The sequence below is a fragment of the Saccharothrix sp. HUAS TT1 genome (assembly GCF_040744945.1).
In the GTDB taxonomy this organism is placed as follows: Bacteria; Actinomycetota; Actinomycetes; order Mycobacteriales; family Pseudonocardiaceae; genus Actinosynnema.
Genome location: NZ_CP160453.1, coordinates 3,512,979 through 3,568,011, shown reverse-complemented (window position 1 = coordinate 3,568,011; position 55,033 = coordinate 3,512,979). Strand labels below are relative to the sequence as shown.

At 72.9% G+C, this 55,033-nt stretch carries 58 protein-coding genes, 1 pseudogene and 1 riboswitch (2 of these 60 only partly in view); of the genes and pseudogenes, 27 read left to right on the top strand and 32 right to left on the bottom strand.

The window, feature by feature from the left end:
* The 3 genes from AB0F89_RS17520 to AB0F89_RS17510 form a co-directional block, all read left to right on the top strand.
* Positions 1-857, top strand: partial view of a DPP IV N-terminal domain-containing protein gene (locus tag AB0F89_RS17520; RefSeq protein WP_367137473.1) — the end only. 1,420 nt of this gene lie to the left of the window's left edge; only the last 857 of its 2,277 coding nucleotides appear in the window; the start codon falls outside the window, past its left edge; the stop codon is at positions 855-857.
* A 98-nt stretch (positions 858-955) separates the two neighbouring features.
* Entirely contained in the window at positions 956-1,576 is a 621-nt protein-coding gene (locus AB0F89_RS17515; RefSeq protein WP_367137471.1) for a DUF4230 domain-containing protein, read from the top strand.
* Between the two features lie 146 nt (positions 1,577-1,722).
* Positions 1,723-2,625: a pseudouridine synthase gene (locus tag AB0F89_RS17510; RefSeq protein WP_367137469.1), complete on the top strand. Its 903-nt coding sequence runs from the start codon at positions 1,723-1,725 to the stop codon at positions 2,623-2,625.
* Here the strand turns inward: AB0F89_RS17510 and AB0F89_RS17505 are convergent.
* Positions 2,622-3,188, bottom strand: a complete 567-nt coding sequence (locus AB0F89_RS17505) for a DUF305 domain-containing protein (RefSeq protein WP_367137467.1) — start codon at positions 3,186-3,188, stop codon at positions 2,622-2,624. The two genes, AB0F89_RS17510 and AB0F89_RS17505, sit on opposite strands and share 4 nt — an antisense overlap.
* Before the next feature lie 84 nt (positions 3,189-3,272).
* The gene (locus AB0F89_RS17500) at positions 3,273-4,016 is read right to left on the bottom strand and encodes a lytic polysaccharide monooxygenase (RefSeq protein WP_367137465.1); all 744 of its coding nucleotides are present in this window, start codon (positions 4,014-4,016) and stop codon (positions 3,273-3,275) included.
* Positions 4,017-4,341: 325 nt separating this feature from the next.
* Between AB0F89_RS17500 and AB0F89_RS17495 the strand changes: the two genes are divergently transcribed.
* On the top strand, positions 4,342-5,190 hold the full coding sequence (locus AB0F89_RS17495; RefSeq protein ID WP_367137464.1) for an alpha/beta fold hydrolase: 849 nt from the start codon (positions 4,342-4,344) through the stop codon (positions 5,188-5,190).
* Positions 5,191-5,233: 43 nt separating this feature from the next.
* Here AB0F89_RS17495 and AB0F89_RS17490 read toward each other — a convergent pair whose 3' ends face one another.
* Complete coding sequence (locus tag AB0F89_RS17490; RefSeq protein ID WP_367137462.1) at positions 5,234-6,304, bottom strand: glycoside hydrolase family 19 protein; 1,071 nt, start codon at positions 6,302-6,304, stop codon at positions 5,234-5,236.
* Positions 6,305-6,456: 152 nt separating this feature from the next.
* On the opposite strand from AB0F89_RS17490, the gene AB0F89_RS17485 reads away from it, so the two are divergent.
* The gene (locus AB0F89_RS17485; RefSeq protein WP_367137460.1) at positions 6,457-7,233 is read left to right on the top strand and encodes an AraC family ligand binding domain-containing protein; all 777 of its coding nucleotides are present in this window, start codon (positions 6,457-6,459) and stop codon (positions 7,231-7,233) included.
* 21 nt (positions 7,234-7,254) lie between these two features.
* Here the strand turns inward: AB0F89_RS17485 and AB0F89_RS17480 are convergent, their stop codons facing one another.
* The gene (locus AB0F89_RS17480; protein WP_367137458.1) at positions 7,255-7,749 is read right to left on the bottom strand and encodes a hypothetical protein; all 495 of its coding nucleotides are present in this window, start codon (positions 7,747-7,749) and stop codon (positions 7,255-7,257) included.
* Positions 7,750-7,993: 244 nt separating this feature from the next.
* On the opposite strand from AB0F89_RS17480, the gene AB0F89_RS17475 reads away from it, so the two are divergent.
* The 3 genes and pseudogenes from AB0F89_RS17475 (at position 7,994) to AB0F89_RS17465 (ending at position 12,774) form a co-directional block, all read left to right on the top strand.
* Positions 7,994-8,503, top strand: coding sequence for a carboxymuconolactone decarboxylase family protein (locus AB0F89_RS17475; protein WP_367137456.1), 510 nt, complete (start codon positions 7,994-7,996; stop codon positions 8,501-8,503).
* Between the two features lie 229 nt (positions 8,504-8,732).
* A pseudogene (locus AB0F89_RS17470) lies at positions 8,733-9,517 on the top strand (RNA polymerase sigma factor); the annotation flags it as partial.
* Positions 9,518-9,945: 428 nt separating this feature from the next.
* Positions 9,946-12,774: a glycoside hydrolase family 9 protein gene (locus AB0F89_RS17465; protein ID WP_367137454.1), complete on the top strand. Its 2,829-nt coding sequence runs from the start codon at positions 9,946-9,948 to the stop codon at positions 12,772-12,774.
* Positions 12,775-12,934: 160 nt separating this feature from the next.
* Here AB0F89_RS17465 and AB0F89_RS17460 read toward each other — a convergent pair whose 3' ends face one another.
* Positions 12,935-13,666 (bottom strand): maleylpyruvate isomerase family mycothiol-dependent enzyme, encoded by a 732-nt coding sequence (locus AB0F89_RS17460; protein ID WP_367137452.1) that lies wholly within the window; start codon positions 13,664-13,666, stop codon positions 12,935-12,937.
* A gap of 197 nt (positions 13,667-13,863) precedes the next feature.
* Between AB0F89_RS17460 and AB0F89_RS17455 the strand changes: the two genes are divergently transcribed.
* Positions 13,864-14,058: a hypothetical protein gene (locus tag AB0F89_RS17455; RefSeq protein ID WP_367137450.1), complete on the top strand. Its 195-nt coding sequence runs from the start codon at positions 13,864-13,866 to the stop codon at positions 14,056-14,058.
* On the opposite strand, the gene AB0F89_RS17450 is transcribed toward AB0F89_RS17455, so the two are convergent.
* Positions 14,012-14,719 (bottom strand): SDR family oxidoreductase, encoded by a 708-nt coding sequence (locus AB0F89_RS17450; RefSeq protein WP_367137448.1) that lies wholly within the window; start codon positions 14,717-14,719, stop codon positions 14,012-14,014. The genes AB0F89_RS17455 and AB0F89_RS17450 overlap by 47 nt on opposite strands.
* Positions 14,720-14,817: 98 nt before the next feature.
* Here AB0F89_RS17450 and AB0F89_RS17445 point away from each other — a divergent pair, with 98 nt between their 5' ends.
* Positions 14,818-15,858: a serine hydrolase gene (locus AB0F89_RS17445; RefSeq protein ID WP_367137446.1), complete on the top strand. Its 1,041-nt coding sequence runs from the start codon at positions 14,818-14,820 to the stop codon at positions 15,856-15,858.
* 47 nt (positions 15,859-15,905) lie between these two features.
* Here AB0F89_RS17445 and AB0F89_RS17440 read toward each other — a convergent pair whose 3' ends face one another.
* Both AB0F89_RS17440 and AB0F89_RS17435 read right to left on the bottom strand, forming a co-directional pair.
* Positions 15,906-16,094, bottom strand: a complete 189-nt coding sequence (locus tag AB0F89_RS17440; protein ID WP_367137444.1) for a DUF397 domain-containing protein — start codon at positions 16,092-16,094, stop codon at positions 15,906-15,908.
* Positions 16,095-16,117: 23 nt separating this feature from the next.
* Complete coding sequence (locus AB0F89_RS17435) at positions 16,118-16,972, bottom strand: helix-turn-helix domain-containing protein (RefSeq protein ID WP_367137442.1); 855 nt, start codon at positions 16,970-16,972, stop codon at positions 16,118-16,120.
* 194 nt (positions 16,973-17,166) lie between these two features.
* On the opposite strand from AB0F89_RS17435, the gene AB0F89_RS17430 reads away from it, so the two are divergent.
* Positions 17,167-17,439 carry a hypothetical protein gene (locus AB0F89_RS17430; protein ID WP_367137440.1) on the top strand — a complete coding sequence of 91 codons (273 nt, stop codon included), beginning with the start codon at positions 17,167-17,169 and terminating at the stop codon, positions 17,437-17,439.
* A gap of 98 nt (positions 17,440-17,537) precedes the next feature.
* Complete coding sequence (locus AB0F89_RS17425) at positions 17,538-18,836, top strand: Dyp-type peroxidase (RefSeq protein ID WP_367137438.1); 1,299 nt, start codon at positions 17,538-17,540, stop codon at positions 18,834-18,836.
* Here AB0F89_RS17425 and AB0F89_RS17420 read toward each other — a convergent pair.
* Genes AB0F89_RS17420 through AB0F89_RS17410 form a run of 3 tightly spaced genes read right to left on the bottom strand, consistent with a single transcriptional unit; the run spans position 18,833 to position 21,917 of the window.
* Positions 18,833-19,666, bottom strand: a complete 834-nt coding sequence (locus AB0F89_RS17420) for a sugar phosphate isomerase/epimerase family protein (protein WP_367137436.1) — start codon at positions 19,664-19,666, stop codon at positions 18,833-18,835. The genes AB0F89_RS17425 and AB0F89_RS17420 overlap by 4 nt on opposite strands.
* Positions 19,663-20,781, bottom strand: a complete 1,119-nt coding sequence (locus AB0F89_RS17415; protein WP_367137434.1) for a dihydrodipicolinate synthase family protein — start codon at positions 20,779-20,781, stop codon at positions 19,663-19,665. The genes AB0F89_RS17420 and AB0F89_RS17415 overlap by 4 nt, the downstream gene beginning before the upstream one ends.
* Positions 20,778-21,917 carry a Gfo/Idh/MocA family protein gene (locus AB0F89_RS17410; RefSeq protein WP_367137432.1) on the bottom strand — a complete coding sequence of 380 codons (1,140 nt, stop codon included), beginning with the start codon at positions 21,915-21,917 and terminating at the stop codon, positions 20,778-20,780. Before AB0F89_RS17410 ends, AB0F89_RS17415 begins: the two co-directional genes overlap by 4 nt.
* Before the next feature lie 329 nt (positions 21,918-22,246).
* Between AB0F89_RS17410 and AB0F89_RS17405 the strand changes: the two genes are divergently transcribed.
* From AB0F89_RS17405 to AB0F89_RS17395, 3 genes are all read left to right on the top strand, one after another.
* Complete coding sequence (locus AB0F89_RS17405) at positions 22,247-23,287, top strand: LacI family DNA-binding transcriptional regulator (RefSeq protein ID WP_367137430.1); 1,041 nt, start codon at positions 22,247-22,249, stop codon at positions 23,285-23,287.
* 151 nt (positions 23,288-23,438) lie between these two features.
* Positions 23,439-24,785: a hemolysin family protein gene (locus tag AB0F89_RS17400; RefSeq protein ID WP_367137428.1), complete on the top strand. Its 1,347-nt coding sequence runs from the start codon at positions 23,439-23,441 to the stop codon at positions 24,783-24,785.
* Positions 24,782-25,816, top strand: coding sequence for a hemolysin family protein (locus AB0F89_RS17395; protein ID WP_367137426.1), 1,035 nt, complete (start codon positions 24,782-24,784; stop codon positions 25,814-25,816). The genes AB0F89_RS17400 and AB0F89_RS17395 overlap by 4 nt, the downstream gene beginning before the upstream one ends.
* A 45-nt stretch (positions 25,817-25,861) precedes the next feature.
* Here AB0F89_RS17395 and AB0F89_RS17390 read toward each other — a convergent pair whose 3' ends face one another.
* On the bottom strand, positions 25,862-26,626 hold the full coding sequence (locus AB0F89_RS17390; protein WP_367137424.1) for an LmbU family transcriptional regulator: 765 nt from the start codon (positions 26,624-26,626) through the stop codon (positions 25,862-25,864).
* A 174-nt stretch (positions 26,627-26,800) separates the two neighbouring features.
* On the opposite strand from AB0F89_RS17390, the gene AB0F89_RS17385 reads away from it, so the two are divergent.
* Positions 26,801-27,070, top strand: coding sequence for a hypothetical protein (locus tag AB0F89_RS17385; RefSeq protein WP_367137422.1), 270 nt, complete (start codon positions 26,801-26,803; stop codon positions 27,068-27,070).
* Positions 27,071-27,085: 15 nt separating this feature from the next.
* Here the strand turns inward: AB0F89_RS17385 and AB0F89_RS17380 are convergent, their stop codons facing one another.
* A complete protein-coding gene (locus tag AB0F89_RS17380) occupies positions 27,086-28,291 on the bottom strand; it encodes an MFS transporter (protein ID WP_367137420.1) in 1,206 nt (401 codons plus the stop codon).
* A gap of 59 nt (positions 28,292-28,350) precedes the next feature.
* Here AB0F89_RS17380 and AB0F89_RS17375 point away from each other — a divergent pair, with 59 nt between their 5' ends.
* The 6 genes from AB0F89_RS17375 (at position 28,351) to AB0F89_RS17350 (ending at position 34,306) form a co-directional block, all read left to right on the top strand.
* Complete coding sequence (locus tag AB0F89_RS17375) at positions 28,351-29,238, top strand: DUF5937 family protein (RefSeq protein WP_367137418.1); 888 nt, start codon at positions 28,351-28,353, stop codon at positions 29,236-29,238.
* A gap of 5 nt (positions 29,239-29,243) precedes the next feature.
* Positions 29,244-30,128, top strand: coding sequence for a 3-methyladenine DNA glycosylase (locus AB0F89_RS17370; protein WP_367137416.1), 885 nt, complete (start codon positions 29,244-29,246; stop codon positions 30,126-30,128).
* 112 nt (positions 30,129-30,240) lie between these two features.
* Positions 30,241-32,022, top strand: a complete 1,782-nt coding sequence (locus tag AB0F89_RS17365) for a substrate-binding domain-containing protein (protein WP_367137414.1) — start codon at positions 30,241-30,243, stop codon at positions 32,020-32,022.
* A 230-nt stretch (positions 32,023-32,252) separates the two neighbouring features.
* The gene (locus AB0F89_RS17360; RefSeq protein ID WP_367137412.1) at positions 32,253-32,786 is read left to right on the top strand and encodes a hypothetical protein; all 534 of its coding nucleotides are present in this window, start codon (positions 32,253-32,255) and stop codon (positions 32,784-32,786) included.
* A 189-nt stretch (positions 32,787-32,975) separates the two neighbouring features.
* The gene (locus AB0F89_RS17355) at positions 32,976-33,785 is read left to right on the top strand and encodes a hypothetical protein (protein WP_367137410.1); all 810 of its coding nucleotides are present in this window, start codon (positions 32,976-32,978) and stop codon (positions 33,783-33,785) included.
* 95 nt (positions 33,786-33,880) lie between these two features.
* Positions 33,881-34,306, top strand: coding sequence for a hypothetical protein (locus tag AB0F89_RS17350; protein WP_367137408.1), 426 nt, complete (start codon positions 33,881-33,883; stop codon positions 34,304-34,306).
* A 604-nt stretch (positions 34,307-34,910) separates the two neighbouring features.
* Here the strand turns inward: AB0F89_RS17350 and gcvP are convergent.
* From gcvP to AB0F89_RS17310, 8 genes are all read right to left on the bottom strand, one after another.
* Entirely contained in the window at positions 34,911-37,799 is a 2,889-nt protein-coding gene (gcvP, locus tag AB0F89_RS17345; protein WP_367137406.1) for an aminomethyl-transferring glycine dehydrogenase, read from the bottom strand.
* 152 nt (positions 37,800-37,951) lie between these two features.
* Positions 37,952-38,042: riboswitch (glycine riboswitch) on the bottom strand.
* A gap of 96 nt (positions 38,043-38,138) precedes the next feature.
* Positions 38,139-38,705: a MerR family transcriptional regulator gene (locus tag AB0F89_RS17340; RefSeq protein WP_367137404.1), complete on the bottom strand. Its 567-nt coding sequence runs from the start codon at positions 38,703-38,705 to the stop codon at positions 38,139-38,141.
* A gap of 428 nt (positions 38,706-39,133) precedes the next feature.
* Positions 39,134-39,607, bottom strand: coding sequence for a bifunctional nuclease family protein (locus AB0F89_RS17335; RefSeq protein WP_033441591.1), 474 nt, complete (start codon positions 39,605-39,607; stop codon positions 39,134-39,136).
* A 144-nt stretch (positions 39,608-39,751) separates the two neighbouring features.
* Entirely contained in the window at positions 39,752-40,447 is a 696-nt protein-coding gene (locus AB0F89_RS17330) for a MerR family transcriptional regulator (RefSeq protein ID WP_367137402.1), read from the bottom strand.
* A gap of 14 nt (positions 40,448-40,461) precedes the next feature.
* Positions 40,462-40,923: a glycogen accumulation regulator GarA gene (garA, locus tag AB0F89_RS17325; RefSeq protein WP_033427969.1), complete on the bottom strand. Its 462-nt coding sequence runs from the start codon at positions 40,921-40,923 to the stop codon at positions 40,462-40,464.
* 113 nt (positions 40,924-41,036) lie between these two features.
* Entirely contained in the window at positions 41,037-41,420 is a 384-nt protein-coding gene (gcvH, locus tag AB0F89_RS17320) for a glycine cleavage system protein GcvH (protein ID WP_367137400.1), read from the bottom strand.
* 58 nt (positions 41,421-41,478) lie between these two features.
* Positions 41,479-42,066, bottom strand: coding sequence for a CDP-alcohol phosphatidyltransferase family protein (locus AB0F89_RS17315; RefSeq protein ID WP_367137398.1), 588 nt, complete (start codon positions 42,064-42,066; stop codon positions 41,479-41,481).
* A gap of 69 nt (positions 42,067-42,135) precedes the next feature.
* Complete coding sequence (locus tag AB0F89_RS17310; RefSeq protein WP_367137396.1) at positions 42,136-42,378, bottom strand: hypothetical protein; 243 nt, start codon at positions 42,376-42,378, stop codon at positions 42,136-42,138.
* Between the two features lie 439 nt (positions 42,379-42,817).
* Here AB0F89_RS17310 and AB0F89_RS17305 point away from each other — a divergent pair, with 439 nt between their 5' ends.
* Positions 42,818-43,237 (top strand): anti-sigma factor antagonist, encoded by a 420-nt coding sequence (locus AB0F89_RS17305; RefSeq protein ID WP_367137394.1) that lies wholly within the window; start codon positions 42,818-42,820, stop codon positions 43,235-43,237.
* Positions 43,238-43,254: 17 nt separating this feature from the next.
* On the opposite strand, the gene AB0F89_RS17300 is transcribed toward AB0F89_RS17305, so the two are convergent.
* Positions 43,255-44,007 carry an ATP-binding protein gene (locus AB0F89_RS17300; protein ID WP_367137392.1) on the bottom strand — a complete coding sequence of 251 codons (753 nt, stop codon included), beginning with the start codon at positions 44,005-44,007 and terminating at the stop codon, positions 43,255-43,257.
* A 125-nt stretch (positions 44,008-44,132) separates the two neighbouring features.
* On the opposite strand from AB0F89_RS17300, the gene AB0F89_RS17295 reads away from it, so the two are divergent.
* Positions 44,133-44,564, top strand: coding sequence for an ATP-binding protein (locus AB0F89_RS17295; protein WP_367137390.1), 432 nt, complete (start codon positions 44,133-44,135; stop codon positions 44,562-44,564).
* Positions 44,561-45,352 (top strand): SigB/SigF/SigG family RNA polymerase sigma factor, encoded by a 792-nt coding sequence (locus AB0F89_RS17290; protein ID WP_367137388.1) that lies wholly within the window; start codon positions 44,561-44,563, stop codon positions 45,350-45,352. The genes AB0F89_RS17295 and AB0F89_RS17290 overlap by 4 nt, the downstream gene beginning before the upstream one ends.
* Positions 45,353-45,622: 270 nt before the next feature.
* Here the strand turns inward: AB0F89_RS17290 and AB0F89_RS17285 are convergent, their stop codons facing one another.
* The 3 genes from AB0F89_RS17285 to AB0F89_RS17275 all read right to left on the bottom strand — a co-directional run bounded on the left by AB0F89_RS17285 (position 45,623) and on the right by AB0F89_RS17275 (position 47,771).
* Positions 45,623-45,913: a WhiB family transcriptional regulator gene (locus tag AB0F89_RS17285; protein WP_367137386.1), complete on the bottom strand. Its 291-nt coding sequence runs from the start codon at positions 45,911-45,913 to the stop codon at positions 45,623-45,625.
* A 166-nt stretch (positions 45,914-46,079) separates the two neighbouring features.
* Entirely contained in the window at positions 46,080-47,045 is a 966-nt protein-coding gene (locus AB0F89_RS17280; protein WP_367137384.1) for a TIGR03557 family F420-dependent LLM class oxidoreductase, read from the bottom strand.
* A 69-nt stretch (positions 47,046-47,114) separates the two neighbouring features.
* Positions 47,115-47,771: a M50 family metallopeptidase gene (locus AB0F89_RS17275; protein ID WP_367137382.1), complete on the bottom strand. Its 657-nt coding sequence runs from the start codon at positions 47,769-47,771 to the stop codon at positions 47,115-47,117.
* Positions 47,772-47,846: 75 nt separating this feature from the next.
* Between AB0F89_RS17275 and AB0F89_RS17270 the strand changes: the two genes are divergently transcribed.
* On the top strand, positions 47,847-48,791 hold the full coding sequence (locus AB0F89_RS17270) for an aldo/keto reductase (RefSeq protein ID WP_367137380.1): 945 nt from the start codon (positions 47,847-47,849) through the stop codon (positions 48,789-48,791).
* A gap of 66 nt (positions 48,792-48,857) precedes the next feature.
* Here the strand turns inward: AB0F89_RS17270 and AB0F89_RS17265 are convergent, their stop codons facing one another.
* Both AB0F89_RS17265 and AB0F89_RS17260 read right to left on the bottom strand, forming a co-directional pair.
* On the bottom strand, positions 48,858-49,592 hold the full coding sequence (locus AB0F89_RS17265) for a DUF4383 domain-containing protein (protein ID WP_367137378.1): 735 nt from the start codon (positions 49,590-49,592) through the stop codon (positions 48,858-48,860).
* 481 nt (positions 49,593-50,073) lie between these two features.
* Positions 50,074-50,652 carry a class I SAM-dependent methyltransferase gene (locus AB0F89_RS17260; protein ID WP_367137376.1) on the bottom strand — a complete coding sequence of 193 codons (579 nt, stop codon included), beginning with the start codon at positions 50,650-50,652 and terminating at the stop codon, positions 50,074-50,076.
* A gap of 116 nt (positions 50,653-50,768) precedes the next feature.
* Between AB0F89_RS17260 and AB0F89_RS17255 the strand changes: the two genes are divergently transcribed.
* Positions 50,769-51,725, top strand: coding sequence for a zinc-binding dehydrogenase (locus AB0F89_RS17255; protein ID WP_367137374.1), 957 nt, complete (start codon positions 50,769-50,771; stop codon positions 51,723-51,725).
* Between the two features lie 60 nt (positions 51,726-51,785).
* On the opposite strand, the gene AB0F89_RS17250 is transcribed toward AB0F89_RS17255, so the two are convergent.
* The 5 genes from AB0F89_RS17250 to AB0F89_RS17230 form a co-directional block, all read right to left on the bottom strand.
* Entirely contained in the window at positions 51,786-52,487 is a 702-nt protein-coding gene (locus AB0F89_RS17250; protein WP_367137372.1) for an anti-sigma factor, read from the bottom strand.
* Positions 52,484-53,035, bottom strand: coding sequence for a sigma-70 family RNA polymerase sigma factor (locus AB0F89_RS17245; protein WP_367137370.1), 552 nt, complete (start codon positions 53,033-53,035; stop codon positions 52,484-52,486). Before AB0F89_RS17245 ends, AB0F89_RS17250 begins: the two co-directional genes overlap by 4 nt.
* A 98-nt stretch (positions 53,036-53,133) precedes the next feature.
* Positions 53,134-54,045: a DUF1996 domain-containing protein gene (locus AB0F89_RS17240; protein WP_367137368.1), complete on the bottom strand. Its 912-nt coding sequence runs from the start codon at positions 54,043-54,045 to the stop codon at positions 53,134-53,136.
* A 10-nt stretch (positions 54,046-54,055) separates the two neighbouring features.
* The gene (locus tag AB0F89_RS17235) at positions 54,056-54,328 is read right to left on the bottom strand and encodes a hypothetical protein (RefSeq protein ID WP_367137366.1); all 273 of its coding nucleotides are present in this window, start codon (positions 54,326-54,328) and stop codon (positions 54,056-54,058) included.
* A 418-nt stretch (positions 54,329-54,746) separates the two neighbouring features.
* Positions 54,747-55,033: the end of a PQQ-dependent sugar dehydrogenase gene (locus AB0F89_RS17230; RefSeq protein ID WP_367137364.1), read on the bottom strand. The gene runs 1,774 nt beyond the window's last position; the window shows 287 of its 2,061 coding nt (coding positions 1,775-2,061); its start codon lies beyond the right edge, outside the window; the stop codon is at positions 54,747-54,749.

Below are 55,033 nucleotides of genomic sequence, written 5' to 3'. Positions count from 1 at the left end.
TCGCCGCCACCGGCTGGACGCCGCCGGAGCGGTTCCGGGTCAAGGCGGCCGACGGGGTGACGGACGTCTACGGCGTGCTGCACCGGCCGCGCGGCTTCGACCCCGCGCGGCGCTACCCGGTGGTGGACAGCGTCTACCCCGGCCCGCAGCTCAACCGGGTCGCCCCGGGCTTCGACCCCGGCGGGACGGGCCTGGACGCGGAACCCCTGGCCGCGCTCGGTTTCGTGGTGGTGGCGCTGGACGGGCGGGGCACCCCGGGCCGGGACAAGTCGTTCCACGACGCCTCCTACGGCCGCTTGGCCGACGCGGGCGGCCTGGCCGACCACGTCGCGGCGCTGCGGCAGCTGGCCGCGGCCCGGCCGTGGATGGACCTCGACCGGGTGGGCGTGATGGGCCACTCCGGTGGCGGGTTCGCCGCGGCGCGGGCGCTGCTGGACTTCCCGGAGGTGTTCAAGGTCGGCGTCGCCCTCTCCGGTTCGCACGACGCCCGGTGCTTCAACCCCGGCTTCGTGGAGGCGTACGACGGCGCGGACGACCCCGGGGCGTGGGCGCGTTCGTCCAACGTGGACATCGCGGACCGGCTGGCGGGCAAGCTCCTGCTGGTCCACGGCGAGCTGGACGACCAGGTCCACCCGGACCACACGCTGCGGCTGGCCGATCGGCTCGTCGCCGCCGACAAGGACTTCGAGCTGCTGGTCGTGCCGGGCGCCGAGCACACGTTCATCGACTGCCTGACCTACGTCCGCAAGCGCTGCTGGGACTTCCTGGTGCGCGAGCTGGCGGGCACCCGGCCGCCCGCCTACCGCCCCGAGCCCATCCCCCTCGGCCCCGAACTGCTCGGCGAGCTGTTCGGCTGAGCGGGACCCGGCGGCGGGGGCGTCCGGGTGCGAATGGCGGCACACCGACCCTCCGCACGGCGCGGTTCCCCGGTGGCGCGTCCGGGTACCCCGCCGCCATGAAGTGGCGCATCGGTGTGGCGGCGGCGGTGCTCGCGGTGGTCGGCGGGCTGGTGGCGGCGATGGTGGTGGTGCCGAAGCTCTGGGGCACCGACACCATCGACCGCAGCCAACCGGCGTTGTTGCAGTCGTTGCGCGACCTGAGCCAGTACCACGCCTCGGCGGGCGACTTCCAGGTCGTGCTCGACATCGAGCGCGACGTCCGGTACGTGCCGTCGGCGCTGGCCGGGCAGCGGACGCTGTTCGTGGCGGCCGGGACGGTGAACGCCTACGTCGACTTCGGCGGGCTGGCCGAGGACGCGCTGGAGGTGCCGCCGACCAGCGCCACGGGCGAGGCCCGGAAGGTCCGCCTGGCGCTGCCGCGGGCGGTGCTGGACAAGCCGAACCTGGACCAGGAGCGGTGCTACGTGTTCGCCCAGGAGCGCGGCCTGCTCGACCGGCTGGCGTCGCTGGTGGAGACGCAGGACCAGCAGCCGTTCTACGTGGCGGCGGAGGCGAAGATCGCCGACGCGGCGCGCGAGTCCGGGCTGGTCGAGCGCGCCGACGACAACACCCGCAAGATGCTGACCGGCATGTTCGGCGCGCTGGGCTACCAGGTCGAGTTCCGCGACGTGAGCTGACCCGCACCGACCCGCACCGGGTTCGGCACGATCGCCCACGAGTGGAGTCCGAGCACGTCCCGCGCGGAGTTCGCCCGCTTCGCGCCACCGGTCGCCGCCGGGCGCGGGCAGCTCGACCCGGTGGGCGCCGCGTATGCTGCGGTGCGATGAGGCGCAAGCTCCGGCCGCCGCTCGCGCAGCGCCACGGCCTCGACCCGGCACGGCTGCGGCTGCCCGACGACGGCCCGTGGGCGACCGTCCGCGACCACCTGGTCGACCGGCTGCCCAGGGTGGCGCCCGAGCGCATCGACCTGATGCTCGCCGAGGGCCGGATCCACGACCTCGCCGGGCCCATCGCGCCCGACGCGGCGTTCACGCCCGGCACGTCGGTGTGGTTCCACCGCGACCTGCCCGACGAGGTGCCGGTCCCGTTCGACATCGGCGTCGTGCACCGCGACGACGCCATCGTGGTGGTCGACAAGCCGCACTTCCTGGCCACCATCCCGCGCGGCAGCCACGTGGTGGAGACGGCGCTGGTGCGGCTGCGCCGCGACCTCGGGCTGCCGCAGCTCAGCCCGGCGCACCGGCTGGACCGGGTGACCGCCGGGCTGGTCATGTTCGTGGTCGAGCCGAGCCTGCGCGGCAAGTACCAGACGCTGTTCAAGGACCGCGCGGTGCGCAAGGAGTACGAGGCCATCGCGCCGCACGACCCCGCGCTGGCCCTGCCGACCCGCGTCAGCAGCCGGATCGTCAAGGTCAAGGGCGTGATCACGGCGCAGGAGGTGCCCGGCCCGCCCAACGCCGAGACGCTGGTGGACCTGGTCGAGCACCGCGCCGGGTGGGGCCGGTACCGGCTGCTGCCCGTCACCGGCCGCACCCACCAGCTCCGCCTGCACATGGCCTCGCTCGGCGTGCCGATCCGGCACGACGACTTCTACCCCGTGCTGCGCGAGAAGCCGTTGGACGACTTCACCGACCCGCTGCAGCTGCTGGCGAAGGTGCTCGAGTTCACCGACCCGGTGACGGGCGAGCACCGCCGCTTCACCAGCAACCTCTCGCTCGACCTCTAGTCCAGGTACCCGAGCATCTGCGCGATCTGCGCGGTGCGGGAGTCGAAGATCCGCGTCGCCAGGTCCCGCGCCTGCGGGTTGACGCCGCCCTCCTTCTCCAGCTTCGCCATCGCCACCGCGTTGTGCTGGTGGGCGATGAGCAGGTTCAGGAACGCCTTCTCGAACCCGGCCGAGTCGGTCGCGGCGAGTTCCGCGATGGCCTCCGGGCTGGTCGAGTGGTCGCCGCCGTGGCCCGCGTGCAGCTGCGGGTTGTCGCCCGCCGACTCGGGCTTGTCCCAGTCGGCCAGCCACTTCGTCATCGAGTCCACTTCGGACAGCTGGGTGACCTCGATGGCCGCCGCCAGCGTCTTCACCTCGGCGCGCACCTCCCGGTCCTTGGCCAGCCGCACGATCTCCAGGGCCGCCCGGTGGTGCGGCACGGACATCTGCAGGAACATCACGTCGGTGTCGTTGAAGTCGTTCGTCTCCACGACGGTCGACACCGGCGGTGGGGTCGCGGCGGGTTGGGCGCCGCAACCGGCGAGCACGAGCAGTCCGGCCACCAGGGCCGCGAGGCGTCGCAAGGTCGTCCTCCTTCGCCGAACGGCCCGCCCGCGCCGCGGCAAGGCCGGCGCGGACGGGCTGCGGTCAACGGGCTCCGGTCAGGGTCAGAGCCTCTGCCACAGGGACGCGGTGTTCGGCGGCTCCCAGCCCACGAGGGACGTGTGGGCCTGGATGCAGCGGTAGTTCGCACCGCCGTACGTCACCTGCGAGCCGACCGAGTACGCGGTGTTCGCCGCCCACGTGCCGCCCACAGGGGGGGCGGTGGTGGTCGTCGGGGGCCGCGTGGTCGTGGTCGGCTGCGTCGTGGTGGTCGGCGGGTTGCCGCCACCGGAGCCGACCTGGAGGTCGACGCACGAGTAGAACGCCATGGGCGTGTCGGCGATGTTCCAGACGGCCAGCAGCTTGATCCGACCGGTGCGACCGCCCAGGCTCACGTTGTGCGTCACGGTGGCCGCGGGCTGCCGGCCGCCGTCGTTGAACTCGGCGATCTTGCTGCCGCCGACGAAGTACTGCCAGGTGGTGGTGGAGTGCCGGGCGGTGAGCGTCCAGTTGAACGTCACGTTGTTGCCGACCGACGTGGTGGGCCACGCCTTGCTGTCGTCGCTGAGCTGGGCGAACTGGCTCAGGCCGGCGTGGCAGTTCTGCTGCCCCTTCGCCCCCTCCACGCTCTGCGGCTCGTACACGATGGGTCCGCAGTTCGAGACCCGTCCTTGCGCGCACATCGCTTGCCGACTGGGCGGCGACGAGATGTAGCCGTGCGCGCTCGCCGTTCCCGCCGAGACCACGACGAGGAACGGGGCGATGCCCACTGCGGCCAGGGCCACGGCGAGCTTGCGTTTCAGGCTCATGTGTCCAGCTCCTTCGGAGGAGGCCCGGTGACGGGCTTCCAAGGCAGGGTCCATTTCCGCGGCGGCCGGATCACGCGTCGGGTGACGAGCCGGGAGCACTGCGTCACACTTCGCGATGTGGTCTAGACCATAATCGCGAACGTCATCCGGGTCAAGGATCTGAACCGACTGGTCCAGTCACCCGGAATCCCAACTGTGAACGCCCTCGGGCCCGGGACCGCCGGCCTGGCCGCACACCGGTCGTCGCCAACGTGCGCGGCACACGCATCGACTCAATTGGCCCGATCGGTGTGATCCGGCGCATGGTTGTCCGACACTGGTCTGTGTGGAGGAGCACAAGGTCATCGCGGACGACGGCCGCGTGTTGTGGGCAGCCGAGTCCGGGCCCGCCGAGTCTGGGCGCGGCGAGTCCGGGCGCGGCGAGCCGCTGGTGCTGTGCCACGGCGGCCCCGGGCTGTGGGACGTGTTCGACGGCCTCGCCGAGCTGCTGGCGAACCGGGTGCGGGTGATCCGCTGGGACCAGCGCGGCGGCGGCCGGTCCGAGCGGGAGGGCCCGTACACGCTGGCCCGGACCCTGGCCGACCTGGACGCGGTCCGGGTCCACTTCGGGCTGACCCGGATGGCGGTGCTGGGCCACTCGTGGGGCGCGGCCGTGGCGCTGCACTACGCGCTGGACTACCCGAACCGGGTGTCGTCGCTGGTCTACGTCTCCGGCACCGGGCTCGGGCAGGAGTGGCGGCCGGAGTACCGGCGCAACCTCGCCGAACGGCTGGGCGACGACTCTGGCGCGGCGGGCGGACCGGACGAGCCGGTCGGGCGGGAGGCGGCGATCCGCCGGTGGACCGCCGACTTCGCCGATCCGTCGACCGCCCGGTGGCACGCCGAGGCGCTGGCCACGCCGTGGTTCGGCGTGAACGAGGAGGCCAACGCGGCGCTGGTCGCCGAGTCGCTGGGCTGGGACGAGCGGGACCTGGTCTCGCGCTGCCGCGTGCTGGACGTGCCGACCCTGATCGTGGACGGCGCGGCGGACGTCCGGCCCCGGTGGGCGGTGGACTCGCTGGCCGACGCGCTGCCGGACGTGGCGCGGGTGGTGCTGCCGGGCGCGGGCCACGTGCCGTGGGTCGAGTCGCCCGGCTCGTTCGGCTGGGCGGTGCTCGCGCACCTGGCCCGGTGAGCGGGAGGGGACGGGAGCCGCGGAGCCCCCGCCCCCACCGCTGTCAGCAGTACAGGTTGTTGCCCGCCGGCACGCCGAGGATGCCGACGAACCGGTTGTAGGCGTCGACCCGGCTCTGGACCTGCGCCGGGTTGCGCCCGCCGCACTCCAGCGACCCGTTGATGCTGCGGATCGTCTCGCCGAAGCCGTACCCGTTGACCATCGCGTTGTGCGGGGTCATCGTGCCCGGGCCGGACTGGGTGTTCCAGTACCAGAGGGCGGTCTTCCAGGCCACCGAGGCGTCGTTCTGCACCAGCCACGGGTTGGTCAGCAGCGGCAGGCCGAGCGCGTCGCCCGCCGCCTTGTAGTTGAAGTTCCAGCTGAGCTGGATCGGACCGCGGCCGTAGTAGGCCGCCTGACCCGCGGGGCAGCCGTACGGCTGGCCCGGGTCGCAGTAGTGCGGGTAGTTCGCCTGGTTCTGCTCGACGATGTGCACCAGGCCGCCGGTCTCGTGGTTGGCGTTGGCCAGGAACGCCGCCGCCTCCTGCTTGCGCACGGTGTCGCTGCCGGTCTTGGCGAAACCGGGGTACGCGCTCAGCGCGGCGGTGAGGCCGGAGTAGGTGTAGAACGAGTTCCGGTTCGGGAACATCTGCCGGAACTGCGCCTCGCTGACCACGAAACCGCCCGGCACGGGGGCCGTGGTCGTGGTGGTCGGGGTCGAGCCGCAGTTGTAGGGCTCCCAGTACCAGGTGCTGACGGTCGGGTCGTAGCCCGGGTTGTCGTGCTCGGCGACATAGTACTTGCCGTCGCGGTACCGGACGATGCTGCCGGCGGTGTACCACTGGCCCTGCACCCACGCCGGGTGGTCGCAGGACGCCGGCGGCGGCGTGGTGCCACCGCCGCAGGCGCCCTGGTCGGCCCAGACCGACGCGGAGCCGGGCGTCTCGTTCTGGGTCCACCACTGGGCGCGCCAGTTGCGGCCGGCGTGGGACGCCGTCGTGCCGCCGGTGTAGACGGTGGAAGGGGCCCACGCGGACGCGCAGGCCGCCGCCGAGGCGGTGTTGGCCGCCACCACGGTCAGTGCCGCCCCGACCACGAAGGCGGCGATCGCCGCCACTACGCGGATTCTCGACACAAAGATCACTCATTTCCGTTCGAGCGCCCTCGGACGTTGTGACGGGGGCCACTCAACCGGAAATGGTCTACACCAGTCAAGTCAAAGGCGAACCTTTCGCACGTTCGCCGGACGCGTCTCGACCGGTCGCGCGGCGGTGTTGAATGTGCGGCGTGCAGTGGACGCGGTACTGGCGCGCGGCCGACCGGCCGGTCGAGGCGATGCACGCGCACTTTACGTCGCACCGGTACCACCGGCACAGCCACGACGCGTACTCGTTCGGCGTGACCGAGCAGGGCGCGCAGGCGTTCCGGTGCCGGGGCGGCGTGCACACCAGCGCGGCCGGGATGGTGCTGGCGTTCAACCCCGACGAGGCGCACGACGGCCGCACCGCCACCGAGGACGGCTTCACCTACCGGATCGTCCACATCGGACCGGACCTGGTGGCCGAGCTGCTGCCGCGGCTGCCGCTGTTCCGCGACCCGGTCGTGCACGCGCCGGAGCTGGCCGACGCGCTCCGCCGCCTGCACGGCGCCCTGCAGGAGGGCGCGGGCCTGGCCCGGGACGAGCACCTGATGCGCGCGGTCCGCGCGATGGCCTCCCGCGTCATGTCCCTGCCGACCGGCGCCCCGGCCACCGCCGACCCCTCCGCCGCGCGCGACCTGATCGAGGCCCACTACGCGGACGACCTGACCACCGCCGAGCTGACCGAGGCGACCGGGCTGAGCAGGTTCGCGCTCTACCGCGCGTTCCGCGCCGAGTACGGCCTGGCGCCCAGCGACTACCAGCGCCAACGCCGGTTGCGCGAGGCCAGGCGACTGCTCGCGGCGGGTCGCCCGGCGGCCGAGGCGGCGGCGCTCGCGGGCTTCGCCGACCAGGCCCACCTGACCCGCTGGTTCCGCCGCTGCTACGGCATCACCCCGGCCGCCTACGCCCGTGCGGCGACCTGAACGCCCCCTGCCCGGACCCGCTCACCCCGGGCTGTCACGTCCCGCGCGTCCCGGCGCCGCCGAGCCGCGCCCGACGGACCCCGCCGCCGCGCCCAGCAGCACGGCCGCCACCAGCAGGGCCAGCGCGGGCACGACGGGCGCCGACCCGGAACCCGGCACGGAGACCGCCACCCACCAGCCCTCCTCCGCGGCCGAGGAGCCGACCACGCCGCCGTCCGCCACCAGCAGCGCCACCGCCGCCCGGTCGACCTCGCCCACCACCACGGCGACCCGGTGCGTGCCGTGCCGGCCCGGCGCCTCGCCGCCCCACCCCGGCCGGACCACGACCGCCCGCCCGCCGCGGGGCAGCACCCGGCCCACCTCGTCGGCGAGCGCGGGGCCGGCCGGGGCGGTCTTGGCGACGGCCAGCACGGCGTCCGCGACGGCGTGGGCGTCCACCGACGGCTCGTCCGGCGTCAACGTCGCCACCAGGGCGGCGAACGTGGCCAGGGCGGTCAGCACGACCGCTGTTCGCACGGGCACAAGGTGGTAGTCGGCTCGGCACATCGCCCGCCGGCCGTCCGGACGGGTGAATCGGCCCACCGCTTCGGGCGAATGCCCCTCGCCGACGACGACCTGACGAGGACCTGGCGACGATCCGACAGCGGCCCAACGGCGGCCCGACGGGCGATCCGACCCTCGGTCGCGGAAGCATAACTGTGTTGTGTTTTAGGCCGATCGCCGCTCGACCGGATGCCCGATGATCATCACACTGATTCACATGCCGCACATCGAGCTGCACAACAGCCTGCCCGGGATCGCCGGGCTGATGAACTACCGCCCCGAGACCGGCCGGCCGCTCACCGAGCTCACCGAGGTGTTGCTGCGCGGCCCGAGCGACCTGACCCGCGGCGAGCGCGAGCTGATCGCCACCCACGTCTCCGAGCTGAACCAGTGCAAGTTCTGCGCGGGCTCGCACGCCGCCTTCGCCGCCGCGCAGTTGCCCGACGACTACACCCACACGCCCAAGATGGTGGCGTTGATCGACATCGCGACGGCGGTGACCGAGAGCGGCCGGGCGGTGACCGCCGAGCTGATCGCCAAGGCGAAGGAGAACGGCGCGACCGACGTCGAGGTGCACGACACCGTGCTGATCGCCGCGGTGTTCTGCGCGGCCAACCGCTACGTGGACGGGCTGGCCACCTGGGCGCCGGACGAGCCCGAGGCGTACCAGCGGATGGCCGACCGGATCGTGCCCAACGGCTACACCTCGATCATCGGGATCAGCTGACCTCCCGCCGGTCGGCGGCGGCGGCGCGGGGGTCGTGCTCCACGTGCGACTCGACCTCCGCGCGTCCGCCGCGAAAAAATCCCGGGCTCGGTGTCGGATCGGGGCGTCGCCGTTCGTAGCAGGGGTGACGACGAGACCCGCGCGTTCATCAACAGGTCTACCGGCCGGCCGGACGTCCGAGGTGCGCGGGGAACCGGCGCACCCGACCCACGACGCCCCGCGACCACAGGACGACCGGCTCCGGCTGATCTTCACCTGCTGCCACCCGGCGCCGGCGCCGCAAGCCCGCCTGGTGTTGACGCCGCGCGTGGTCGGCGGGCTGACCGTGCCCGAGATCGCCCGCGCCCCGCTGGTGGCCGAGGGCGCGGTGGGGCAGCGGATCACCCGCGCGAAGGCCAAGATCAAAGCGGCCCGCACCCCCCTACCGCGTGCCACCCGCCGAAGACCTCCCGGCGTGCCCACCGCCCTGCTGCCGGACGACGGCGAGGTGACCGGGCTGCCGGCGCTGATGCTGCTCACCGAGGCCCGCCGGGCGGCCCGGGTCTCGGCCGGCGGCGAGCTGGTCGCCCTCCACGAGCAGGACCGGGGTTCCTGGGACGCGGCGCTGATCCCCGAGGGCCACCGGCTGGTGCGCGACCGCCTCGCCGCCGGGGTGGCCCCGGGCCGCTACCAGGTCCTCGCCGCGATCAACGCCGTGCACACCTCGGCCCGCGACGTGCGCGACACCGACTGGTCGCAGGCCCTCGCCCTCTACGACCAGCTCGTCCGCATCGCCCCGTCGCCGGTCGTCGCCCTCGACCGGGCCGTCGCGGTCGCCGAGCTGGACGGCCCGGAGGTGGCGCCGGCGGCGGTCGACCGCCTGGAGCCCCCGGCCGGCCGGCTACCACGCCACCCGTGCCGACCTGCTGCGCCGGGTGGGCCGCAGGCCACGAGTCGCGCGCCGCCTACGACCGGACCGTCGAACTGGCGGGCAACACCGCCGACCTGACCCGCCGCCGCGACCAGCTGCCCTAGCGCCGACCCCGCCACCACCTCCCGCGCCCGCTCCTCACCCACCCCGCAGCCGATCACCGCCCGAACCGGCGCCCGGTCGGTGGTGGCGACCACCGCCGCCGGCACCAGCGCGGCGTCCGGGAACCGGGTCACCGGGATCAGGTGATCCCCGTGCCAGGCCGATTCCAGCCCAACCCCTCGGCGCGCCGCGCGTCCCCTGATCTTGGTCGGGTTAACGCTCACACCCCGTGACCTCCGCCTAACCCGAGGTCAAATTCAGTCTTGTGAATGTGCGGGGGGTCACCCTAGAGTCGCTGGGAGCGCTCCCAGGGAGCGCTCCCAGAAGCGTCGTCAACCGTCAGAGCAGACGGAGGAGACCCAAGTCCATGAGATCGCTTCCTGCACCCCGGTGGCGCCGCCAAGCCACCGCAGCCTTCGCAATCGTGGCGGTGAGCGGCGCGCTAGCGTCCGGAACGGCCCACGCGGCGGACTACGAGCGCCTGATCAACGGCACCTTCAGCGGCAGCTCGGCCGATCCGTGGTGGGCCAGCGCGGGCGTGTCGAACCGGGTCACCGGCGGCGAGCTGTGCGCCACGGTCACCGGCGGCACGGTCAACCCGTGGGACTCCCTGATCGGCCAGAACGGCGTCCCGTTCGAAGCCGGTCAGTCCTACACGATGTCGTTCGACGCCTACGCCTCGGTCGCCCGGCCGGCGGCGGCGGTGGCGGGTGAGGGCGTGAGCCCCTACCGGCAGATCGCCAAGCACGACGTCGCGCTGACCACGACGAAGCAGCGCTTCAGCTTCACCTTCACCTCGGAGCTGGACTTCCCGGACGCAGGCCCCGGCCAGGTGACGTTCCACCTCGGCGCCGTGGCGGCGGACACCACCGTCTGCGTGGACAACGTCTCGCTGATCGGTGGCGTGAAGCCGCCGGGCGGCGACCCGGGCGTGCCCGCGAAGAAGATCAACGTGAACCAGGTGGCCTACGTGCCGGGCCTGGCCAAGCAGGCGACGCTGACCTCCACCGCGACGGTCGCGCAGGCGTGGGCGCTGAAGAACTCCGCCGGCGCCACCGTGGCCACCGGCACCACCGTGCCCCGGGGCGGTGTGGACCCCGAGTCGGGCGACTCCACGCACCTGATCGACTTCTCGTCGTTCGACACCCCGGGCGCCGGCTACACGCTGACCGTCGGGGCGGAGACGAGCTACCCGTTCGACATCGCGACCGACGCGATCAAGAAGCTGCGGTACGACTCGCTGGCGTACTTCTACCACAACCGCAGCGGCATCGAGATCGAAGCGGAGTACGTGGGCGAGGAGTACGCGCGCCCGGCCGGCCACCTCAACGTCGCGCCGAACCAGGGTGACAACAACGTCCCCTGCCTCGCGACCATCCCCTGCGGCTACACGCTGGACGTGCGCGGCGGCTGGTACGACGCGGGCGACCACGGCAAGTACGTCGTCAACGGCGGCATCTCGGCGTGGCAGGTGCTCAACACCTACGAGCGCGCGAAGCTGATCGGCGACGCCGCCGCCCTGGGCGACGGCAAGCTGTCCATCCCGGAGCGGGCCAACGGCGTGCCCGACATCCTGGACGAGGCCCGCTGGGAGGTCGAGTTCCTGCTGAAGATGCAGGCGCCCGACGGCATGGTGCACCACAAGATCCACGACCAGAACTGGACCGGCCTGCCCCTGCTGCCGCACGAGGACCCGCAGGCGCGGCGGCTGTCCGCGACCAGCACGGCGGCGACGCTGAACACGGCCGCGGTGGCCGCGCAGGCGGCCCGCATCTGGAAGACGATCGACCCGGCGTTCTCGGCGAAGGCGCTCGCGGCGGCCACCAAGGCGTACGCGGCGGCGAAGGCGAACCCGAACAAGATCGCCGACCCGAACGACGGCACCGGCGGCGGCTCGTACAGCGACGCCACCCTGACCGACGAGTTCTACTGGGCCGCGGCGGAGATGTTCACGACCACCGGTGAGGCGGCCTACCGGACCGACCTCACGTCGTCGACCCTGTACAAGGGCAAGAGCGTGAACACGCGCGGCTACGACTGGGGCTCCACCGGTCCGCTGGGCGACATCACGCTGGCCCTCGTGCCCAACGGCCTGCCCGCCGCCGACGTCGCGGCGATCAAGTCGGCGTTCACCGCCGTGGCGGACTCGCACCTGGCGAAGATGGCGACCCAGGCGTACCCGGCGCCGTACCAGCCGACCACGGGCTACGACTGGGGCTCCAACGGCCTGGTCGCGAACAACATCTCGGTGCTGGCGCTGGCGCACGACTTCACCGGTCAGGCGAAGTACCGCGCGGGCGTGTTCCAGGCCCTGAACTACCTGTTCGGCCGCAACCCGATGTCGTACTCGTACGTCTCGGGCTACGGCGAGCAGCCGGTGAAGAACGTGCACCACCGGCACTGGGCGAACCAGCTGGAGCCGACGCTGCCGACCGCGCCCGCGGGCGCCCTGTCCGGCGGCCCGAACAGCGCGCTGCAGGACCCGATCGCCGCGCGCCTGCTCGAAGGCTGCGAGCCGCAGAAGTGCTTCGTGGACCACATCGAGGCGTACTCGGTGAACGAGGTCACGGTCAACTGGAACTCCGCGCTCGCGTGGATCGCCAGCTGGGCGGCGGAGAAGGTCACCACCGCCCCGCCGGTGGACACCACCGCGCCGTCGACGCCGGGCACCCCCGTGGCGTCCGACATCACCACGACCGGCGCGAAGCTGACGTGGACCGCGTCCACCGACGCGGAGAGCGGCGTCAAGGAGTACGACGTCATCTCGGTCGAGGGCGACGCGCTGCGCGTCGTCGCCACGGTCACCTCGCCGTCGGCGACGCTGACCGGGCTGCGGCCGGACACCGCGTACAGCTTCACCGTCGTGGCGAAGAACGGCGCGAACCTGCGGTCGGCCACGTCGCCGCAGGTGAGCGTGCGGACCAAGCCGGACGTGGTGGCGGGCGGCTGCAAGGTCGTGTGGCAGGCGTCGACCTGGTCCACCGGCATGTCGGTGAACCTGACCGTGGCGAACACCGGCACCCAGGCGTGGAACGGCTGGAAGCTGGAGTTCACCATGCCGGGCGCGCAGAAGATCACCCAGGGCTGGTCGGCCACCTGGTCCCAGTCGGGTCAGGCCGCCACCGCGTCGAACGTGGCGTGGAACGGCAACGTGGCGGCCGGCTCGTCGGCCAACATCGGTTTCAACTCCTCGGGGTCGGGCTCGACGGCGAAGCCGACCGACTTCCGGGTGAACGGTCAGGCTTGCACGATCGGCTGACCTCCTGAACGGGCGGCCCGGCACCACGGGCCGACCGACTGATCGGTGGCGGGCTCCCCACGGGGTCCGCCACCGATCGCGTTCCGGACCGGGAGCGGCGCGACCGCGCGGCCTCACCGACAGCGGCCTCACCGACAGCGCGGCCTCACCGACGGGTGGTTCACGAACCGCCGACGGCGTCCCGCGACCGGCGGTCCTTGGGCAGCGGGTCCACCACGACCTTGACCACCGTCTTCAACCGCTCCAGCGCACCGCGCGGCGGCGGTGCGGCGACGCGGCGCCGCAGCAGCGGCAGGCCGTCGCCGTCCAGCGCGTCCAGCCCGACCGCGCGCCCGCTCATCGCCAGCACCAGCGACTCGGCGTCGCCGCGCACCACCGCGCCGTCGCCGGCCGTCCAGCCGGTGTCCACCGCCTCCAGCCGCAGGCCGCGCAGCCGCGACCCCATCGAGTACCCCGGCGACGGCTTGGCCGCCAGGTGCTGGAACGCCACCCACAGCCGGTCCTCCGGCACGTCCCGCCCGATGCCCAGCGGCACCCGCACGTCGTAGTCGTGCAGCAGGATGTCGGTCAGCACCGGGTCGTAGCCCGACCGGGGGATGGTCGTCCTCGACGTCGACCACCGCCGCAGCCGCGCGGTGATCTCGGACGTCGGCAGCCGGGCCGCGCGGGCGGTCAGCTCCCGGTTCAGCCGGTCGAAGTCGGCCGCCATGGTCACGATGCCCCAGTACAGCTTGAGCTGACCGAACCTGAGGTAAGTGATCAGGTGCGCGCCGACGTCGTGCACGGTCCAGCCGGCCGACAGGCTGGGCGTGGCCAGCTGCCCGGTGTCCAGGCCGTCGAGCAGGTCGGCCATCCGCCGTCGCTCTTCGACGAGCATGTCGTGGACCTTCATCCGTCCACGCTAGGCAACCCCGGCGCCACGGGTCTTATCCCCGCTTGCGGACTTCAGCACGTCCAGGAACCGCTCCGGCGCGTCCCGCGGCACGTCGTGCCCGGACGGCCACGACTTGACGTGCCGGCTCGGGTCGTCGCGCAGCCGCCGTCGTCCGGTCCCGGCTGGTGGTGGCCCTGCCGGGAGGGATGGAACCGGTGGACGACCGGACCTGCCGGGTGCGGCTGGGCGCGGACGCGATCGAGCCCGTGGCCGCCGAGCTGCTGCTGCTGCTGCTCGGCGCGCCCTGCGCGCTCGACGCGACGCCGGAGGTGCCGGCCGCGTTGCGCGAGGTCGGGGCGGGGCTCACCGGTAGGCGTCCTGACCGACCGGCCGGACCAGGATCTCGTTGACGTCCACCGTCGGCGGCTGGCCCACCGCGTACAGCACGGCGCGGGCCACGTCCTCCGGCGCGAGCTTCGGGTCACCCATCCGTGACGGCGGGATGCCGCCGGTGTCGGTCAGGCCCGGCTGCACCAGCGTGACCCGGACGCCCGTGCCGACGCACTCCGCCCGGATCGCCTGCGCCAACCCCGTCACCGCCCACTTGGTGGCCGAGTAGAGGTTCCCCGGCCGCACCCCGCGCCCGGCCGCCGACCCGGTCAGCACCAGGTGCCCGGCGTGGCGCATCAAAGCGGGCATCGCCGCCCGCGCCGTGAACGCGGGTCCGCACACGTTGGTCAGCACCATGTCGCTCCAGTCGGCGGGCGGCGCGCCGTCGGTCGAGGTGAACGAGGTCGTCACGCTCGCGCCCGCGTTGGCGAACACCACGTCGAGGCTCCCCCACCCCTCCTCGACCCGGCCCACCAGGGCCGCGACCTGCTCGTAGACCCGCACGTCGCAGGAAGCCGCCCACGCCCGGTCCGGACCGCCCAGCTCGGCGGCGAGGTCGGCCACCGACGCGGCGTCGCGGGCGGCCAGGACCACCCGGTACCCGGCCTCGGCGGCCAACCGCGCGGTGGCCGCGCCGATGCCCCGACTGGCCCCCGTCACCAGGAACACCCCTTGTCGCATGGCAGCACGTTACCGCTGGTTGGATCGAGATCACCGGATCGGAGCAACGTCCGAGCGCGTTGTGGCGTCGTAGAGGCGTATCCACTGATTGGGGGCACATGAACATCAACCGCAGGTTCGCGCTGGGGATCGGCTCGGCGGCCGCGGCGAGCGCCGTGCTCGGCGCCACCGCCGGGACCGCCCGGGCGCAGACGACCGAGGCGGAGTGGGACGCGCTGATCCCCACGACGGCCGACCTGGCCCGGCGCAAGATCGCGGTGAAGTACGCGTGGGAGGTGGCGCGGGCGGGCGGCACGTGGTCGTCCTACATCGGCGTGGCCGACCCGGACGGCGTGGTGAAGCCGGCCGTCGACGTCGAGGCCGACCGCGTGGTCGAGGCGTACAGCGTCAACAAGGTCGCGGTGGCGCTGGCCGTGCTGGACAAGGTCGACCGCGGGCTGATCGCGCTGGACCAGCGGGTCGAGGTCACGTCGGACATCGTCATCCGGGACACCGACGGCATCTTCCACCTGGACGGCGGCTACCCGAGTTCGGTGACCGTGGGGCACGCCCTGGCGAACCTGCTCACGGTGTCGGACAACACGGCGGTGCGGCTGTGCGGCCTGGTCGTGCCCGCGCTGGAGCTGAACGAGATCCTGCGCGCCAAGGGCTTCACGCACACTCAGGTCGTGCCGGTGGCCAACCCGAACCGGTTCTACCTGGGCACCACCACGGCGCGCGAGACGTTCACGATGCTGCGCAAGCTGGCGGCCGGTGAGCTGCTGTCGGCGGCGTCGACCCAGCACCTGTTCACGGTGCTGCGGTCGCTGACGTCGTTCACCGACGGGGTCCGGCTCAACCTGACGTCGGCGGAGCGGCTGAACGTGGCCACGAAGGCCGGGTGGGAGGCCGACGGCCGCAACGAGGCCGGGATCGTGTTCGACGCGAACGGCAAGCCGATGATCACCTACGCGCTGTTCGCGTCCGGCCGGTACAACGGCAACCAGACCGTCAACGCGGACGACTACGGAGCCACCCACCCGGCCCTCCGCGCCCGCGCCGCGCTGGGGCGCACGCTGTACGACTCGGTCCTGCGCATCACCGCGAACACGCCGCGCACGTACCGCGCCCAGCCTTACCGCCCCGGCAACGGCGGCTGATCAACGACGAAGCCCGCCTGCCGGCTCGGGGGCGGGCTTCGCCCTCGTCACGCCTCCAGCCCGGCCAGGAACTCCCGCCACCGGCTGATCGTGAAGGACAACGTCGGTCCACCCGGGTTCTTGGAATCGCGCATCGCGACCCCCTCACCAACCGGCGCCACCTCCACGCAGGACTCACCGCTCCCGCTGAAGCTGCTCTTGCGCCAAGCCGCATCCGACAGATCCACAAGCCGCATGGTCGGCCGATCCTCCTTCATTCCTAGCCAGTGGCAATCCCGGTGATCAACGCAACCGAGTCGTCAGGGCTCTTGGCCACCGCCACCAGGTGATCGAAGCCATCCCGGAAGCGCTTGATGTCGGCGTCCGACTCCAAAAATATCTCACCCGCCTGGCTGTCGATGTAGATCAGGTCGGTGTCCAACGGGTCGGCGAAGTCCATCACCACCAACTGGCCCGGCATTCCAGGATGAGCGCCTGAGCTGAACGGGATCACCTGGATCGTCACGTTCGGCCTCCTGGCCGCTGCGAGCAGGTGTCGGAGCTGCGCCCGCATGACCGCCGGCCCACCGACCTCGCGGCGCAGCGACGCCTCGTCGATGATCGCCCAGAGCTTGAGCGGTTCCTCCTTCGTCAGGACCGCCTGCCGCTCCACGCGGGTGCGCACGAACTGCTCGACCTGGTCGTCGGTCGCGTCGTGCAGGACCCCGCCGATCACCGCGCGGGCGTAGTCCTCGGTCTGGAGCAGGCCCGGGATGAACATCCCCGAGTAGTGGCGGAGACCGTGCGCCTCGCGCTCGAAGCTGATGTAGGCGGTGTACCCCTCAGGCAATTGCTCGTGCCACGGCCGCATCCACCCTTCCCCGGCGGATTGCTTGTAGAGCGCCTTGAGCCGGAATTGCTCCTCCGTCGGAACTTCGTAGAGCTTGAGGAGCGTGTCCAGCGTCCGGTACTGCGGCCGTGACCGGGCCGTTTCAATGCGGTAGAGGGTGGTGGCGTTGAGCCCGGTGCGCTCCTCCACGTCCTCCCGGCGCAGGTCGGCCCCGTCCCGGAGCCTTCTGAGCTGACCGGCCAACCTGCGCAACCGGATGGTCGGCATGCTCTTCTTCCCGGCCACGATGTCGCGTCCCTCCTCAATGCTGCACGGCAAATGCAAGGCACCTCTTTGCGTTTTTTGCATTCCACGCCGGAGGTCGGCAGCCTTGCGGGCAGTCACCGTATCGGCGACGGACTGTGATGGCCACCGGCTGGACCGGTGGGGCGTGGGAGGTAGTCGCCATGACCACCGGCCCCTTGAAAAGGGAGAATCACTTGACCGAGCAGGAATTCACCCGACTGGCATACGAACTGGCTGAACACGAAGCACCGCGCCTGTTCGCCATCGTGGAGGAGCACGGCGACCGCGAGGACGCCCGCGTCGCCGGCTACGGCATCGCCTTCGAGGACCGGGCCGAGGTCGACTCCGTCGAGGGCGACCTCCACCTCAGCTCCGAGAACGCCGAGAACGCCCGCCTCCTGTTCGAACTCTCCTCCCGCTCGTCCGGGACCCGACGCGCCCACCTCGTGTGGCTGGACGAGCGGTGAAAGCGTCCACCCCTCACCGGGCCATTCCACCCGAACGAGAACGGAGAGCGATGTATCCAGCACGGATCGTCACACTCCTTCAGTAGAGGGGGTGACCCATGACCGACCTGCTGCACCCGTGCGACGAACGGCGAGGGGTGCGCCCGCCGCTGCGCGGGTCGCACGAGATCCAGGGCAACGTGCTGGCCGCGTTCAACAAGGACCACCAGCTGTTCCGGTTCGTCCGCTTCACCGACGACGGCCTCGCCCGCACCTGGCTCGCCGCCATGCTCGGCCACCTCAGCACCACCGCCGACGTCGAGGACTTCAACGAACTGTTCTCCCTCGGCCGCGCGGTCCTCGGCGACGACCCGCCGGACGTGCGCGCCACCTGGGTGAACGTGGCCCTCACCCCCGAGGCCCTGGTCGACCTGAGCATCAACCCCGCCGCCACCCGCCGGGACCTCCGCGCCCACTTCCCGCACACCGCCGAGCAGGCCGCGCGCGCCAACGGCGACGTCGCCGACTCGGCGCCCGCCCACTGGCGGTTCGGCCGCGCGGACCAGCGCGTCCACGCCGTCGTCACGGTCGCCTCCGACGACCCGGAACGCCTCCGGAGCACCGAGCGCGACCTGGACGTCCTGGACACCCTGCTCGGCGTCACGACGGTCCACGAGCAGCGCGCCGCCACCCTCCCGGGCGACCAGCGGGGGCGCGAGCACTTCGGCTACAAGGTCGGCATCTCGCAGCCCGGCGTCCGGGGCTTCCACCGCGAGGACCCGGAACGGCCCGGTCACCGCCTCGGCCGACCGGGGACACCGCTGGTGAACGCGGGCGAGTTCGTCTTCGGCCACCCGACCGAGACGCCGCGCCCGCCCGTCGCCGCGTGGCTGGTCGACGGTTCGATCCAGGTCGTCCGCCGGCTGACCCAGGACGTCGAGGGCTGGCGGGACGCCGTCGAGGCCGCCGGGCTCGGCCCGAGGCTGATCGGCAGGCACCCCGACGGCCGGCCGCTGGCCGCGAGCAGCGGCGACGACTTCGACTACGCCGACGACCCGACGGGCGCGGTCACGCCGTGCCCGGCGCACATCCGCAAGACCAACCCGCGCTCGTTCACCCACAGGACGCCCCGGCAGCACCGCGTCCTGCGCCGGGGCATCCCGTTCGGCCCCACCGACGACCGCGAGCGCGGCCTGTTCTTCGCCGCGAACTGCACGTCGTTGGCCGACCAGTTCGAGTTCATCCAGCAGACCTGGGCGCGCAACCCCGACCACGCGCCCGGCGAGCGCGGCGCGCCCACCGGGGTCGACGCCGTGATCGGCGGCCGGTTCGTCCGCACCACCGGCGCGCTGTACGCGCTGGTCCCGTCGGTGAGCACGCTCCGGCTGCTCGCGGCGGGCCGGGAGCTGCCCCGCTAAGGGGTGACGGGGAGTCGGTCGTGGCCGCCGTCCACGACCGGCTCCCACCCCGTCGCGTGCCGCCGCACCAGCTCGGCCGCGACCTCGTCGGCCGGCCGCGCCCACACCTCCTCGTTGAACACCTCGACCTCGACGTGCCCGGTGTACCCGGCGGCGGCGACCAGCGCCGTCAGCCCGACCAGGTCGATGTGCCCGTCACCGGGCAGCCCGCGCCCGAGCAGCACGTCCGCCGGCAGCGGCGTCACCCAGTCGCACACCTGGTAGGAGTGGATCCGCGACCCGGCCCGCGCGACGTCGACCGCCAGCGCCGGGTCCCACCACACGTGCAGCGCGTCGACCACCACCCCGACCACCGAGTCCGGGTGGGGCGCGGCCAGCTCCAACGCCTGCGCGAGCGTCGACACCACGCCCCGGTCGGCGCAGAACATCGGGTGCATCGGCTCCAGCGCCAACCGAACCCCGGCCGCTTCCGCGTACGGCGCCAGCACCTCCAACGCCGAGGCGACCCGTCCCCTGGCGGCCGGCAGGTCCCGGTCCGGCACACCGCCGGGCACCAGCACCAGGCAGCGCGCGCCCAGCGCGGCGGTCTCGTCGATGGCCCGGCGGTTGTCGTCCAGCCGCTGGTCGTAGCCGGTGAAGAAGCCGCCGCGGCACAGCGACGACACCTCCAGCCCGGCCGACGCCACCAGCGCCGCCGTCCGCTCCAGCCCGTGCTCGGCCACCGGCTCGCGCCACAGCCCGACCGCGCCGATCCCGTTGCGCGCGCACGCGTCGACCACCTCGGGCACGGACGCCCGCTTCACCGTGGCCTGGTTCAGCGACAGCTTCACGTCAGCACGTCCAGCAGCCGTCCCCACCGCGCCGCCGCCAGGTCCGGGTCGACCAGCAACCCGGCCAGGTCCGCCAACCGCAGCGCCTCGCCGAGGTGCGCCACGTCCCGGGCCGACTGCAGCCCGCCGACCATCGTGAACGCGTCCTGGAACCCGTTCAGCCAGGCCAGGAACACCACGCCGGTCTTGTAGTAGTACGTCGGCGCGCCGAACAGGTGCCGCGACAGCGCCACCGTCGGCTCCAGCACCTCGTGGTACCGGGCGAGGTCGCCCGCGTCCAACGCCCGCAGCGCGGTGGACGCGGCCGGCGCGATGGCGTCGAAGATGCCCAGCAGCGCGTCGCTGTGCCCGGCGGGGTCGCCCGCGATCAGCTCGGGGTAGTTGAAGTCGTCGCCGGTGTAGCAGCGCACGCCGTCCGGGAGCGCCCGCCGCAGCCCGACCTCGTGCGAGGCGTCCAGCAGCGACACCTTGACCCCGTCCACCTTGTCCGCGTGGGCCTTGACCAGGTCCAGGAAGTGCCCGGTGGCGGTCGGCACGTCCGACGAACCCCAGTAGCCCTCCAGCGCCGGGTCGAACGCCGTGCCGAGCCAGTGCAGGACGACCGGCCGGTCGACCTCGTCCAGCAGCGCCGAGTACACCTCCTGGTAGTCCTCGGGCCCGCGGGCGGTGGCGGCCAGCTTCCGGCTGCACATCAGGATCGGCTGCGCCCCCGCCTCCACGACGACCGCCAGCTGCTCGCGGTAGGCGGTCAACGGGTCCGCGGCGCCGTGGTCGGTGCCGACGCCCGCCGCCAGCCGCCCGCCCGCGATCGCCGCGCTGCGCCGCACCAGCTCGGCGGCCGTGCCCCAGTCCAGGCCCATGCCGCGCTGCGCGGTGTCCATGGCCTCGGCGACGCCGAAACCGTGCTCCCACAACCGCACCCGGTAGGCCAGCGTGGCGTCCCAGTCGAGCACCGCGGGCGCGCCGGGACCGTTGCCGCCGAACGGGTCCGCGACCACGTGCGCCGCCGCGAACGCCACCCTCGACCCGAACGGGCCGGGGTCCCACTCCCCCGGCGGGCCGAGCCGGTGCTCGCGGAACGCGCCGTCGCGGCCGGGCAGCCGCACCGCGGTCACGCGGGCACCTCGATCCGCCGACCCGTGCGGGAGGACTCCAGGCCGAGCGCGGCCAGCCGCACGCCGCGCACGCCCGAGTGGAAGTCGTGCCGGAACGGCGCGCCGGCGGCGACGTGCCGCAGGAACTCCTCCCACTGCACCAGGAAGCCGTTGTCGAACACCTCGTTGTCCGGCACCTCCTGCCACTGCGACCGGAAGTCGACGGCCGACGGCACGTCCGGGTCCCACACCGGTTTCGGCGTGATCGCCCTGGGCTGCACAACGCAGTTCCGCAACCCGGCCACCGCGCTGCCGAGCGTCCCGTCCACCTGGAACTCGACCAGCTCGTCCCGCCGCACCCGCACCGCCCACGACGAGTTGACCTGGGCCACCACGCCGCCCGCCAGCTCGAAGATCGCGTACGCCGCGTCGTCCGCCGTCGCCGCGTACGGCTCGCCGTCCTCGTCCCGGCGCTCGGGGATGTGCGTGACGGCCCGCGCGGTCACCGCCTCCACCGGCCCGAGCAGGCCCTCCAGCAGGTAGCTCCAGTGGCAGAACATGTCCACGACGATGCCGCCGCCGTCCTCGGCGCGGTAGTTCCAGGAGGGGCGCTGAGCGCTCTGCCAGTCGCCTTCGAAGACCCAGTAGCCGAACTCGCCGCGCACCGAGAGGACGCGACCGAAGAAACCGCCGTCCAGCAGGCGCTTGAGCTTGCGGATGCCGGGGAGGTAGAGCTTGTCGGCCACCACGCCGTGCCGGACGCCGGCCGCGTCCGCGTGCCGGGCCAGCCGCTCGACCTCGTCCGGTGTGGCGGCGACCGGCTTCTCGCTGTAGACGTGCTTGCCCGCGTCGATGGCGGCGGTCAGGGCGGAGACGTGCGCGGAGGTGACCTGCGCGTCGAAGTAGACCTCGACGTCCGGGTCGCCCAGTGCGGCGTCGAGGTCGGTCGTCCAGCGCGCCAGGTCGTGCCGCTCGGCGATCTCCTTGAGCTTGGCGGGGTTGCGGCCGACCAGCAGCGGTTCGGGGACCAGCACGTCGTCGCCGACGCGGACGCCACCGCGCTCGCGGATGGCCAGGATCGAGCGGACCAGGTGCTGCCGGTACCCCATCCGCCCGGTCACCCCGTTCAACGCGACGCCAATCGTGCGCACCGCCATGCGTACACCCCGCTCAGGTCTCTGGAAAGCGCTTTCCAACACGCTACGGCCGGCCCCTCGCGAACGTCAACCTCCCGACCCCGGCCGCCACCGCGGCATTTCACCCGAACGTGATCTTGCCCGCCTCGAACACCTGTTCGACACTCGTCCCATGCCCCGCAACAGCACCAGCCCGCACCCGCCCACCGCCCGCCGGACCACCCCGCGCCCGCCCGCCCCACCACCGTCGATGCCGCGCGGCGGCGCCCGCCCGCAGCGGGTGAACTCGCGTTCACCCACGTGTCCGCCAGCGGCTAGTCTCGGCCGTCCAGGACGCGAAGGAGGCGGCGTTGGCGTCGCGGCAGGTCACGCTGGCGGAAGTGGCGAAGCACGCGGGCGTGTCGCTCGCGACGGCGTCGCGCGTCCTCAACGGCAGCACCCGGCAGGTCAGCGAGGAGCTGCGGGAGCGGGTGCTCGGGACCGCGCGCCGCCTCGGCTACCTGCCCAACGCCTCGGCCCAGGCCCTCGCGCGCAACTCCAGCGTGCTGGTCGGCCTGGTCGTGCACGACATCGCCGACCCCTACTTCTCCAGCATCGCCGCCGGTGTGACGAGGATCGCCGAGGAGGCGGGCCTGGTCGTGGTGCTCGGCACCACCGGCCGCGACCCGCGCCGCGAGGTCGAACTGGTCAACACCCTCCGCGCGCACCGCGCCCGAGCCGTGGTGATCGCGGGCAGCCGCACCACCGACCGGTCCGCCTCCGCCCGCCTGGCCGAGGAGATCACCGCCTTCACCGCCCAGGGCGGCCGGGTGGCGTGCGTCTCCCAGGCCAAGCTCGGCACGGACACCGTGGTGCCCGCGAACCGGTCCGGCGCGCGGGCGCTCGCCCGGCGGCTCGCCGAGCTGGGCCACCGCCGGTTCGCCGTGCTGGCCGGTCCGCCGGACCTGCTGGTGGCGCGCGACCGGCTGGCCGGGTTCAAGGCCGGCCTGGCCGACGCGGGCCTGGAGCTGCCCGACGCCAACGTCATCGCCTCCGACTTCACCCGGGACGGCGGGCACGCGGCGGTGGCCGACCTGATCGCCGCCCGCACCGGCGCCACCTGCGTGTTCGCCGCCAACGACGTGATGGCGCTGGGCGCGATGGCGGCCCTGCGCGACCACGGGCTGCGGGTGCCCGAAGACGTCTCGGTGGCCGGCTTCGACGACATCCCCACCCTCCGCGACCTGGTGCCCGCCCTGAGCACCGTGCGCCTGCCGCTGGAGGAGCTGGGCGAGCGCGCGGCCCGGCTGGTGCTGGACGACGAGGTGGCCGCGCCGCGCACGGTCCGGGTGGCGGGCGAGGTCGTGCTGCGGGCCAGCACGTCGCCGCCCAGCGGTGTCGGACTGCGCTGACCGGCCGTTACGCTCTATTCTGGACACCATTCGACCACCCCTCGCGAGGAGTGATCCCTTCCGTGCGCGACGCGCAGTCCCCGGGCAGCAGTACCGAGCCGGGTCCGATACCCGGCTGCCAGCCCCGCCCGACCCACCGCAGGTGGGCCAGATGACCATCCTGTTCAACGTCCTCGGCATCGCCGCCGTGGTGGTCCTCACCATCGGCACGTTCATCGCGGTCGCCGCCGAGTTCTCCCTGACCGCCCTGGAGCGCAGCACCGTCGAGGCGCACGTCGCCCAGGTGGGCGACGCCAAGGCGCGGACCGTGGACAAGGCCCACCGGTCCCTGTCGTTCCAGCTCTCCGGCTCCCAGCTGGCGATCACGATCACCACGCTGATCACCGGCTACATCGCCGAACCCACCATCGCGCAGCTGGTCTCCCCCGTGCTGACCGCCGTCGGCGTGCCTGCGGCGGCGGCCGGGCCGATCGCGCTGACGTTCGCGCTGGCGCTGGCCACGGCCCTGTCGATGGTGTTCGGCGAGCTGGTGCCGAAGAACCTGGCCATCGCCAAGCCGCTGGAGACGGCACGCGCCGTCGCGGGCGTGCAGGCCGGGTTCTCCGCCGTGTTCCGCTGGCTGATCACCGCCCTGAACGGCACCGCGAACTGGCTGGTCCGCCGGCTCGGCGTGGAGCCGGCGGAGGAGCTGGCCTCGGCCCGCTCGCCGCAGGAGCTGGGCGCGTTGATCCGCTCCAGCGCCGAGCACGGCACCATCGACCCCGGCACCGCGACCCTGCTGGACCGCTCGCTGCGGTTCGGCGACCGCACCGCCGAGGAGCTGATGACGCCGCGCGTGCGGGTCGAGTCGCTGCGCGCCGACGCGACCGTGCTCGACCTGGTCGCGAAGGCGCGCGAGACGGGGTTCTCCCGGTTCCCGGTGTACAACGGCGACCTGGACGAGGTGCGCGGCATCGTGCACGTCAAGCAGGCTTTCGGGGTGCCGCGCGCGCAGCGGGCCACCACGCCGCTGTCGGCGTTGACCAGGCCGGCGCAGACGGTGCCCGCGACGCTGGAGGGCGACGCGCTGCTGGACCGGCTGCGCGCGTCCGGCCTGCAGACGGCGCTGGTCGTGGACGAGTACGGCGGCACGGCGGGCCTGGTCACGCTGGAGGACCTGGTCGAGGAGATCGTCGGCGACGTGCGCGACGAGCACGACCGGCGGGAGACCTCGCCGGTGCGGCAGCTCGGCGGCGAGGCGTGGCTGGTGTCCGGGCTGCTGCGCGACGACGAGGTGGCCGAGGCGACCGGGTTCCGGATGCCCGAGGGCGACTACGAGACGGTGGCGGGCCTGGTGCTGGCCAGGTTGGGCCGCATCCCGGACGCGGGTGACGAGATCCGGGTGGACGACTGGCGGATCACCGTGGTGCAGATGGACCGGCACCGGGTGGCCGAGCTGCGGGTGGCCCGGGCCGAACCGGTGGCCGACGAGCCCAGGGGGACGGGGGTGCCGCGATGATCGTGCTGGTCGTCTTCCTGCTGCTGGCGGGCAACGCGTTCTTCGTCGGCGCCGAGTTCGCGATCATCACGGCCCGCCGCGACCGGCTGGAGGCGCTGGCCGAGCAGGGCAGCAGCCGGGCCCGCACGGTGATCAAGGCGGGCCGCGAGCTGCCGCTGCTGATCGCGGGCGCGCAGCTCGGCATCACGCTGTGCTCGCTGGGGCTGGGCGCGCTGGGCGAGCCCGCGGTGGCGACGCTGCTGGAGGCGCCGTTCCACGGCATCGGCGTCCCGGACGCGGTGCGGCACGGCGTGGCGTTCGCGCTGGCGCTGATCATCGTGGTGGCGCTGCACACCGTGCTGGGCGAGATGGTGCCGAAGAACCTGGCCATCGCCGGCCCCGAGCGGACGGCGCTGCTGCTGGTGCCCCCGCACCTGTGGTTCTGCCGGCTGGTCGCGCCGCTGCTGCGCGGGTTCACCGTGGTGTCCACGGCGGTGCTGAAGCTCGTCGGCGTGACGCCCCGGGAGGAGCTGGAGTCCGCCTACACGCGGGACGAACTGGCGCTGCTGATCGGGCAGTCGCGGCAGGAGGGCCTGCTGGAGGACTCCGAGCACCGGCGGCTGGCGCAGACCCTGTCGTCCGCCGAGCGGACCGTGGCCGACGTGCTGGTGCCGCTGGAGCGGATCACGTCGGTGCCGGCGCAGCCGACCATGGAGCAGGTCGAGGCGGCCGTGTCGGCCACCGGCTTCTCCCGGTTCCCGGTGCGCCACGACGACCGGCTGATCGGCTACCTGCACGTCAAGGACGTGCTGGACCTGGCGGACGCCGACCCGTCGACGCGGGTGCCGTCCGGCCGGGTGCGCGGCCTGCCGCGGGTGGCGGTGGACGCGAGCCTGGACGACGCGGTGGCGGCGTTGCGGCGGTCGCAGAGCCACCTGGCGCAGGCCGTGTCGGCGGGCGGCGTGGTGCTCGGCCTGGTGGCGCTGGAGGACCTGGTCGAGGAGTACGTGGGCACCGTCCGCGACGGCACGCACGTGCGGCGCGAGCTGTGAGGGGTGGTGCGGGCGCCGGCCCTCGGCGCCCGCACCACCACCGGCTCACGACGCGGGTCGCACCGCGGGCAGGCCGATCAGCTCCCGCCCCGACTCGCGCTTCTCCTCCCGCTCGACCGACCCGGCCGGCCCTGCCCCTGCCAACCCCGACCCGGCCAACCCTGATCCAGCCAACCCCGGTCCAGCCGGTCCCGACCCCGCCGGCCCCGACTCCGCGAACGACGGCACGCTGACCAGTTCCAGGTCCTCGTCCGCGGCCCGGTCCAGCGCGGCCACGATCCACGCCTCGAAGTCGGAGTTGGCGGCCATCGCGGCCCGCCGCCACCGGTCCACCGCCTCGCTGCCCGCGCTCACCCGCGGCATCACCGCGCGCAGCGACTTCGAGCCGGGGTCCCGGCTCTCCCGCAGCGACCGCCGCAGCACCGTGCGCGACCAGCCCTCGCGCTCCGCGAGGTCGAGCCACTTGTCCTGCTCGGCCGGCGGCAGCGCCGCGACCTCCGCGTGGTGCTGGAACGGCAGCCCCGGACGGCGCCGGGACGCCTCGAACTTGCGCGCGATCCACGCGTAGTTGCGCAACGTCTGGTAGTCGAGCCCCACAGCTTCGACCGCCCGGCGGTAACGATCGGTGTACTTGTCCTGGCCGAAGACGAGCCAGTCGCCCAGGTACCACGCCGACGAACTGGCGATGCGCGAGATCCGCTGCCCCGCCTGCTCCCACGACTCGAACGTGACGTCCCGCGGGAACGCCAGGCCCACCGGTGTGGTGAGGATCCGGCCTTCGACCGCGCCAGCGGGACGACGGCGCGGCACTGCGTTCACCTTGTCCACTTGCTCCCCCTGATCCGCGTTGAGCTTCATTGCTACCGCAGGGGTCCTCACACACCGATCAACTTCCGCTCACACCCGCTCCCACCGCTCCCCACCACCCACCTCGAACCCGGTCCGACGGCGCACGGCCCACCCCGCCCGACTACGGTTGGTCACGTGGAGCCGCGTGAGGACGACGACGAGGACGACTTCGACCCGGAAGAGGACGAGGACGGTTTCGACGACGATGACGTCGAGGACGAGGACGACCTGTTCGGCGTCACCTCGGAACCGCGCACCATCTGCCACCTGTGCGGCGGCGCGGGCTTCATCGCCAACCCGACGTCGGCCGTGATCGGCGGCGCGCCCCGCACCGTCGACAACGGCCGCGAGTGCCCGCACTGCGCCGGCGCCCGCAAGTTCCCCGGCCTGGTCCCGCCGGTCTGACGCCACGACCGGGCCTCACCGGCTCGCGGCCGTCAGCTCCGCCTCCCGGAACGCCCGCGGCGAGAGGCCGACCCACGCCACGGCCAGGGCGGCGACCTGGATCGACGCCCCCACCACCCACACCGCGCGCAGGCCGAAGCCGGCGGCGACGAAGCCGCCCGCCAGGGCGCCCAGCGGGGTCAGCCCCCAGGCCAGCGCGCGGTGGCTGGTCAGCACCCGGCCCAGCAGCGCGGGCGGGGTGAACCGCTGCCGGCTGGACTGCGAGCAGACGTTCCACACCATCACGACCGCCGACTGCGCGAACATCACCACCCCGACCGCCCACGCCCACGGCGGCAGGACGGCGACCAGCGCCAGCGTCACCACCATGCCGACCTGCCCGAGCCTCATCGACCACGAGTAGCCGAGCCGGTCCACCACCCACCCGACCACGAACGACGACGCCACCCACCCCGCGGCCGTCACGGCCAGCATCACGCCGTAACCGACCGCGTCGAGCTTCAGCACCTCCTGCGCGTACAGCACGAACATCGCCATCACCGCGCTCGCCGCGAACGACCCGAGCGCCACCGCCACCGTGATCGACAGCAGCAGCCGCGTCCCGACCAGGAACTTCAGCCCCTCCGCGACATCGCGCAGCGGGTGCTTGGTCGACGGCGTCACCGCGGCCGACCGCAGCCCCTTGACCAGCGCCAACGCCACCAGCGCCGCCGCGAAGGCGAGCCACGCGGGGGTGCCGAGGCCGAACGCCACCAGGAAGCCCGCCACCGGCGGCACGATGAACTGCACCGCGCCCCGGTCGATCAGGATCAGCCGCGTGTTGGCCTTCGCCAGCCGGCCGGGCTCCACCACCTCGGGCAGCAGCGCGCCGGTCGCGCCGTCACCGAGCACCTGCGCCGACGTCACCACGAACGCGATGACCACCAGCAGCGGCAGGCTCAGCGAGTCGGTCACCCCGGCCACCGCGAGCGCCAGCGCCACGCACCCCTGCACCGCGTACGCCGACGCGAGCACCACACTGCGCCGCACCCGGTCGATGAGCACACCGGCGAACAGCGAGAACAGCAGCCACGGCGCCTGACCCACCGTGTTGACCAGCGACAGCTCCCGCGGGTCGGTGGTGATCGTGGCCGCGATCCACGGCAGCACCGCCAGCATCAGGCCCTCGGCCACCGAACCGGACACCGCGACGGCCTGCAGCCGCACCCACCCCCTGGACATGGTCCACACCCTGCCAACACCCACTGGCGGCAGCCGACGTTTTAGCGTGGAGTGAACCCATGGCCCTCCGCTTCTCCGTCTCACCGCTGTGGGAGACGATCGCCGGCCTGCGCGTGCTGGCCGCGCCCGGCCTCTCCCCCGTGCACCAGCGCTGGGCCGCGTGGGCCGAGGAACGCCTCGCGGACCTGGGCGAGGACCGGTCGCTGCTGCACGTCCTGGTGACCCGGCCGGTGGTGCCGGAGTTCCTGATCCCGACGCCCGGCGTGCGGTCGGAGCGGGTCGGCGTGGAGATCGACGCCATCACCAAGGCCACCCCGGAGCGGGTCGCGGCGGCGGTCGGGCACCCGCTGCCGGCGACCGCCATCGCCGCCGTGCAGGAACGCCTGCGCGCCGTGCACGACGCGATCATCGCCCCGATCTGGCCGCGCCTGGAGGGCGTCCTCCAGGGTGACGTCGAGCGGCGCGGTCGGCGGCTGGTCGAGGCGGGCGGACCGACCGTGCTGGCCGAGCTGCACCCCGACGTGTCGCACGACTACCCGCACCTGACCGTGGCCGACCGGACCGTCGACGTCGGCGAGCGGGACCTCGTGCTGGTGCCGTCGGCGTTCACCTGGCCGCACGCCTACCTCCGGGACAGCCCCGTCCGGCTGGCGCTCTGCTACCCCGCGCACGGCTTCGGCTCGCTGTGGGAGCGGTCGGACGCGCCGACGCACGGCGCGCTGGCCCGGTTGGTCGGCCCGACCCGCGCCCGGCTGCTGCACGAGCTGGAGCGGCCCAGCACCGTGACCGAGCTGGCCACCCGGCTCGGCGTGACGGTGGGCGCGGTGTCCCAGCACCTGGCCGTGCTGCGCGCGGCGGGTCTCGCGGTCAGCCGCCGCGAGGGCCGCGAGGTGGTGTCGCTGCGCACCGGGCTGGCGTTGGCGCTGGTCCGGGGCGAAGTACCCTGATCGCCGTGGGTGTCGTGCTGCCGGAGTCGGAGTGGACCGCGCGCCGTGCCGCGCACGCGGACCGGGTGCGGCGGTGGACCGGCCCGCACCACGAGCGCAAGGCCGCCGGCGCCAAGCACCCGGTGCTGGACTTCCTGTTCTCCTACTACTCGCACCGCCCGTCCCGGCTGGAGCGCTGGCACCCCGGTCCCGGCGTGGTCCTCGAAGGTGACGCCGCGCACGCGTACCTGAAGTGGTCCGTCTACCGGCGTACCCCCGACGGTGTGACGCTGGACGTCGAGGCGTTCGCCCGGGAGCGGGCCAACACCGTGGAGTTCGCGGGCAGGCTGCTGGCCGCCACCGCGAGCCGCGCGCCCCGGCTCGGCTGCTTCGGCTTGCACGAGTGGGCGATGGTCTACCGGCAGCGACCGGACCAGGTGCGGCACGACGCGTGGCCGCTGCGGCTGGGCGGCGCGGGCACCGACCGGGTGGTCGAGTCGCAGCGGGTGCAGTGCGGGCACTTCGACGCGTTCCGCTTCTTCACCCCCGACGCCCGGCCGCGCAACACGCTGCAGCCGACCCGGGAAACGCAGGTCGAACTGGAACAACCAGGCTGTTTGCACGCAAATATGGATCTTTTCAAATGGGCTTACAAGCTGGACCCGGCGACGCCGTCGGAGCTGGTCGCGGACTGCTTCGAACTGGCGCTGCGGATTCGCGAGCTGGACATGCGGGCCAGTCCGTACGACCTGGCCGGGCTGGGCTACGAGCCGGTGCCGGTGGAAACGGCCGAGGGCCGCGCCGAGTACGTCCGGCAGCAGAGCGCGTTCGCCGAGCAGGCCGCGCCGCTGAGAGCCCGGTTGATCGAGCTGACCGAAGCGCTCACCGCCGGGCTCGTCACCACCCGATAACCCGGAGTCACTTCACCTTTTCCCCAGACGTCACCTGTTAGCGTGGCGCCGGTCGGGATTCGCCAGCCGCACGTCGCCGGCGGCACGCTGCCGGACGCCTGAGAGGAAGACGATGTCTCGACACCGCGCGCTGCGGACGAAGGTGCGGCGCGGCATCGCGAAGTGGCCGGTGGCCATCGTCGGCCTGGTCGCCCTGGTGGTGCTCGGCTGGCTCGGCTGGAGCTGGGTCGGCGACATCGTGGAACGCCGGGCCGCCGCGCAGGCCGGTGACTGCAACGAGGGCGAGGCGCTGCTCAGGGTCGCCGCGACGCCCAGCGTGGCCGAGGCCGTCAAGCAGGTCGCCGAGGAGTGGAGCAGGCAGCACCCCGTCGTCTACGACCACTGCATCCAGGTCGAGGTCCAGTCGATCGACTCCGAGGTCGTGCTCCAGGGCCTGACCCAGGAGTGGGACACCGCCGAGATCGGCGAGCGCCCGCACGCCTGGATCACCGACTCGACGCTGTGGGCCGACCGGCTCGGCGCGCAGAACGCCACCCTGCTCGGCGCCGTGCCCGAGTCGATCGCGACCAGCCCGGTGCTGCTCGCCCTGCACCAGGAGCCGGCGCAGGCGGTGCAGGCGGGCTCCGGGTTCCGCTGGACCGACCTGCCGGACCTGGCGGGCGCGGCCGACGGCTGGAGCCGGTTCGGCCACCCCGAGTGGGGCCGGTTCAGCGTCGCCATGCCCGACCCGGCGCGCAACGCGGCCACCGCGATGGCCGTGCAGTCGGCGCTGGCGGGCGCGAGCCCCGAGGGCAGGGGCCCGGTCACCACCGACGTGCTGGCGCTGGACCCGGTGAAGAGCACGATGAGCAGGCTGGCGTCGGCCACGCCCGAGCAGGCGCCCACGGTCACCTGGGAGGCGTTGAAGTCGCTGAGCGCCGACCCGGCGGTGAACGCGGCGGGCTTCAGCGCGGTCCCGGTGTTCGAGGTGGACCTGTACCGGCACAACACCGGCAAGGACGGCGGCGCCGCGCCCGCGCAGCCCCTGTACGGGGTCGCGGCGGGCGGACCGACGCCGATCGCCGACTTCCCGTTCGTGCCGCTGGCCGGCGACTGGGTCGGCGAGGCCCAGGTCCGCGCGGCGCAGGCGTTCCGCGCGTTCCTCCAGGAGGACGCCCAGCAGGCGATCCTGGCCGGCGCGGGGCTGCGGGTCGAGGCCACCACCGAGCGGCCCAAGCCGTCGCCCGGCATCCGGTGGGCCGCCGTCACCGACACCCTCGCGCCCGCCGACGCCAACACCACCCAGCAGATCTCGGCCGCGTGGGCGACCGCCGACGACGGCCAGGTCGTCACCGTGCTGGTGGACACGTCCAAGTCGATGGAGGAACCCGGCGGCGACGGCCGCAGCCGGATGGACTGGCTCAAGCAGGCGCTGTCCGGGCAGGTCAACCGGTCGGTGTCCGGATCGCTCGGGCTGTGGGAGTTCTCCCGGCAGCTCGACGGCGACAAGCCGTACCGGCAGCTCGTGCCGACCGGGCCGGTCGCCGGGCAGCGGCAGGCGCTGCTGGACGGCGTGGCCGCGCTGCAGCCGCAGAGCGCCACCCAGCTCTACACCAGCGTGCTCGCGCTGTACCAGCGGGTGCAGGCCGACTACCAGGACGGCAAGCGCAACCGGATCGTGGTGCTCACCGACGGGGCGAACGACGGCGGGCTGACGTTCCAGGAGCTGACGGCCGAGCTGGGTGCGGCGAAGCAGGCGGGCAAGGACATCGACGTCAGCGTCATCGCGATCGGGCCGGACCCGGAGCGCGCGCCGCTGTCCGAGCTGGCCAGGTCGACCGGCGGCACGCTGTCGGTGGTCGAGGACGGTCGCGGCATCGACGCCGCCCTCGCCCAGCTGCTCTCGGCCGCCTGATCACCCGAACGGACGGCCGGGGCACTACGCCATCCGACTTGTTGAATTCACACCGAAACTATTCTCGATCTTCTTCTGTGCGCATTCTTCCTGGCCAGTGGCAGGAATTGACGAATAGCCGAGGATCAATCACACTTCATGCCGGTTGATCGACGGCGAATGGTTCCGTAACTTCGAGTGCTTCGACGTCCCTGCACACGTCGATTCCCTGCACCCGAAAGGCGGACAACGTGAAGAAGTTGTTCTTGGCGCCTGCCCTGCTGGCGCTCGTGGTGGCCGTCCTGGTCGCACCGAACTCCCAGACCGCGCTCGCCGGGGAAGGCCACCCGACGAGCGTCGTGGAGCTGGCCACCGCCCCCGCGGACGTGGTCACCGCGCCGCCCACGATCGCGGCGTGGCCCGTGCCGAACGCGCGGACCTACCGCATCCTCAGCTCGTGCTCGCCGTACGCGTCGGCCATCCGCACCGGCGCGCGGGCGTGGAGCGGGCTGACGGAGAGCTCCAGCGGCACCCCGGTGGAGTGCCGCAACGGCTACATCACCGACTGCGGCGGCGGCAGTCGCGTGGTGGGCTGCAACTGGGGCGCGGGTCAGCGGATCGCGCTCTACATGGGCGGCGTGAACGACGACGCCCTGCTGGCCGCGCACGAGTTCGGCCACAACTGGTACGGCCACTCCTCGTACCAGTGCGCCGGCTGGGGCAGCGCCCAGCAGGTGATGGCGCCTTCCATCTGCAACTACAGCGGCGCCACCACGATCGACTGATGACCGGGCGGGCGCGCCCTTCCCCGGGGCGCGCCTGCCCCGTTCCGCGTCTGCGGGCCGGTCGAGCGGGCCGACCGGCTACTCACCCCACCCGCGCCCACCGCACGTACCTCAGCCTCCCCTGCTGCCACCCGACATCACCTGATCGAGACGTTGATTCGACGCCTCTGAAGCCGTACCGTGAAACCCATGACCACCCTCGCCGAATGGCCCATCGTCAGCCGGGACAAGGTCGTGCGCGCCTTCCAGCCAGGCGCCGCTCCGACCAGCGAGGCCCCCTACCGGACGTTGCGCAGGCGCCACTGCGCGACCGAGGGCCTGGCCGTGCGCCCACGCGGCTCGGGGCGGTTGCAGGGTCAGGTGCGGTTCTTCAGCAGGCTCAACGTGCGGGCCGCCGTGTGCGCCAGGCTCGGCTACTTCGAGCAGGCCGAGCAGCTGGCGTGCGCGGCCCGTGAACTGGAGGGCGGCGAGGTCTTCCGACGCCTGGCCGACCACCTCGCGGAGCTGCCGCGCGAGGCGGTGAGCGCCGCGGTGGCGGGTGATCTCCCGCCGGGGTTGAACACCCGCCTCGTCCGAGCGGCGGCGCAGGCCACCGGGCACGTCCAACCGGCCTGGGCCGACTCGGGTTCACCGGTTGAACGGGAACTGGCACTACTGCTGGTCCACCACGGCCACGTCTCGGAGCTGCGCGGTGACGTGGCGTGGATCAAGCAGCTCGGCCGATCACCGGATGTCGTCCTGCCCCGTCCGCTGCTCGATGCCGCGCACCGCGCCTTCCTCGGCGGCCCGGTCGTCCTGCGGACCGTGCTGACAGGGGACCAGGCAATGGTCGAGGTGGTCCCGGCGGTCGACCTGGATCTGCCGGAGGCAGCGGAACCGTACTCACCGTTCGACCGCGCCGACCCACGCACGACCACGATCACCGAGGAGGACGCCGAGCGCTTGTCCGGCACTCCGGCGCCGTTGTTCGCCCCGGTGCCCGTGGTCATCCACGAATGAGGGGAGAGAGATGGAAGGTCAGGACGGCGTGCGCTGACGACAAGGGACTCCTGGAGGAATTCCGGTGTGCCCGGGACGAGGCGTGGCACCGGGAAGTGGAGCGGTTCGTGTGCCGGGACCTGCTCGACTGGGGTCTCGATCCCCGCGCGGCAGAGGCCGATCCGCGCGTTCTGCTGCTGACCGTGCCGTCCGGCGAACTGGTAGGCGTCGCGGCGCATGAGCACGCGGCCCTCTTAGCGCCCGGAGGGCAACGGATCGAGGCCACGAAGCTCCAGGTCGTCGCCCTGAGCCTGCACTGGCAGGGCCGGAGCTTCGAATCGGGCCCGCGTGCGTCGGACGTCCTGATGTCCGCCGCGATGACCGACATCGGCACCCGAAGACCGCCCCGTGCCGCGAGGGTCTTCGCAGTGGTCCACCGGGAGAACACCCGCAGCCTGGCCGTCCTGCGACGCTTCGGCCTGACCGAGGAGATGAGCGACGCCACTCCTCCCTACCGCCGCGTCATCACCCCGGCGTGCTGAACTGACCACCCCGGCCAACGGCCGCCACGACCACCCGAAGGGGCCGTGGCGCGCGGGTCGCCGGCTCAGATCCGCCCGGACACCCCTTGGCCGCGATGTGCCCGGCAGTCGGGTCCCGATGCTCGTCGCTCACGCCCTGCCGCCCAAGGACGCACGAACCTTCCTCGAACGCCTCGCAACTCTCGGCTGCCCACGGTGGCCAGGCACCCAGTCTCGGTCCCGACCACTCCCAGCCCACCGCTCCATACTCACTGCCTACCTTCGCACCGCACCGCACCGCACCACACCGCACCGTGCCAACCCCGCACCCGCTCCGCGCCCACCACCGCACCCTGCGGACTACGCCCACCGCCTGCGCCCTGCCCCCGTGCTCCGCGCCCGCCACCGTGTGCACGCACCGACCGGGCACCGCCCCGCACCCACCGCCCGCACCCTGCGCCTCGTACCCGCACCCCGAGCCCCGAGCCCCGAGCCCCGAGCCCCGAGCCCCGAGCCCCGAGGAAGCATGCCCCTGGCCGGCAGGCAGGCACGCAAGCACCTCGAACGCCGGAGCCCCGGTCGCGAGCGTGAACTCGCGACCGGGGCTCCCGGACGAACTGCTCGATCAGCCGCCGTAAGCGGAGATCGGGGGGCACGAGCACACCAGGTTGCGGTCGCCCTTGGCGCCGTCGATGCGGCGCACCGGGGGCCAGACCTTCGGAGCCGAAACGCCCGCCGGGAACACCGCCACCTCGCGGCTGTACGGGTGGTTCCACTCCGCCGCGATGGAGGCCGCCGTGTGGGGGGCGTTGCGCAGCGGGTTGTCGTCGGCCGGCCACTCGCCCGAGCCGACGCGGTCGATCTCGTGCCGGATCGCGATCATGGCGTCGATGAACCGGTCGATCTCGGCCAGGTCCTCGCTCTCCGTCGGCTCCACCATGAGCGTGCCCGCCACCGGGAACGACATGGTCGGCGCGTGCAGCCCGTAGTCGGCCAGCCGCTTCGCCACGTCGTCCACCGTCACGCCGGTCGCCTTGGTGATCGGCCGCAGGTCGAGGATGCACTCGTGGGCCACGAAACCGCCCTCGCCGGTGTACAGCACCGGGAAGTGCTCGTCCAACCGCCGCGCCACGTAGTTCGCCGCCGCCACCGCCGTCAGCGTCGCCCGCCGCAGGCCGTCGGCGCCCATCATCCGCACGTAGGCCCACGAGATCGGCAGGATCGACGCCGAACCCCACGGCGCGCCGCTGATCGGGCCGACACCGGTCGCCGGACCGGCCGCCGGCTGCAGCGGGTGGTTCGGCAGGAACGGCGCGAGGTGGGAGCGGACGCCGATCGGACCGACGCCCGGACCGCCGCCGCCGTGCGGGATGCAGAACGTCTTGTGCAGGTTCAGGTGCGACACGTCCGACCCGAACTTCCCGTACTGCGCGAGCCCGATCAAGGCGTTCAGGTTCGCGCCGTCGACGTACACCTGGCCGCCCGCGTCGTGCACCAACCCGCACACCTCGCGCACGGTGTCCTCGTACACGCCGTGCGTCGACGGGTAGGTGATCATGATCGCGGCGAGCGAGTCGCGGTGCGCCTCGATCGTCGAGCGCAGGTGCTCCACGTCCACGTTGCCCCGGTCGTCGCACTTGACGACCACGACCCGCATCCCGGCCATCACGGCGGACGCCGCGTTGGTGCCGTGCGCGCTGGACGGGATCAGGCACACGTCGCGGTGCGCGTCGCCGTTGGCGCGGTGGTAGGCGCGGATCGCCAGCAGGCCGGCGAACTCGCCCTGGCTGCCCGCGTTCGGCTGCAGCGACACCGCGTCGTACCCGGTGACCTCGGCCAGCCACCGCTCCAGGTCACCGATGATCGTCAGCAGCCCCTCGGCGTCCGACGCGGGCGAGAACGGGTGCAGGTCGGCGAACTCGGGCCAGGTGATCGGCTCCATCTCGGCCGTCGCGTTCAGCTTCATCGTGCACGAGCCCAGCGGGATCATGCTGCGGTCCAGCGCGACGTCCTTGTCCGACAACGCCCGCAGGTAGCGCAGCAGCGCGGTCTCGGAGCGGTGCGCGTGGAACACCGGGTGGGTCAGGTAGTCGCTGGTGCGGCGCAGGTCGGCGGGGATGCCGTCGGCGGTGTCGGCGTCCAGCCCGTCCACGTCGGAGACGGTCACGCCGAACGCCTCCCACACCAGTTCCAGGTGCTCGCGGGTGGTGGTCTCGTCGCACGCGATCGACACCACGTCGGCGTCGACCTGCCACAGGTTCACGCCCAGGTCGCGCGCGGCGGCGACGACGGCGGCGGCACGGCCCTCGACGCGAGCGCGCACGGTGTCGAAGAACTCGCCGTGCACGACCTCGACGCCGCCCTCCAGCAGCCCGGCCGCCAGCACGGTGGCCATCCGGTGGGCGCGGGTCGCGATCGCCTTCAGGCCCTCCGGGCCGTGGTAGACCGCGTACATCGACGCGATCACCGCGAGCAGCACCTGCGCGGTGCAGATGTTGCTGGTCGCCTTCTCCCGGCGGATGTGCTGCTCGCGCGTCTGCAGGGCGAGGCGGTAGGCGAGCGAGCCGTCCGCGTCCACCGAGACGCCGACCAGCCGGCCGGGCAGCTGCCGCTCCAGGCCCTGGCGCACGGCCATGTAACCGGCGTGCGGCCCGCCGAACCCGATCGGCACGCCGAACCGCTGCGTGGTGCCGACCACGACGTCCGCGCCGATCTCGCCGGGCGGGCGCAGCAGCGTCAACGACAGCAGGTCGGCGGCGACCACGGCCTGGGCGCCGGCCCCGTGGATCTCCTCGATGAGGCCCGCGTGGTCCCGGACGACGCCGGACGCGCCGGGGTAGGACAGCAGCACGCCGAAGAAGTCGCCGCCCAGGCCGAGCCCTTCCAGGCCCTGCGACAGGTCGGCGGTCACGATCTCGATGCCCAGCGGCTCGGCGCGGGTCTCGATGACGGCGAGGGTCTGCGGCAGCGTGTCCTCGTCCACGACGAACTTGTCCGACTTGGACCGACCGGCGCGGCGCACCAGCGTCATCGCCTCGGCGGCCGCGGTGGACTCGTCCAGCATCGAGGCGTTGGCCAGCGGCAGGCCGGTCAGGTCGCCGACCACGGTCTGGAAGTTCAGCAGCGCTTCGAGGCGGCCCTGGGAGATCTCCGGCTGGTACGGCGTGTACGCGGTGTACCAGGCGGGGCTCTCCAGCACGTTGCGGCGGATCACCGGCGGGGTGGTGGTGCCGTAGTAGCCGAGGCCGATCATCTGCGTCATCGGCCGGTTGCGGGCGGCGAGGGCGCGCAGCTCGGCCAGCGCCTCGGGCTCGGTGGCGGGCTCCGGCAGGTCCAGCACCAGGTCGCGCTCGCGGATCGACGGCGGGACGGCGTGCTGCGCCAGTTCCTCCAGCGAGCCGACACCGATGACGTCGAGGATGCGGGCCAGCTCCGCGGGCCGCGGGCCCACGTGCCGGTCGGCGAACGGGGTGCCGTGTTCGAGCGCGGCGAGGGGGATGCGGTCCTGCGTCATCGGTGCTGGCCTCCAGGGCTCCGGACAGACTTCTGCCGTTGCCCTCCCCCTCTGTCTTCTGCCCGGCGCCGGGCGCCTGAGAGCTTCACCCGGCGTGACCCGGGCTTGCACCGTCGGCGGGGTCGGTTGCCCGACCCGCTTTCCAGAGGCGTCTCACCCGCGCGGTCCTTGCGCCTGAGAGGTTCCGGGGAGGATTTGCTCCTTCGGCGCCGAGACTGGCTCGGACTCTCCCGCGCGGGATAAAGCGACTACGCGCGAGAGCGTACCCGCTGGACGTGCGCGTCATACCGCTCGCGCGACGTGGATCTCACCGCCGACCCGCGACCGGGGGCGCGGGGGTCAGCCGATGGCCCGGGTGCGGCGGCGGCGGGACAGCTCGTCGTCGGCCGCTTCCACGATCTCGGCGCCGTCCACGCGTTCCGCCGGGAAGTCGTGGATCGTCCCGCTGATCTCGCGCATCGCGCCGCTGACCGCGATGCCGAACACCCCTTGGCCGCCCTGCAGCAGGTCGACCACCTCCTCCGGGGAGGTGCACTCGTAGACCGTGGTGCCGTCGCTGAACAGCGTGATCCGGGCCAGGTCCTGGACGCCGCGGCGGCGCAGGTGGTCGACCGCGACCCGGATGTTCTGCAACGAGACGCCGGTGTCCAGCAGCCGCTTGACGACCTTGAGGACCAGGATGTCCTTGAACGAGTAGAGCCGCTGGCTGCCTGAGCCGTGGGCACTCCTTATCGTCGGGTTGACCAGCCCGGTGCGTGCCCAGTAGTCGAGCTGGCGGTAGGTGATGCCCGCGATCTGGCACGCGGCGGGGCCGCGGTACCCGACCAGTTCGTCCGGCAGCGAGGAGTCCGGGAACAGCTCACCCTGTTCGCCGGATCCGGCCCGGATGGGCGCTTCCTCGACCACGCCTGCCTCCCCTCGGTCCGGTCACGACGACCGGCGACCAACGTGAAGCCGCCCCGGTGTCGCGGAACCACACCGTGACAATTCACCTGAGTTCGACGGTAAGACCGGGTAGGGGGCAGGTCAACGCGACGCGCGGGGCGTGTCTGACCTCAACGTGAGGTTGAGGTTGAGAGAGCCGCCCGTCGTAAGCCATTCGGGTGACGTTTAGTGATCGTTTAGCGGAGCATCATTGACGTTGTGTAACCCATAGGAGTGACACCTGCGGGTGGCACGCGGGGTTGATCCACAACTCACCGCAACACTTGCGAGGGGCCGTGCGCGGCTTGCCGGCCGACGTCCCGGCCCTTCGCAGGCGGGCACGGCGAAGCCCCGGTCCGCGAGCGGCAACCCGTGGACCGAGGCGTCGTGCGAAGTGCGGAGCGGGCGGTCTACGTGTCCGCGCCGCGGAAGTCCTCCGGCGAGATCGAGTCGAGGAACTCGCGGAACTTCTCGACCTCGTCCTCCTGCTCGTCCGGGATGATCAGGCCCGCCTCGGCCAGCACCGACTCCTCCGCGTGGATCGGCACGCCGATCCGCAGCGCCAGCGCCACCGAGTCGCTCGGCCGCGCCGAGACCCGGATGTCGCCGTCGAACACCAGCTCCGCGAAGTAGGTGCCCTCCTGCAGGTCGGTGATCCGCACCTGCTCCAGCTGCCGGCCGAGCGCCCCGATGACGTCCTTCAACAGGTCGTGGGTCAACGGCCGGGCAGGACGGACTCCCTGCTGCTCCAACGCGATCGCCGTGGCCTCGACCGATCCGATCCAGATCGGCAGGTACCGCTCGCCCTCGGTTTCGCGCAGCAGCAGGATCGGCTGGTTCGCGGGCAGTTCCACCCGCACGCCGACGACGCGCATCTCGCTCATCGGGTCTCGCCTCCCTCAGCGCGCTGAAATTCTGGCGTCCCCGCTACCTCACGAGGATCCCCCACGTACGGTTTCGACGCTACCCGCCAAGCGGGCTCTGTGCGCAACCGCCCGCCCTCATCGAATCACGATGCGGACACGCGTTCACCTCGGCGAAACGCGGGTGCCCGCAACTCCACCCGTGACGTCGCGCAAACCCACCTTCACCAGCAGTGAGTGCAGCGTCACGGAGAGCGCCGCCAACTCGCGCACGACCTCGTCCACCGCGGCCCGGTCGCGGTGCCGGTGCGCCGCGCCGACGACCTGCTCCACCAATCCGACCTCGCGGTCGGCCGCGGCCCGGAACGGGCGCAGGTGCCGCGCCTCCAGGCCGTGCGCGACCATCGCCCGCACGGTCGACGCGATCTGCACCGCCTCGTGGTCGTAGAACCCGCCCGCACCGGCCTTCACCAGGCCGTTCTGCTCCAGGTCCGCCAGCACGCCCGGCTCGATGCCCGCCCGCGCCAGCAGGTCCTCGCGGGTGACCCGCTGCCCGGCGGCCGGGGTGGGGTCGACCGCGCGCAACGCCTTCGACGCGGCCTGGTCGGCCGCGTCCAACTGCTCCTTGATGACCTTCAGCGGCAGGTAGCGGTCCCGCTGCGCGGCCAGCACGTAGCGCAGGCGGTCCACGTCCGCGGCCGTGAACTGCCGGTAGCCCGACGGCGTGCGCGCCGGGCGGACCAGCCCTTCGGACTCCAGGAACCTGATCTTGGAGATGGTGACGTCGGGGAAGTCGGGTCGCAGCAGCGCCAGCACCGCCCCGATGCTCGACCCCCCGCGTGGCCGCCCGGCCGCCGTCACCGGAGCCCCATCGCTCAGGCCCCCTGGCCCCCGGCGCCCGGACCGGTCAGGAACACCAGGCGGAACTTGCCGATCTGCACCTCGTCGCCGTTGGCCAGCACCGCCTGGTCGACGGGCTCGCGGTTGACGTAGGTGCCGTTGAGGCTGCCCACGTCGATCACCACGAACTCGCCGCCCTCGCGGCGGAACTCGGCGTGGCGGCGGGAGACCGTCACGTCGTCGAGGAAGATGTCGCTGTCGGGGTGCCGCCCCGCGCTGGTCGTGTCGCGGTCCAGCAGGAACCTCGACCCCGCGTTGGGGCCGCGCTTGACCACGAGCAGAGCCGACCCGGCGGGCAGCGCGTCGACACCCGCGACGGCCGGCTCCTGGGCGGGCGCCTCGGCGCCCTCGACCTCGGCGAGGAAGTCGGCCCGGAAAACGGAGGTCCGCTCCGGGGACTGCTCCGGCGGAACGCCTGGCCCGTCGTTCGTGCTCACCTGAGCTCTCCTCCTGCTGCTGGAACTCTCGAGACCGCTAGAACCTATCGTGCCCGAACCCTTGTCCGAGGAGCGGCTCCCCCACCGACCGAAGAGCCGCCGGAAGATCGACGTCACCCCTGGGCCGCCAGCTCCTGGTACGCGGCGGCGTCCAGCAGGTCGTCCACCGCGGTGGGGTCCTCCAGCCGGAGCTCCACCATCCACCCCTCGCCGTACGGGTCCGAGTTGACCAGGTCGGGCTGCTGGTCCAGCGAGTCGTTGCGGGCGACGACCTCGCCGGCGAGCGGCGCGTAGATGTCCGACACGCTCTTGGTCGACTCCACCTCGCCCAGCGTCTGACCGGCCGCGACCTGCTCACCGAGTTCGGGGAGCTGGACGAACACGACGTCGCCGAGCTGTTCCTGGGCGTAGTCGGTGATGCCCACGCGCACGGTGTCCTCACCCGTGCGCAGCACCCACTCATGTTCCTCGGTGTACTTGAGCTCCTCGGGAATCACCGCGGTGTGCTCCTTCAATGACGGTGGATCTTCGCAACCGGATCTTCCCACGTCCCGCTCAGCGGGGCGCGACCCCCGGCCGTCGGCGCATCGCCAGGGTGAACTGGTACACGTACAGCACTCCGGACCACAGGTACAGGGCCCCGCCCCAGACCATGAACGCGTAGGCCACCGGCCGAGCGATCTGGGCGGCGGTCGAGGAGCCCTGGGCGAGCAGCAGCATGGGGAACGCGTAGAGCAGGTTGAACGTGGCCGCCTTGCCCAGGTAGTTGACCTCGAACGGCCCGTAGCCGCGGGCCCGCAGCACGGGCAGGCAGACCCCGACGACCGCCTCGCGGGCCACCAGCACCACCGCCACCCACCAGGGCACGATGCCGCGCACGACGAACGCGACCAGGGTGGCCAGGATGTAGAGGCGGTCGGCGGCCGGGTCGAGCAGCGCGCCGAGCTTGCTCGCCTGGTCGAGCCAGCGGGCGATCTTGCCGTCGAGCCAGTCGGACAGGCCCGCCGCGACCAGCACGACCAGCGCCCAGCCGTCGGCGCGCGGGCCGAGCAGCAGGTACAGGAACAGGGGCACGCCGAGCAGCCGCAACACGCTGAGCGCGTTCGGGATGGTCAGCAGCCGGTCGGCTGGGTCGCGCGGCACGCCCGAACTGTAGCCGGCCGCCCGGCGCGCCCCGGTGGCCGACTCGCGGAAGCCGGCCGGGCGCCGGGCTCAGTTGGTCGAACGGGTGCGGCTCCAGCCGCGGCTCTGCAGTTCGGCGCCGGTGAGCGCCTGCGGACGACCTCGGTCGTCGACGCCGACCCACCGGGCCCGGAAACCTTCGAGCACGTAGGCGTGGCCCTTGCTCCAGACCACGCTGCACGGGGCCGTGGGCAGCGTTGCCGCGCCGCTGGTGCCGACGCGCGCCGCCTTCGGCTTCGCGGGCTCTGACTCGGTTTCCGTCGTGGTGCTCATGTGAAATCCCTCCACCAGGGTTGTCGCGCACGGCTCTCGTGGCGTTATCCCCGTCACCGGATTGTGCGGGACTGTGGTGAGGACCACCTCCGCATTCGTGCCCGGTCCCGGTCGGCGGGCGGTTGGGCCGGCCGAGTTGCGCCGGACCGCCGGAACGCTTCGCATGAGGTGTAACCGGCCCCGCCGGGACCAAACCGCTCACCGTCCGTCATGCGCCGCACACCGTGCAACGCACTACACTGGTACCGATCAGGCCGCCACCCGCCGGCTTGTGGTGCCGCCACGGGCTCCGTACGGTGGGTGGCGCAGCGGTTGAGCCAACAGCCGCGCCGGGAAGTCCGGCTAGCGGGCACGTTCCGCCACGCTGCTGTCCAGTGCTGCGCACCCATTGGTGCGCCGGGCTTCCCACCCAGCGGTTCCAGCTGAAGAGGAGTGCCTCGTGACTGTTCAAGATCCGGACGTCGTGACGACGGGCGGAGTCGAGTCCGCCGCGGCCGACAGCCCGCGGGTCGGACAGCTCGGGCTCATCGCGCGCAACCCGGCCGAGGGCGTCACCGTGGTCTCGGTGAGCGGCGAGGTCGACATGCTCACCGCGCCGCAGCTGCGGGCCGACGTGCTGGGGCGCCTCGACGCGAGCGACGTGGTGGTGCTGGACATGTCCGGGGTGAGCTTCCTCGGCTCCGCCGGGCTGGCGGTGCTGGTGGAGGCGTCGCAGCAGGCCAAGCGGCGGGACGCCTCGTTCCGCGTCGTGGCCGTCGAGCGCGCCGTGACGCGCCCGCTGGCCGCGACCGGCCTGGGCGAGGTGTTCAGCGTGTTCGAGTCGGTCGAACTGGCGCTGGAGGCCCGCACGGCCCTCTGAGAACGATCCGGACGGGTCTAGTCGTGCGGCACCATGTCGATGACCTGATCCACGCCCGCCGCGACCAGAGCGCGGCGGGCGTGGCCGTTTTCGGGCGCGCGCACGACGACGCGGTTGCCCGCCGCGGCGGCGGCCTCCGCCACCGCGCGCAGGCCGCGGATCAGGCCCTCGTTGCGCTCGCCGAGCGCGCGCAGGTCCACGACCACGGGCACCGTCCCGCCGCGGGCGGCGGTGAGGATGCGCCGGCGGACGGCGGGCGCGGCGTGCGCGGGCACGTCGCCTTGCACCTCCACCTCGACCCAGCCCTCGCACGCGGTGACGCGGACCGGGTCGACGGGCGGTGGCGCCGGGAAGGTGCCGCGCGCACGTCGCCCTGCCGAGAGGACGAGGGTGACGGTGGTGCCGCCGGGTTGGCGGTCGACCAGCACCTCGTCGACGTTCTCGCGCATCAGCAGCAGCCCGCGGCCGCGGGCCGAGAGCGTGGGCGGTGGCACGCGCCAGGCTCCGTGGTCGGTGACCACGACGTGCACGCTGCCATCGGGACGGCCGTCCGCGTCGATGTGGACGGTGCCCTCCTCCCCTGGGCGGTAGGCGTGCTCCACGGCGTTGCTGGCGGCCTCGTTGACCGCGATGAGCAAGTCGTACCGGTCGTCATCGGACAGGCCCTCGGTGGCCAGCCAGGCGTCCAGTCGAGCGCGCACCTCCGAGAGCTGCCCGGCGCGTGCCGGGAACTCCAGTGCAAAGTGGTGGTCCGCGAGTTGATCGGTCAAAAGCCCTCCCCGTCGCACCAGTCAGTCTTCCCGGCCCGCGTGTCGCCTACACGTGTGAGCTGCGATCAATTCGGGTACCGATACCGTCAGCAGCACAACGAGAGAGAACGGACGACGAGGTGAGCGTGTCGCACACTGAGCCGCGAAGCGGTGAGTCGGAGAACGCCCTGGCCGGGGTGGAGTTGCGGATGGCGGCCGATCCCACGCAGCTGTCGGTCGTGCGTGCGGTGGCGGCCGACATCGCCATGCGGCAGGACTTCGACCTCGACTCCATCGAGGACTTGAAGCTGGCGGTGGACGAGGCGTGCTCGACCCTCATCTCACTGGCCGCGCCGGACACCGTGCTGAGCGCGCAGTTCGTCGTGGTCGACGGGTCGGTGCAGGTGTTCACCAAGGTGGGTTCGCAGCGGTCGGCGCCTCCCGACCGGGACAGCTTCGGCTGGCGCGTGCTGAGCGCGCTGGTCGACTCGGTCACGACGTGGGTCGCGCCGCAGGCGGACGCGTACGAGGTGCACATCGACCTGGTGAAGCGGTCGTTGGGAACGGTGGATGCGTGACGAGGTCGGACGGGGGCACGACGCGGTCCAGCAGCCAGGGTGACTACGACCACCTGGCGCCGCTGTTCGTCCGGCTCGCCGCGACCGCGAAGGACGACCCGGCGCGGGAGCGGTTGCGCGACGAGCTGGTGACCGAGCACCTGCCCGTGGCCAAGCACATCGCCCGGCGGTTCGGCCACCGCGGTGAGCCGCACGACGACCTGGTGCAGGTGGCGACGGTCGGGCTGATCAACGCGGTGGACCGGTTCGACCCGGAGCGCGGCAGCGACTTCCTGTCGTTCGCGGTGCCGACGATCATGGGCGAGGTCCGGAAGTACTTCCGGGACTCCAGCTGGTCGGTGCGGATGCCGCGGCGGCTCAAGGAGCTGCACCTGGCGATCAACGCCGGGTCGGCGCGGCTGTCGCAGGAGCTGGGCCGGGCGCCGACGCCGAGCGAGCTGGCCTCGCACCTGGGCCTGAGCCGGGAGGAGATCCACGAGGGGCTGGCGGCGGGCAACGCCTACCACAGCGCGTCGCTGGACGACCTGCTCGTGGCCGACGACAGCTCCATCTCGCTGGGCAGCACGCTCGGCGAGGAGGACCCGGAGCTGGAGGCGATCGAGCAGCGGGAGGCGTTGCACCCGTTGCTGGAGAAGCTGCCGGAGCGCGAGCGCAAGATCGTGGTGATGCGGTTCTTCGGCAACATGACGCAGACGCAGATCGCGCAGAAGGTGGGCATCTCCCAGATGCACGTGTCGCGGCTGCTGGCCAAGACGCTGCGGCAGCTGCGCGACGGGTTGACCGAGTAGCGCCGGTCGGTGGGGAACGCAACGGGGCCGCCTGACGGAGAGTCAGGCGGCCTCGGCACGTGTGGGGTCCGGCGGCCCGAGGGGGGCGGCGCGGGTGCGGCCGGATCGGTGACGAGCCGACCGCCGAGCGGTCGGTCGTCGGGCGGCGAGTCGTCAGGCGGCGGGTGGTCAGGCGGCGGGTGGTCAGGCGGCGGGTGGTCAGGCGGTCGGTCGGCGAGTCGGTCGGTCGGGGCAGGTGGGGCGACTGCCGGGCCGGTCGGTGCGGGCCGATCAGGCGGCGGAACGGCGGCGGCCCGCGATGACGCGGCGGCGCTCGTCCTCGCCCATGCCACCCCAGACGCCGTACGGCTCCTGGACGGCGAGGGCGTGCTCGCGGCACGGCACCACCACCGGGCAGCGGGCGCAGAGCTGCTTCGCCTTGTCCTCACGGGCGGCGCGGGCGGAGCCGCGCTCGTTGTCCGGGTGGAAGAAGACGGCGCTGTCCCGCCCTCGGCACAGACCTTCCTTCTGCCAGTCCCAGACGTCGGTCACGGGCTTGGGCAGGCGCGCGGTGCTGGTCATCGGATGAACCCCCTTGCGGTGTCACGGGTGCTTGCGGTGTCACAGGTGCTTGATCACGGCTTACCCGCTGGTCCCCCGGACGCAAACGTGGTGCGCCACATCGGGTGGATTGCCGAGCGGGTGGACTTCGGGTTGCTGCGGGTCGCGGCCGGCCCGTCCGGGTCGGTCACCGCGCGCCGTCGGCGAGGGCGGGCGCCACCGACCCGGCCCAGAACTCGAAGAACTGCTCCTGGTCGGGCCCGATCTGGCTGACGTACACCTCGTCGTAGCCCGCGTCGGCGAACTCGCGGACGGCGTCCGCGTACGGCTGCGGGTCGGGGCCGACCGGCAGCGCCGAGGCCATCATCTCCTCGGTCACCAGGGTCGACGCCTGCTCGAAGTGCCGCGGGCTCGGCAGCACCTGGGCCAGTTCGCCGGGCAGCTGCTCGTTGGCCCACAGCCGGTGCGCCGTCTTCACGCCCGCCTCGGCCGACGGCGCGTGGCACACCTTGAACCCGCCCTGGGTGGGCTTGCCGGCGCCGCCCGCGTCGCGGAACCGCTCCAGCAGCGACGCGTCCGGGATGGTGGAGCACAGGCCGTCGCCGATCCGGCCCGCCAGCTCCGCCGCCTTCGGCCCGAACGCCGACACGTACACCGGCACGGGCGACTCGGGCAGCGTGTAGAGGCGGGCGTTCTCGACCTTGTAGTGCCGGCCGCGGTGGCTGACCTCCTCGCCGGTCCACAGCGCCCGCATCACCTCGACGGCCTCTTCCAGCATCTCCAGCCGCTCCGGGGCGGACGGCCACGGGTCGCCGAAGATGTGCTCGTTCAGCGCCTCGCCGGAGCCGACGCCGAGGGTGAACCCGCCGCGGCACTGGACGGCGGCCGTCGCGGCGGCCTGCGCCACCACGGCCGGGTGAATCCGGACCGTCGGGCAGGTGACCGCGGTGGTGATGGGCAGCGAGGTCGCCTCGGACAGCGCCCCGATGACGGACCACACGAACGGGCTGTCGCCCTGCTCGCGGTTCCACGGGTGGTAGTGGTCGGAGATCCACAGCCGCTCGAAACCGGCCTGCTCCGCCCACCGCGCCTGCCTCACCAGCTCACGCGGTCCGTGCTCCTCGCTGGAGAGGAAGTAACCGATGCTCACCATGGCCACCGGTTACCCCTGCGGGAACTCCTGAACCTCGACGCGCGGTCCCGTACCGGGTCGAGGTCGTCACTACAGCGGGAGGAGGAGGCGGCCGCCCAGCAGGAGGGTCCCGACCGTCACCGCGGCGAACAGCAGCACCCACACCAGACCGGGGACGCGGGTGATCCGGGCCAGCTGGTCCGCGTCGGACTGGCGGGCCTGGCCGCGCATCCGCCTGCGCTGCAGCTCACCGACCGGCCGCACGCCGCCGAGCAGCAGGAACCACGTCACGAACAGCGCGAACGCGGCCTGCCACTCCGCCGTGGCGTACCACGACACGGCGAACATCACCGCCCCGGTCAGCACCACCGACAGCACGCCGAACGCGTTGCGGATCATGACCAGCACGCCGACCAGCAGCCCCACCGTCGCCCACAGCAGGGGTCGCACGTGCCCGGCGGTCACCAGCGCCGCCGCGCCCAGCCCGAGCAGGGACGGCGTGACGTAGCCGGCGAAGTACATGAGCACCACGGCGACCCCGGTCGGCCGCCCGCGCGACACGGTGACCCCGGACGTGTCCGAGTTCAGCTTGATGCCCTCCAGCCGGCGACCGGTGAGCAGCGCGACGAGGGCGTGCCCGGCCTCGTGCGCGATGGTGATGACGTGCCTGCTGTAGCGCCACACACCGGGGCCGGCCACCACGACCAGCGCCAGCACGGCGGGAGCCCACTTGCTGAATGTCGACATCGTGGTCCCCAGGATGCCAGGTTCACCGGTTCGGGCTTGACCTGGAGTGCGCTCCAGCACCCAGGGTGAACGACCATGCAACGACAGCGCATCGGTTCACTCGACGTCAGCGCCCTGGCCCTGGGCGCCATGCCGTTCGGCAAGGTGGTGGACGAACGGACCTCGTTCGCGATCATGGACCGCTTCGTCGAGGCGGGCGGCACGTTCGTGGACACGTCGAACAACTACATGTTCTGGGACGGCGGCACCGGCGACGAGAGCGAGGAGGCGGTCGGTCGCTGGTTGGCCGCGCGGGGCAACCGGGACGAGCTCGTGATCGCCACCAAGGTGGGCGCCCGCCCGTTGACGCCGGGCACCGGGCTGGAGAACGCCGAGGGCCTGTCCGCCGAGACGATCCGCGGCGCGGCCCGGGACAGCCTGCGGCGGTTGGGCACCGACCGCATCGACCTGTACTACAGCCACGTCGAGGACCGCAGCGTCACGCTGGAGGACACGCTGGGCGGGTTCGCGTCCCTGGTGGACACCGGGGTCGTGCGGGAGATCGCGGCCAGCAACCACGCCACGTGGCGGCTGGAGCGGGCGCGGGCGGTGTCGCGGGCCAACGGGTGGCCGCTCTACGCGGCGGTGCAGCAGCGGTACAGCTACCTCCAGCCGCGCCCCGGCGCGAAGCTGCCGGAGAGCGGTCACGTGCACATGACCGGGGAGTTGTTCGACTACGCGGCGGCCGAGGGCGACGTGGCGCTGGTGGCGTACTCGTCGCTGCTGTCCGGCCAGTACCGGGACAAGCCGCTGGGCGAGCACTACGACCACCCGGGCACCACGCGGCGGCTGGCGGTGCTGCGCGACGTCGCGGCCGAGCTGGGCGCCACGGTGAACCAGGTCGTGCTGGCGTGGCTGCTGCGCCGGGGGATCATCCCGCTGGTCGGCGCCACCTCGGTGGCCCAGCTGGAGGAGACGCTGGGCGCGCTGGAGCTCAAGCTGGACGACGACCAGGCCGAGCGGATGGACTCGGCGGCCTGAGAACACCCCCGAACGCCGAAGCGGCGCGTGGTCCGGAGTGGACCGCGCGCCGCTTCCCTGCCTTCGTCATCGCGAGAAGCGCGACTTGTGCTGCTCGGCGATGGCCGGGTCGATCGGCTGGACCGGCCGCGCGCTGACGGTCGGTTCCGCCGACCCCACCCGCTCGTCGCGGTGCGCGCCGTGCGACTCGTCGTGCCGGGAGTCGACGCGCTGGGTGGGCATCTCGTGGGTCGCCGGGTCGGTCTCCGGGGTGCGCTGGAACCGGCCCCGGTCGTGCCGCGGGTCCACGACGTTCTCCCCGTGCGGGCCCGTGACCGGCTCCTCGAACCGGTCGTCGACCGGCTCGTCGGTCACGATCCTGCGCCGGGCCGGCAGCACCGCGATCAGCAGGCCGACAGCGGCGAGGCCGAGGTGCAGCCAGTTGTCGTTGACGTTCAGCGCCAGCGGGTTGCCGAGGTTCTGGACGGGGTTGGTGGCGAAGACGCCGGCCAGCGCCAGCCCCCACAGCAGCACCGCGCCGTAACCGATGAACAGCAGCCAGCCGTACAGCCGGGCCAGGCCCGACGTGCTCGCCATCAGCAGGCCGAGCACACCGAACGCCAGGTGGATCACGTTGTGCAGCGGGTTCACCGCGAACCCGAGCAGCATCGCGTGGTGGTCGCCCGCGAAGTCGCCGAAACCGGTGCGCACGAAGCCCAGCACACCCAACGCGAGGAACACCAGGCCGACCAGGCCTGCCAGCACCTGGGCAGGCTGGAGACCCGCGACCTTGACGCGACCGACGGTCGAGTGGTGGGTCATCTCGCCCTCCAACTACGAGCTTGCGAGCCCGTCACGGGCTCCGGACGCCCACCGACTACCCGTACCGCCGAGCGGGCAAACGGCGCCCTCCGAGCCGGCGCCCGAGCCTGGGCCGAATGGCGGCGGGGGACGGGCGCACGAACCCGTCCCCCCATTCCCGACAGGAGTCGCACACCCCGCCGTGCCGGGGTTCCCCCCGGTCCCGGTCCACCCCGTGAAGACCGGGACGCCACATCGCGCGAAATGCGCGCCGATCACCGCAGCCAATAAGGCAATACGATTTTCGAATAATTACCGGGCGGCTCGTCCGATTTGCCGTCCCGGCAGGTCAGGAGAGCTGGCCCCGGTCTCCGGACGCACGCGTCGCGGAACCGTTCCACTCGGTCTCCCTGCTGTTCACGAAGTTCCCCTTTGTGGTCGTCCGACACCACTGCGGTGTTGGTACGACTATCACCCGGAAGACACCTCGCAGTCAAAGCGATTATGCCTGATGCGAATTGCTGCCATCGGCCTTCCAGACCATCGAGTACCGCCAGTAGAGGTGCCGGCGGAACCGCGCGCCGGGCAGCACCGCGTCCGCCTCGGCCTTGATCTCGCGGACCGACAGCGTCCAGTCCGCCACCGGCGCGTCGCTGCGCGGGTCGTCCCGGACCAGCCGCACGGCGAAGTCCAGCGGCGTCGACGCCAGCGCCACCGCCCAGTCCCACGCGCTCTCCTCGCGGGCCAGCCCGAGCACCGCCAGCACCCCGCCGGGCCGCACCAGCGACCGGAACCGCTCCAGCGCGGGCCGCAGCGGCAGGTGGTGCAGCGCGGCGACGCAGGAGACGAAGTCGTACGGCCCGCCGACGTCGTCCACCAGCACGTCGCCGCGCTTGAACGCGACACCGGGGACCGACGCCTCGACGTGCTTGTCCACCGCCGTCACCGCGAGACCCCGCGCGGCCAGCTCCCCCGCGAACCCGCCGCGCCCGCAACCGACGTCCAACGCCGTCCGCGCGCCCGCCGGCACCTGGTCGAGCAGGAACCGGTGGTGGTGGGCGTTGTGGTCGAAGTGCTTCACACCCCTACCGACGCGTCGGCGGCCGGCGGGTTGCCCGGTCGCGCCAAGATCACTTGACTTCGAGTTAAGTCGAACTCCTAGCTTGGCGGTCACCTACCACCGAGGGGGACAACGCGATGCACGCCATCCGCCAGCACGAGTTCGGCCCGGCCGAGACCCTGCGCTTCGAGCACGTCCCCGACCCGGAGCCGGGCGCCGGCCAGGTGCGGATCGCGGTGGCCGCGGCGGGCGTCCACCTGCTCGACACGTCCATCCGCCGGGGCGAGCACGGCGGGCCGTTCCCGCTGCCCGAGCTGCCCATGACGCCGGGCCGCGAGGTGGCGGGCGTCGTCACGGCGCTCGGCGACGGGGTGGGGGCGCACTGGTCGGGCAAGCGCGTCACCGCCCACCTGGGACAGGCCAGTGGCGGCTACGCCGAACTCGCGGTGGCCGCCGCCGACTCGCTGCACGAGTTGCCCGACCACGTGTCCTTCGACGCCGCGGTCGCCATGATCGGCACCGGGCGCACCGCCGTCGGCGTGCTGCGCATCGCCGCGATCACCGCCGACGACGTGGTCCTGGTGACGTCGGCCGCGGGCGGGCTGGGCGCGTTGTTCGTGCAGGAGGCCAAGGCGCTCGGGGCCCGGGTGGTCGGCGCGGCGAGCACCGCCAAGCTGGACCTGGTCCGCGAACTGGGCGCGGACGTGGTGGCCGACTACACCCGACCCGGCTGGACCGAGGGGATCGGCCGGGTCACGGTGGTGCTGGACGGCGTCGGCGGCGAGCCCGGCCGGGCCGCGCTGGAGCTGCTGGCCGTCGGCGGCCGGATCGTGCTGTACGGCTGGGCGTCGGGCGAGGCCACCCGCATCGACACCGCCGACCTGTACCGCCTCGGCATCGCGGCGACGGTCGCGGTCGGGCCGCGGATGGTGCGGGGCACGTCCCTGCGCGGGCTGGAGGAACAGTCGCTGCGCGCCCTCGCCGACGGCCGCCTCATCCCGTTGACCACGACGTTCCAGCTCAGCGAGGCCGCCAAGGCGCACACCGCGCTGGAGGGCCGCGCCACCGTGGGCAAGGTCGTGCTCAGGCCGTGACGCGGAGGAGCCCCCGTGCGCGGTGATCACGCACGGGGGCATCTCCCCCTCCGGCAGGCCCTACACGGGCACGGTCACGATCCGCTCGTCATCGAAGTTGCGCACCTCGATGGCGGCGACGTCCTCCGGCGCGATGAGCGCCGAGCCGTCGAGGTTGGTGCCGTCCTCCTCCCCGACCGCCGACACCAGCCAGCTGCCCGCCTCCTGCCTGCTGCCGTCCTTGGCGACGACGAACAGCCGGCACTTCTCGTCCCGCGCGACGCCCGCCACGGACGCGTTCACCCGCACCCAGCCGGCGGCCGGCCTGACCTGCACGGTCATCCGCGCGCCGGTCACCGGGTCGGTGGCCGACCCGACCCTGGTCCCGGACGGCGGCGCGGTCGCGGTCGCCGTCGGCAGGGCGCCGACGTCCTCGGGCGCGGTGCCGCGGCCGACCGCGAAACCGCCACCCAGCACGATCGCGGCCACCGCCGCCGCGGCCAGCCCCAGCCCGACCCGGCGGCGGCGCACCTGCCCGCCGCGCTCGGACCGCACCTGCCGCAGCGTCCGCTGCAGCAGCAGGTCGCCGCCCTCGGGCGGCCCGTCCAGCAACACCTCGGGCGGCACGTCGCCCATGGCCTCCTCCATCGCGCGCAGGTCGGCCAGCTCCGCGTCGCACCGCGGGCAGGACGCCAGGTGGTCCGCCACCGCACGGGCCTCCCGCTCGTCGAGCGCGCCCAGCACGTACGCGCCGAGCAGCTGTGGATCGTGGTTCGCAGTCATCCGGCCACCCCCTTCAGCGCGACCTGCTGCCCGACGAACGTCTCCCGCAACGCCCGCAGCGCGTAGTGCGACCTCGACTTCACCGTTCCGGGCGGCACTCCCAACGCCTGGGCGGCCTCGGTCACGCTCCGACCGCGGAAGTAGATCTCCATCAGCACGTCCCGGTGGTCCGACGACAACCGGTCCAGCGCTTCGAGCACCACCACCGAGTCGACCACGGAGTCCGCGTGGTCGCGCTGCACCGGCGGCGCCACCGGCGTCTCGGCGACCTCCTGCGGCCGGGCGGCCTTCGCCCTGATCCGGTCGGTGACGAGGTTGCGCGCCACCGTGAGCAGCCAACCGCGAACCGACCCCTTGCCGTTCACCAGGGCGTCCGGGTGCCGCCACGCGCGCACGAGCGTTTCCTGGACGACGTCCTCGGCCGCCGCCCGGTCCCCGGTCAGCCGCGTCGCGTAGGCGAGCAGCGCCCGACCGTGCTCCTCGTAGAGGGATCGGATCAGTGCCTCGTCGGCCGCGGCCTCCCGTTTCCGGGACCACAGAGCCGCCATCCACCCACTCCTCTCGTCAACTCCCACCACGGACACGGACGGCGGGCCGATCCGGTTCACCGCGGGCGGGGACGGGTTCCGCCGGCGGCCCGACCGGATCAGGAGGAGCAGGTCCGACCGGTGTTCAGGCAGGCCGTGACGCGGTCCATCAGCGGCTCCGGCATGGCGTTGACGAACATCGCGTGGTCGGTGCGGGGGTCGTGCCGCTGCTCGGGGAAGCTGTCGATGGCGTACGGGCGGCCGTCGGGCACGTCGTAGGCGACCCGCACGCTCAGCCTCGGCACCGGGAACGTCCCCGGTCGGCACACGCCGTTGGCGGTCGGGAACTCGGCGTGCGCCCGGTGGCTCGGGCTGTCGGTGTTGCGGCCGTCCCAGCAGCTCGGGAAGTCGAACGTGCGCAGCACCAGGCGGCCCGGCCCGCACTCCGGGTAGCGGTCGGTGTGCCGGTCCTCGAACCCGGTGCAGCTCCACCGCACCCGGCCGCGACCGCTGGTCAGCGCCGCCGGGTCGCCGGTGATCATGCGCAGGAACCGCGGCAGCGGCACGACCCGGCTGACCGGGCTGCCGGTGAACGTGATCTCCACCCGGGCGGGCGGCAGCACCTCGCCGGTGTTGCCGTGCTCGCCGCCGCCGGGCGCGTGCCGGTCGTGCCCGGTCCGGTCGGTCAGCCGCAGCACCGGCCAGTAGTAGGTGGACCGGTCGTCCGCCGGGCACGTCGTCGCGGCGGCGGCCAGCGACTCGTCGGTGGAACTCGCGTTCGTGCTCAGGTTGCCGACGTACTCGTGGGTGTGGTGCGCGCCGAACGGCTGACCGGGCGCGCTCACCATGTTGTCGGCGTTGAGGTGGCGCTCCTCGTTGCGCCCGCAGTCGACCCGGAACACGCCGGTCGACGCGTCCGGGGTGGTGGCCACCGACTCGACCGCCACCGGCACGTCGTCGATCGCGACCGTGCGGCCGTCCGCGCAGCCCGCGGCCAGCACGAGCACCAGCAGCAGTGGCGACCACCTCACAGCGCACAGCTTATTCAGGCTCCGGCGGTCGGGGTCGAGCCCGCCGCCCGGCTGAGACGGCAACCGTGCGAACGCGCGACCGGACCGGCTCCGAGTGGGCGATTCGGGGTGGCCGGGTGGCCGAACCCGGCGCGGCGACCAGCACTCGGCCGTCGACCGTCACCACGGCGACGGCGGCCGGCTCGTCCGGGTCGACCACCACCGCACCGGCGAGCGCGGTCCCGCCGAGCCGGGAGGCGACCCGACCACCCGCCACGTGCCGCCGCCCGCGCGCGTCGGTCACGACGAGCCGGCACCGCTCGCCCGCCGCGGTTGCCGGCCACCAAGGCGCGCAGCCGCACCCAGCCGCCGGCGGGCGTGACCTCGGCGGTCAGCCGCGGCTGCCGGCACCCGCGTGCCCGGCGCGCTGAGCCGGCCGAGGTGGACGCCGCCGGCCGGCACCGCGGCGGCGAGCACGAGGCCCGCCACCGCGGCGGCAGCGGCGCGACGCCCCCGGTCCAGCGCCTTCTCGGCGCGGACCCGATCCAGCGCGCGTTCGAGGATCGGACATCTTCGCTCGTTCAGCCGGTGCTCGGACGTGCTCCGAGCGGCGACGGGTTGCGGCGGTTGGCGTGCATCGGCGGGTGCTCTTCCCCTTCGCTGGTCGACCTGGCACCCCATGACACGGACCGGCGCGGCAACCGGTTCACCGCGGCGGGCGATCAGTTCAGCTGCACCCTCAGGACGCGGGTGCTGGAGTTGTTCGGCGTGCTGTCGCCGTCGCCGTTGCTGGTGGTCAGCCACAGGCTGCCGTCCGGCGCGGGCTCGACCGTGCGCAGCCGGCCGTACGTGCCCTGGAAGTGGGTCGTCTCCGAGCCGACCGACGTGCCGCTGATCTGCAGCCGGTAGAGCCGGGACCCGCGCAGCGCGGCGACGTACAGGGCGTCGTTGACGATGGCGATGCCGCTCGGCGAGGCGTTGGCGGTGCTCCACGTCCGCTTCGGCGCGA

What these genes read in the sequence shown, in the direction of transcription:
- AB0F89_RS17515 (WP_367137471.1), top strand. Translation starts at nt 956, where the DNA reads ATGAAGTGGCGCATCGGTGTGGCGGCGGCGGTGCTCGCGGTGGTCGGC.
- AB0F89_RS17510 (WP_367137469.1), top strand. Translation starts at nt 1,723, where the DNA reads ATGAGGCGCAAGCTCCGGCCGCCGCTCGCGCAGCGCCACGGCCTCGAC.
- AB0F89_RS17500 (WP_367137465.1), bottom strand. Translation starts at nt 4,016, where the DNA reads ATGAGCCTGAAACGCAAGCTCGCCGTGGCCCTGGCCGCAGTGGGCATC.
- AB0F89_RS17475 (WP_367137456.1), top strand. Translation starts at nt 7,994, where the DNA reads ATGCCGCACATCGAGCTGCACAACAGCCTGCCCGGGATCGCCGGGCTG.
- AB0F89_RS17460 (WP_367137452.1), bottom strand. Translation starts at nt 13,666, where the DNA reads ATGAAGGTCCACGACATGCTCGTCGAAGAGCGACGGCGGATGGCCGAC.
- AB0F89_RS17450 (WP_367137448.1), bottom strand. Translation starts at nt 14,719, where the DNA reads ATGCGACAAGGGGTGTTCCTGGTGACGGGGGCCAGTCGGGGCATCGGC.
- AB0F89_RS17445 (WP_367137446.1), top strand. Translation starts at nt 14,818, where the DNA reads ATGAACATCAACCGCAGGTTCGCGCTGGGGATCGGCTCGGCGGCCGCG.
- AB0F89_RS17440 (WP_367137444.1), bottom strand. Translation starts at nt 16,094, where the DNA reads ATGCGGCTTGTGGATCTGTCGGATGCGGCTTGGCGCAAGAGCAGCTTC.
- AB0F89_RS17425 (WP_367137438.1), top strand. Translation starts at nt 17,538, where the DNA reads ATGACCGACCTGCTGCACCCGTGCGACGAACGGCGAGGGGTGCGCCCG.
- AB0F89_RS17410 (WP_367137432.1), bottom strand. Translation starts at nt 21,917, where the DNA reads ATGGCGGTGCGCACGATTGGCGTCGCGTTGAACGGGGTGACCGGGCGG.
- AB0F89_RS17400 (WP_367137428.1), top strand. Translation starts at nt 23,439, where the DNA reads ATGACCATCCTGTTCAACGTCCTCGGCATCGCCGCCGTGGTGGTCCTC.
- AB0F89_RS17395 (WP_367137426.1), top strand. Translation starts at nt 24,782, where the DNA reads ATGATCGTGCTGGTCGTCTTCCTGCTGCTGGCGGGCAACGCGTTCTTC.
- AB0F89_RS17380 (WP_367137420.1), bottom strand. Translation starts at nt 28,291, where the DNA reads ATGTCCAGGGGGTGGGTGCGGCTGCAGGCCGTCGCGGTGTCCGGTTCG.
- AB0F89_RS17375 (WP_367137418.1), top strand. Translation starts at nt 28,351, where the DNA reads ATGGCCCTCCGCTTCTCCGTCTCACCGCTGTGGGAGACGATCGCCGGC.
- AB0F89_RS17365 (WP_367137414.1), top strand. Translation starts at nt 30,241, where the DNA reads ATGTCTCGACACCGCGCGCTGCGGACGAAGGTGCGGCGCGGCATCGCG.
- AB0F89_RS17355 (WP_367137410.1), top strand. Translation starts at nt 32,976, where the DNA reads ATGACCACCCTCGCCGAATGGCCCATCGTCAGCCGGGACAAGGTCGTG.
- gcvP (WP_367137406.1), bottom strand. Translation starts at nt 37,799, where the DNA reads ATGACGCAGGACCGCATCCCCCTCGCCGCGCTCGAACACGGCACCCCG.
- AB0F89_RS17335 (WP_033441591.1), bottom strand. Translation starts at nt 39,607, where the DNA reads ATGAGCGAGATGCGCGTCGTCGGCGTGCGGGTGGAACTGCCCGCGAAC.
- AB0F89_RS17310 (WP_367137396.1), bottom strand. Translation starts at nt 42,378, where the DNA reads ATGAGCACCACGACGGAAACCGAGTCAGAGCCCGCGAAGCCGAAGGCG.
- AB0F89_RS17285 (WP_367137386.1), bottom strand. Translation starts at nt 45,913, where the DNA reads ATGACCAGCACCGCGCGCCTGCCCAAGCCCGTGACCGACGTCTGGGAC.
- AB0F89_RS17280 (WP_367137384.1), bottom strand. Translation starts at nt 47,045, where the DNA reads ATGGTGAGCATCGGTTACTTCCTCTCCAGCGAGGAGCACGGACCGCGT.
- AB0F89_RS17275 (WP_367137382.1), bottom strand. Translation starts at nt 47,771, where the DNA reads ATGTCGACATTCAGCAAGTGGGCTCCCGCCGTGCTGGCGCTGGTCGTG.
- AB0F89_RS17270 (WP_367137380.1), top strand. Translation starts at nt 47,847, where the DNA reads ATGCAACGACAGCGCATCGGTTCACTCGACGTCAGCGCCCTGGCCCTG.
- AB0F89_RS17265 (WP_367137378.1), bottom strand. Translation starts at nt 49,592, where the DNA reads ATGACCCACCACTCGACCGTCGGTCGCGTCAAGGTCGCGGGTCTCCAG.
- AB0F89_RS17255 (WP_367137374.1), top strand. Translation starts at nt 50,769, where the DNA reads ATGCACGCCATCCGCCAGCACGAGTTCGGCCCGGCCGAGACCCTGCGC.
- AB0F89_RS17250 (WP_367137372.1), bottom strand. Translation starts at nt 52,487, where the DNA reads ATGACTGCGAACCACGATCCACAGCTGCTCGGCGCGTACGTGCTGGGC.
- AB0F89_RS17245 (WP_367137370.1), bottom strand. Translation starts at nt 53,035, where the DNA reads ATGGCGGCTCTGTGGTCCCGGAAACGGGAGGCCGCGGCCGACGAGGCA.